We start from the raw sequence: 57,671 nt of genomic DNA, 5'->3' as shown, positions 1-57,671 counted from the left end.
GAGGCCGGCACCGTCCTGGAGCAGGGCTCTCCGCCCTCGGGCACGGTCCTCGCAGACTTCGAGGGCGGCACCTATGGCGACTGGACAACGACCGGCGACGCGTTCGGCACCGCACCGGCCACCGGCACCCTCCCCGACCAGCAGGAGGTCTCCGGCTTCCTCGGCAGCGGACTGGTCAACACCTACCTGAACGGCGACTCCACCACCGGCACCCTCACCTCGCCCGAGTTCACCATCGACAAGGACTACGTCGACTTCCTCATCGGCGGCGGCCGCCACCCCGCCGGCCACGACAACCCCACCGCCGTCGAACTCCTCGTCGACGGCGAGGTGGTTCGCAGCGCCACCGGACAGGACGCCGAGGCGCTCAACTGGGCATCCTGGGACGTCCGCGACCTCGTCGGCAAGAAGGCGCGGATCAGGATCGTCGACGACAACACCGGTAGCTGGGGCCACATCAACGTCGACCAGATCACCCTGTCCGACACCCATGCCCAGCCGGTCTCCCGGGAGACGGCCGTCAACCTGCTCGTCGACGGCGAGGTCGTCCGCAGCGCCACCGGCTCCAACAGCGAGACCTTGGACTGGGCCTCCTTCGACATGCGTCCCTACGCCGGCAAGGTTGCGCAGATCCAGATCGTCGACAGGAACACCGGCGATTGGGGCCACATCCTCGCCGACCAGTTCACCACCGCCGACGCACCCGCCAAGTCCGTCGTGCAACGCGCCGACTGGGCCGACTACGGCAAGGACTACTACGCGGCGGTGTCCTGGGAGAACGTGCCCGGCGACAAGCGGTACATGATCGGCTGGATGAACGACTGGGAGTACGGGACGTCCATCCCCACCTCGCCCTGGCGCGGCGCGCAGAGCATCCCCCGCCAGACGGCCCTGCGCACCATCGACGGCCGCATCCGGCTGACCAGCGAGCCGGTGCCGAACCTGACCTCGCTGCGAGAGGGATCCGCGGCGACGGCGGCCGACGTCACCGTCACGAACACCTCACAGCCCCTGATCGGCCCCGCGGCCGAGGGCAAGGCTCTCGACATCGAGGCGACGTTCACCCTGAACGACGCCGAACGCTTCGGGCTGAAGGTGCGCACCGGCACCGGGCGAGAGGAAACCGTCATCGGATACGACACCACCACACAGGAGCTGTACGTCGACCGCACCCGCTCCGGTGCCGTCGACTTCAGCAGCACCTTCCCCGGCATCCAGACCGCGCCGCTGAAGGCCACGAACGGCAAGGTGAAACTACGGATCCTGGTCGACTGGTCGTCCGTCGAGGTCTTCGGCGGCAGCGGCGAGGCCGTGATCACCGACCAGATCTTCCCGCGCCCCGACAGCCAGGGAGTGGGGGTCTTCGCCGAGAACGGCTCGGTGAAGCTCGACAAGGCCGTCGTCTGGCACCTCGGCTCCGCAAACAACTGACAAGGACACAGGACCGTGACGAAAACCCTGCTCGCCGAGTTCACCGCCCGCGAGGGAGCGGAGGGCGAAGTCGCCCGCCTGATACGGGAGTACGCACAGAAGGTACGCGACGAGGACGGCAACCTCACCTTCGACGTGTACACCAAGGAGTCCAACCCGCGCGCCTTCTGGATCTTCGAGGTCTACCGCGACCAGGACGCGTTCCAGGCGCATCTGAAGGCCCCGTACGGCGGCCCGTTCAACGCCGCCCTCGCTCCGCTGATCGAGGAGGACGCCTCTGTCCTGACTTTCCTCGACCCCCTGGCTCACGGTAGGTGACCAGCTGGGTCTCTTGCCGGAGCGGCTCGACCGAGAGTGGGTTACGGGATGAAGCCGTAGTCCAACTGGTTGGTGAGCCTGGTCCTGTTGCCCCGCAGGGACAGCACGAGCGTGCGGGCGAGGATACCGCCGAAGCCGGTCCTGCCAGCAGGTGGACCTTGCGATCCCGGGGGTCGCGGAAGACGAACGGGTCGCGGAAGGCGTAGATGATCGGGCCCTCCTGGGACTGCTCCAGGGTCTGGTACAGCTTGCCGTCGGCCTGGGCGATGATGCGGTGGTCCTGGAAGCCGGAGAACCACACATGGGTGTCGTCCGCGTGGATCCGGGGCGAGGCCGTCGGTGATGTTGGTGAGCCGGAAGTATGTCGCCGGGTTGAACTGAACCCCCAGCGAGGCGATCTGGTCGTTGTTGCCGGTGACCCGCAGGTCGGGGTTCTCGTCGGTGAACGTCCAAGAGGTGCCGGTGACGTTGTCCCCGGAGCAGCCGACCACCTGGTAACCGGGGGGCGGCCGCCTCGGAGTCACCCGTCACCGCTGCCACGGGGCGTCGCCGGGGTGCTCCGGCGAAGCCCCGCCACCGGGAAGGGGTGAGGAGCTCCCAGGGGCTACCTGCGGACTCCCTACCAGGCCATGCCGACGGAGCGTCGGCTCGCTGCCGGCGTGCACCGACACCGCGAGAGTGAAAGAGCCGGGCTCAGCCGTCAGGATCCCTGCCACCGCGGTCCGCTGCACCTCGACTGCTCGCGCCCGGCTGCGCGTTCCCCGTCCGGGATGAGTCGTGCCGGGGCACGAAATCGGCAGTAGCCGCATGCCGGGCATCGCGCCAAGAATCAGCCTGCTTCACTGTCGGCCATGCTCCGCACCGCGGCCGCCACATGGGTGGTGTCGGTACGCTGCCGGCCCCCGGCCCTGAGCAGGTCGGCGACAGCCCCCGAGATGGCTCTTCGTATCCCGCACGGAACCCGTGAACACGGCCGCCAACCGGACCGTGCACACCGGGTGACGTGGGCGGTCAGGCTCCCATCGCGACAGGGCGCGCCGCCCGGAGCGGTACCGCAGCCGGTGCCGCCGGCGTCTTGTGGTGCGCGTGTCCGGGGCGGGCGTTGTGCTGAAGCCGGGTGACGGCGACGGCGGCGAGGGCCGCGCGCAGGGTGCACAGGCCGCGCAGGTCGTCGGGGCGCCGACCGGTGAGCTGGCCGATTCGCTGCAGACGGCGGTCGAGCGTGTTGCGGTGGATGCCCAGGCGCTCACAGGCACGGTGGCGGACGCCGTCGGCTGCGATGAAGGCAGCCAGCGTGTCCCACAGGACCGGGTGCTCGAGCAGCGGCTCGATGATCTTGAGCAGTCGCTCGGAGACGACGGGGGTCCCCGCGGCGCCGTACTCGACCAGGACGTCGTCGAGTTCGTACACGCCGGGCGGGCAGGCGAGGGCGAACAGCGTGGCGCAGATGCCGTCGACCACCGCCGGGCCGCTCTCGCCGAGCGTCGTGCCTGCCACCGGTTCGCCGGGGCAGTGGTCCTGCCAGTGCACCGCGATCCAGGCGTCGCCCGGGAGGTCCCCGTGGGCTTTGCGGGCCAAGGCGACGGACTCCTCCTGGTCGGCCGCAGGCAGCACGACATGGACGTCTTCGCCGGAGGTCCGCAGCGTTGCGGCGGCGTGCCCCCGGAAGGCCCGGTGGATGTCGGCAGGTGTGCAGGAGGGCGCGCGTACCGCCAGCACCGCGCAGGCCTCGGTGGAACGCTCCGTGCGGTCGGCGAGGGCGTGATCCGACGGGACCGCATTGCTCTCGCGACTGCTGCCATCCTCGAAGAAGCCGCAGCTCAGCTCTCGGCTCACCAGACGGCCCGCATCACCGAGCCGGAGCACCATGACCTCGTGCCTCAGGGAATCCCGGTCACGGCCGCCGACCGTGCGGTGATTGATGAGATGGCAGGTCATGGTGCTCACCATGGTCAGCAGCTCGTCGACGGATCCGCCTCGCCGCGCCCAGGCCCGGCCCTCGGCGCGGATCCGAGCCGCGCTCTCCCCGCTCCAGTCACCCTGGCCGGACACCACCTCGGTCAGCGCAGAGAAGATCTCCCAGCGGACTCTGGGCTCCGCTTCGTCGGCATCGTCGTTCCCCTCGGCAGCGAACAGGTCAGGTGTCGCCCCGGCGAATGTCGTCATGTCTGGTCATGAAAGACCACAAAGATCAGAGGTACATCAATGCCCGCTCAGAGACGGCTCAAATTACGAAGCCAATGGATCACGCTTGTGCCATCATGGCGCGGGATGTGTTCCCTCTTCTCTCGGCTCGGCAGCAGACCTCGGCAGAGCAGTTCCGAACTCACTTTCATGGTGCGGCACACACGATGAACCCAAGCGGCAAGTCCTCGAAGTCGACCGTGCTCGTCGTGGAGGACGAGTCCAGCATCGCCTCCATGCTCACCATGGCGCTGCAGTTCCTTGGATTCGAGGTCGTCACCGCGGCGCGCGGCGATGAGGCCCTCACCCGAGCCGTCCAGCGCTCCCCGGACGTGATCCTGCTCGATGTCGTCCTGCCCGACATGGACGGCTTCGAGGTCTGCCGACGATTCCGGGACACGGGCGTCGCCGCACCCGTGCTGTTCGTGACCGCCCGGGACGCCATGGAGGACAAGGTCCGCGGCCTCGAACTCGCCGACGACTACGTCACCAAGCCGTTCGACCTCAACGAGGTGGTGGCCCGTATCCGCGCTGTCATGCGCCGCGGACGCGAGCTGGTGCCTGCCCACAGCCGCAGGTTGCGGGCAGGCTGGGTGGAAATGGACCGGGACACGCGCGAGGTCTGGCGGCACGGCCAACCGGTGCAGCTGTCCTCGACGGAGTTCGCCCTGCTGCAGTATCTGCTGGAGAACCCCGACCAGGTCATCTCCAAGGCACAGATACTCGACAACGTCTGGAGCTACGCCTTCCAGGGTGAGTCGGGAATCGTCGAGACCTACATCTACTATCTGCGCCGCAAGCTCGGCGACTCCGACCAGGCCCTCATACGCACCGTTCGCGGAGCCGGCTATGTGGTGCGCACGGCCCCTCTCGCACACCCCACGGAGGACTGAGGCCATGCCCACCGACGCGGGCGGCGCCCCGACCTGTCGCAAGGACCGGGCCCCCCGCTCCGGCGCGGCCCTCAACTCCTTGTTCCGCAGACTCACTTGGAGCCTGGCCCTGATCACCGTGGTCGGCGTGCTCGGTGCCGGTGTCTCCTGCGTACTCACGCTCTCCAGCCGCCTGCGGGAGCGCACCGACCAGCAGATCGTCCAGATCCATCGGCAGCGGGTGCAGGCCCTGGGCGAAGGGCGCGGGCTGGTCGCTGAGAGTGACGGCTCCGCGTCCCTGGTGGCCGACGACCAGGGCACCGTGCGGCTCGCGACCGGCGTCACGTCCCTCACCCGCAGGCTGCGGCTCTCGGCACAGGAACTACGCAAACGAGCCGGCATCGGTCATCCCACGGCGGTGGTGAACAGACCGGTGCGAGCCATGGTGGGCCGCCTGCCGGACGGAACCTATCTGGTGACCGCCCGGTCGACGGCCTCCGACCAGGCGGCCGTGCGGACGCTGGTGGGCATCGAGGCCGCGATCAGCATCCCGCTGATCGCCCTGCTGGCGCTCGGCGCCCTGTGGTGCAGCCGACAGGCCCTCGTCCCCATTCGCGACATGACACGTAGCGCCCGGCGCATCGCAGAAAGCAGCGCCGAGCCCTCGGAGCGCGTTCCCGTGGCAACGCCACCACTGAGAGAGCTGCAGTGCACCGCGGACACCTTCAACTACCTGCTGCGACGCATCGAGGAGGGGGCCGTACGGCACAGACAGGCGGAGCGCCGGCTACACGATCTTGTCGGCGCCGCCAGTCACGAACTGCGCACACCGCTCACCACCATCACCGGGTACGCCCAACTGGCCCGGATAGGAGCGCTGGAGGACCCGCTGCAACTGGACCACGCGATGGAACAGGTCCAGCGAGAGACGCGGCGCATGACCCATGTGGTGGAGGACCTCTTGCTGCTGGCCCGGCTGGGTCACGGCGGATTCCTCGAACAACGTCCGGTGGACCTGGCTCAGCTCTGTGTCCAGGCGGTGGCCCAGGCACAGCCGCCTGGCGCCCGGCGCACCCTGCGCTGCGTGGTGCAGTCCGCCACCCATGTGGTGGAGGGCGACCGGTACCGACTCCAGCAGGTGATCGGCAATCTGCTCTCCAACGTGCTGGCCCACACCCCGGAGAGCGCCTCGGCCGAGGTGCGGCTGTGCCTGAACGGGGACCGCCACATCATCGACGTCGTCGACGACGGCCCCGGTGTCCCGGAGACCGCGCGGAAGAGAATCTTCGAGCCCTTCTTCCGCGCGGAGACCGCCACACCGCCGGAACCAGAGGCCGACCCCTGCCGGGGCCGCGGACTGGGGCTGAGCGTGGCGGCGGCAGTGGTCAAGGCACACGGCGGTTCGGTCAGACTCGAACCGTCCGAGCGAGGCGCGTGGTTCCGCATCAGCCTACCGACTCTCCAAGGGCCCGAGCGCGTCGAAGTCGCGGCACAGGCAGCCGTGCCCTGAGCCGACTCCAACGGTGCCACCATTTACCACACCGTACGGCCCAAAACGGCGCAGTCCGCAGGAAATCCAGGGATTCACCTGAATTCTCAGGGACGGACTCATCCGGGTGCCAGCTTGGAGGCAGCGCACGGCGGTTGCGCCCGGATCGCCTCGGAGCAGGCACGGAGGTTGCAACTTGCCGACAGCGGAGCCCTGTTGGAACGTGCCTCCGCACTGGGCCTGACGTCGGCTGCTGCGCAACACTCGGGTCACGCTGATCTCCCCTGTCACAAACGGACCTTGGGTATCGTGCCGTCATGCAAGGCTTCATCTTGACGCTTTTATGCGCGACCCCGAACGGACAGTGAGTTGCACCCTCGACGGACCTGCGGGCAGGCCCCGGACTCGGTGCCGCGCCCCACATCCGCAGCACCGCCCCGGCTCAGACGCGTGACGCTCGGGGCCTTGTCTCTCGCGGTCGGCTGCTGCTTGCTTCCCGCCAGGCCGACGCCGAGCGACGCCCTGGTCCGCCTCTCGTCGTTCTCGCGCCACGGCGGGCCGCCGCGTCCGTCCCGACCCGTGCGGCGAAGCCGCCCCACGGATGCGGTGCTGTCGGCTCCGGCGACCGCCGGGAAGACCGGAAAGCCCGTGACAGTGCGGTCGGCCGAGGCCGGCTCACCGTCCAGAAGCCCGAGGCAGCCCACTGGTACGATCATGACGCGCGCGACCGCTTTCCGCACAGTCACCACCGACCACGGACCCCACCGGGCGACCCCGGTCCACGACGCCGACCACAGCGTGGCATCCACTGCAGAGATATCGGTCCCGCGAGCCCTTGGTCCCAAGATGATCCTCGAAGTGACGCTGATATTCATGCTGTTGCTTGCTGCTGTCGGACTGGGCGTCCGGCTGCGACAGGAGCGCGAGAACCACCGCAAGGCCGAGCGGCGCCTGCTGGAGTTCCTCGCCACCGCGGGGCATGAGCTGCGCACTCCGCTCACCGCGATCTCCGGCTATGTTCAGTTGGCCCGGTTGGGCGGTCTGGCCGATCCGGAGAACTTCGATCTCGCCATGTCCCGCATGACGGACGAGACCCGCCGCACGCTGGCGCTCATCGACGAGTTGGTGCTGCTCGCCAGGCTCGACCTGGGCCAACCGCTGCGGCGTGAGCGGGTGAACCTGGCAAGTCTGTGCCGTGACGCCGTGGCCGACGCCGAGGCCTGTTCCCCGCACCATCCGATCCAGCTCACGATCCTGCCGGGCAACCACACGGTCACCGGTGACCGGGACCGCCTCTACCAGGTCATCGCCAACCTGCTGGCCAATGTGCGGCATCACACGCCCGAAGGGACGCGCGCGGCGCTGGGGCTGGGTACCGAGGACACGCATCGGGTCATCGAGGTGATGGACGACGGGCCGGGCATCCCCGCCGAGTTGCGGAACTCGGCCTTCGAGCGGTTCGTCCACGGCGAGAAGGCGAGGGCGCCCGTCGTGGACAACGACGCGGGCGGTGGAAACGGCCTCGGACTGAGTGTCGTCGCGGCCATCGTCACCGCGCACGGTGGCAGGGTGAGTCTGGAACCCGGCTCCGGCGGGGCGTGGTTCCGCGTCCGGCTGCCGGCAGCCTGAGAGCATCCCGGTGAAGTGGACCGCAGGAGCGCCCCACCCAGCTCGCCGCACGGCGGGGGCCGACGCGCAGCCACAGGCGCCGTAATTTTTCCCGGCAGAATCCTCGGACGCCGGACGATTGCCAGGCAAGACCGCACAGGACTCCACAACTCTCTAAGGGATTCCCTAGTCTTCCTCCTTTCATGCATTCTCCACATACGACGACACGACATGAGGAGTCCACACTGGCGAGCCAGGCGGCCCGCTCGACCGACAACAACAGGACGAAACAGGTGCGATGAGCACCGCGACCGATGCATACACCCTGCTCTCGACGCAGCGGCGAGGCCGACCACGGAATCCAGATATCAACGATCATTCACACGAAAGACACAATTGGGAGGCTACAATCCGGGACATTGTGCAAATCGTTGAACATAGAACAAAGGGCGCGGGAAGCTGCTTACACAGCGGTATGCGGCCGCGCCACATTGCTCTTCCCTGCCCCGCATGCACAGAGCCCATCAAGTGTCCGTCCCCACAGAACATTCGGTGGCACCGTGAAACTCGCCCTTGCCTTGCCGGTCCCCTGCTCGCAGAACACCGGTCCGGCCACGGCCGCACCACTGGCGGGCAGGGTTTCCCCGCTCTCCGCGCTGGTCGGCCGCACCGTCCGAGCCGGCTCCGGACCAGCCCCCGCCGTGATGCTGACGGGCCCCGTCGGCATCGGCCGCAGCGCCCTGCTGCGGACCTTCTGCGAAACCGTGGCGTCCTGGGTGTCGGTGCTGCGCGCCGGCCCGCTCGACGGGATCTGGTACGACGCGAGCGGCGCCGCACGGTCCGACGCGGTCCCCGTCCAATCGCCGCTGGGTGACGGCCCTCTGTCGTCCCACCGGCTCCACGAGACGGTCGTGGCACTCTGCCGGCGCGGGCCCGTGGTCCTGGCCATGGACGACGCACACCACTGCCGCCCGCGTTCCCTGGGCGCACTGGACTACGTGCTGCGCAGGTCCGCCGGGCTGCCGCTGCTCGTGGTGATCACCGTCCCCGCCCTTCCCGCCGTCAGGGAGCCCGCCACCCTGACCTCGCTACTCGCCCACCATGCCTGGAACACATTGGAGTTGAAGCCGCTGACGGCCGGCGACGTCGCCGAGGTCCTCACCCAGCGGCTGGGACGCAGACCCGACCCGGCCCTGCTGCGGCGATGCCTGGAACACTCCGCAGGCATACCCGCTGCCGTCCACGCATTCGCCGACCTGCACGCCGACACGCCTGCCGCCAGGAGCAGGGAGACAGCAAGCCCGGCCTCGCAGAAGGGGCCCGGCCCGCTCCCCCGGTCGGCCGCGGCGGTTCTGTCCGCTGTGGCCGTGCTGGGCTGCTCCGACCCGGAGCTCGTGAGCGAACTCATCCGAATGCCGGTGCCGGCCGTACTGCGTGCCCTGGACCACCTCGCCGTACACCGAGCCCTGCCCGCCGGCGGCTCCCGGGCAAAGACCCCCGGCGCCGTACGCGCCGTACCGCACGGCGTGACGGAAGACGATCTCCTTCCGCTGTACGCGCGCGCCGCCCGGCTGCTCGAGGATGCGGGGCGCCCGCCGACGGAGGTGGCAGACGTCCTCCTGCAGATCGGGTACGGCGCCGCGCCCTGGATGCTGGAGGCGCTGTACAGCGCGGCCCTGGACGCCGACTCGCCCGAATCCGCCGTGCGCTACCTCTCGCACGCGTTGGACATCGGCGCCGGCCAGGACGCCCGCACGCTCCGCAGGATCCGCGCCCGGCTGGCCGCGACACTCACCACCACCGCATCTGCCGTGGCCGTTCACCATCTGAGCGCATTGCTCGCGACCAGCACCGACGGGCGCGAACTCGCCGACATCGCCTTGCGGTGCGCGGACACCCTCATCGCACTCGGCCGTGCCGACGAGGCGGCCCGACTGCTCGCCAGCGTCCTGGACCGCGCGGTCGACTCCGGGGCGGTCACCGTTCCGGAGGAATGCCGGCCCGACCTGGAATCCGCTCTGCTGCTCAGCGGAGCGTTGCGCCCCGGCACCGCAAAATGGGTCAGAGAGCGCTCTCGGACGTGTGCCGAGCCCGTCGGCGACAGTCCCGGCAGCCGTCGTCTGCGGCTGGCCTGCGCAGCACTGTCCATGCTCAGCGGCCGTCCCGCTGCCCTGCCCGGCAACCCTGCCCTGTTGGCGGTCGGCACCCCTGGCACCCCGCTGAACGAGCTGTCGCTGGTCGCCTCCTCGGTCATCGCACACCTCACGGACCACAACACCAAAGCGCTCGACGCGCTCGACCGGATCCTGCGCCGCCCGGATCATGAGGGCCCGGACCCGGCTCGGGTCCAGACCCTCATGGTCCGGGCGCTGGTGCTGTGCGGCACGGGCGACCTGCCCAGGGCCGAACGGGACGCCCGACGGGCCCTGGAACTCGAACGCCGGCACGGCGACAGCCCAGGCGTCGCCCCGGCCGTTGTCGTCGCCTACGTGCTCGCCCAGCGCGGCAGAATCTCCGCCGCCGGCTCCGTGCTCGCCGACGTCAGCGGCAGGGAAGTGCAGTCACTGTTCTACCTCCAGCCCCTGTACTGGTGGACCGCGGCAGCCATCCGGCGATCCCGCGGCGACCTGCGCGGCGCCCTGGTGGCACTGCGCTCCAGCGGCCGTACGCAGGGCCCGGGAGCAGCCGAGTCGCCGTTGGTGCTGCCCTGGTGGCTGGAGGCGGCGGATCTGCTGACCGAACTGGGCCGCCCGGCCGAGGCACGGCTGGTCGCCGCACGGGGCGGCGAACTGGCCCCCTTCGCGGACACCCCGCGCAGCTCCGGACTCGTCTTGCTCGCCCGAGGACTCGCCACTCCCGGCCACACCGGGCACCGGCTCCTCGACCAGGCGTGCGAGCAACTGGCCGAGTCCCCCGCGCGGCTGCTGCGGGCACGCGCCGAATACGCACTGGGGTCTGCCCTGCTCGACGACGGCGACCCCCTGGCCGCCCGGCCCCGGCTGCGCACTGCGCTGGATCTGATGATCGGATGCGGAGCCGGTGAAGCCGCGGAAGGCGTCCGGCTCCGTCTCGCCGAAGCCGGCGGCCGACCCCGCCGCCTGACCAGCCGCCCCAGCGACGCCCTCACCGAACAGGAGCGCCGGGTCGCCGCGCTGGCGATGGCGGGCTATTCCAACCGGGAGATAGCCGACGCGCTCTACATAACCCGGCGTACGGTCGAACTGCACCTGACCCACACCTATCAGAAGCTCGGCGTGAACCGTCGGGAGGAGCTCGCGGGCGTGCTGCCGAACACGCCCGGGGCCGCCACGTCCGGTCCGGGGGGCACGGAACGATGAGCACAGCTCCCGACCGCCGACCGACACCGTCGAGTCTCGTGCTGCACGAGCGAGCCACCCAGGACGACTTCGCACCGCTGTACGGGCGGGACGCCGAACAGGCGGCGCTGCTTCACATGATGAGCCGGCTCGCCGACGGCAATGCCGGCGTGACGGTGATCCACGGCATCCCGGGCAGTGGTCGCAGCCGACTGCTGCGACGCGGCATGGCCCTCGCCCGCTCGGTCGGTGTCCAGGTGCTCACCGCACTGGGTTCAGCGCCGTCCTCGCACACCCCCTACGCATTCGTACGGCAGTTGCGGCCGCCCCAGTCCGCCCCGGCCGGCACGAAGTGCGCCACGGAGCCGCCCACGGAGGGGTCGGCGCAGAGATGGTGCCGTTCTCTGCTGTCCGCCGCCGGCAGGCCGACGCTCCTCGCCCTGGACGACGTGCAGTGGGCGGACCCGGAGTCGGTGAAGGTGATCGGGGCGCTCCTACGGCGGCTCCCCTCGGCGCCGCTGGGTGTGCTGCTGACCGTCACCAGTGCCCGCGGCGAGTTCCCCGATGCCTGCGCCGCGCTCCTCAACCAGGCAGCCGCCTTCCAGGACGGCCGAGGCCGGCTGCTGGAACTCGGGCCGCTCGGTGTGCCGGAGGTCCGCGCGATGTGCACAGCGGCGGGGCTGCCGGCCCCGGCCGCGTCGGACGGCCTCTGGTGGGAGCGGGCGGCCCGGCTCAGTCGGGGCAGCCCCTGGCTGCTGCGGCGGGCTCTGGACGAGCTGCGCCGGGAGCCGGCCGAGGTGTCCGCCACCGGACTGACGACGGCATTCACCCGTGGAATCGACGCCGCGGGTGCCGAACGGGCAGCCGCGTCCGCCGCACAGCTGGCTGCCGGGCCCCGCGCGCTGCTCCGTGGGCTTGCGGTCTGCCGGGGCCTGGTGACGGTGGACCGGATGGCCTCGCTGGTGGGTCTCGACAAGACCGAACTCCCGGCCGCTCTGCGAACGCTACGGGTACAGGGCCTGATCGACTTCGGTGATCCGCCACTGCTGAGGCTGACGGACCGGGCATCCGCAGTGCTGGCCGGTATGGACGGCGACGAACGCAGGCAGCTGTACGCGGACGCCGCCCGCTGGGCGCATCGGTGCGACGCCGACGAGGAGGAGCTGGCCACGCTGCTGCTGAACACCGTGCCGCTGGGCGAGCCGTGGGTGCCGTGGGTACTGCGCCGCACCGCCCGCACCCGGCTGGCCCGGGGCCGGCACGCAGAGGCCGCCGAGGCGCTGGAGCGGGCGTTGCACGAGCCGCTCCCCCCGGCAGAGCGCGCCGAGGTGCTGCTGGAGGCCGCAGAGGCGTACGCGGTGATCGCGCCCGAGGCGGCGGACCGCAGGCTACACGAGTTGCTGTCCGGAGCGCAGGCTCCCCCGCGCGTGCACACCGCCGCTGCGGACCTCCTCCTCGCCCGGGGTGAACCCGGCCTGGCGCCGAGGGCGGCGGCCATGCTGTACGGGGCCGACGGTGCGAGGTCCGCGGATCTCCCGCCGGCGGAGGTGCGACGTTGCCCGACGGACGTCGCGAGCCGCCAGGGATCCACGACACCGGAACCGGGGGCGACGCCCCACGGTCGGCCGAGCCCGGACGAACATCCGGCCGTGCTCGCCGCCAGGGTGTGGCAGCGAACGCTGCGAGGCGAAGACGCGGCCTTGGTACGGGAGTCGTGCCAGAAGCTGCTGCGGGCGCCGCTCGACGGAGCGCTGTACCCCCGGCTCGCCACCTGTGCTGCCCTGGCCCTCGCGGACGCGCACGGCACGGCGCTCCGCGAGCTGGACGCCACGCTCGCCAAGGCCGGGCATCGCCGCAGCCCGACGCTGGTGACGGCGGGCCTGCTGCTGCGGGCCAACCTGGGCCTGCAGGCCGGTGATCCGGACACCGCCGCCCACGATCTCGCCGCCGCCAGGTCTCTGGTACCGCCGCAGGTGTGGCATCCCTCCCGGCTCACCGCGCTGCGGGCGCTGGAGATCCGGCTGCTGGTTGCGCGGGAGCGTTACGAGGAGGCCGCTTCGCTGGCCGGCGAGGAGTTGCCGCCCCGTGCCGAGGAGGGCACCTTCTGGGCCCATCTGCTGTACGCCCGTGCCCAGTTGTCGCTCTGCCGGGGGCGCCCTGAGCAGGCGCTGGCGGCAGCCGAGGAGTGCGGACGGTGGCTGGCGGCCCGGAGGTGGGGCAACCCAGCGCTGGTGGCGTGGCGTTCCCTGGCTGCCCTGGCCCATCTGGGCTGCGGTGACGACGACCGGGCCTCGGCGCTGTTCGCCGAGGAGTTGCGGCTGGCCGGGCGGTGGGGCAGCGACTCCGCACTCGCCTGGACCGAACTGCGCCGGGGACTCGGGTCCCCGGACCCACAAGCGGCCCGGCTGACCGAGCGCGCGCTGGGCCGGCTCAGCCGCACGTCCGTGTCCGGACCGTTCGTGCACGCCACCGTCGCCCAGGAGTGGGCCGGACTGCACCACCCGGCGCGGGTGGACACCGCCTCGCGCCGGCCCAGAGCCCGGGATGGTGGGACTGAGATGACATGAACCGCACGTCGAAGCACTTCTCATCACCCCTCATGTTCCACCACACCGTGCAAGGAGACCGCCGGCATGCTGCTTGAGCGGCAGAACGAACTGAAAGTGGCGGCCGAGGCCCTGCGGCTCGCCGTACACGGCAGCGGATCCCTGGTCGTGATCAGCGGCCCGCCCGGAATCGGCAAGTCGGCCCTGCTGACGGAGATCGGCGAACTGGCCTCACGACTGCCCATCGGTCCCATCACCGGGTCGCTGGCACCACCACGGCCTCTGGTGATGCGGGCCTATGCCGCCCCCACAGAACGCGACTTCGCCCTCGGTGTCACCCGGCAACTGCTGAGTCCGGTTCTCACGTCGGGATCGTTCGTCGGCCGATGGTGTTCGGGACCGGCGCGGCCCGCGCTCGCCTTCCTCCAGGGCGACCCCGAGTCGCCCCGGCAGCACACCCCGACGACCGTGCGCGCTCTGCTGTCCATGGTGGAGAACATGAGCCACGACCGAATACCGGTGCTGCTCATCGACGATCTGCACTGGGTGGACGAGGGATCGCGGGACTGGCTCGACCAGCTCGTGCAACAGGTGCCCCACCGGGGGATACTCGTCGCGGTGACCGTGTGCGAAGGGGAATCCGGGGCGGACCAGCCCGGCAACTGGCCGCTGGCCGCGGCAGCCGAGCACAGACTGCTGCCGGCCCCGCTCGGCATGGCCTCGGTCGAGGGCATGACCCTGGAGCGCCTGGGCGTGCCGGCCGACCCGGAGTTCGCGGCCGCGTGCCACGACACCGCACGCGGCAACCCCCTGCACCTCGTAGCGCTTCTCCAGGAGTGCCGGACGCGCGGCATTGCCCCGGTGGCCGCCGAGGCACCCACGGTGGCCGCGCTGGTTCCTCCGGCGCTGCGTCGCCGTCTGCTGCTGTGCCTGCGGGAGCAGCCGCAGCCCGTGCTCGCCGTGGCCCGTGCGTTGACGGTCCTCGGCGCCGACGCGGACCCGCAATTGGTGGGCGAGCTGGCCGGACTGGACCCGGTGGACCGGGACGAGAGCCTGCGCCGGCTGCACCGACTGGCGCTGCTCTCCCGGCAGGACCGCTTCGGGCTGGCGCACCGGGCCGTGCACGAGGTGGTCGAGGAAGCCACACCACCGGGCGAACGCGACCGGCTGCACCTGCAGGCGGCCGCCCTGCTGCGCTATCGGGGCAGCGACCCCGAGCGGGTGGCCGGTCATCTGCTGGTCACGACGGTGCAGTTGGACGACGACGCGCTGGCGGCACTGCGACGCGCGGCCGACGCGGCAGTGCAGCGCGGCGCCCCGGAAAAGGCCGCTCGCTATCTGCGCCGCGCCCTGCGCGACGTCCCGCCGCACAGCAGGGCGCGGGCCCGCCTGCTGGTGGAACTGGCGACCGTGGAGCGGAGCTTCGCCCCGTCGGTGGCCTTCCGGCACGTGGCCCAGGCGTTCCCGCTGCTGCCCGGTGTCCTGGAGCGCGCCGAGGCGCTGATGGTGCTCACCCCGGTGGCGCCCGGGGCCACCCTGCTCTCGTTGGGTGATCTGCTGCGGCAGACGGCGGAGCAGCTGGCGGCCCCCGGGGCGGCGCCTGGCGACCGGCGCATGATGGCGCTGCGCCTGGAGGCCCGGCTGCACTACCTCTGCGAAAACGATCCGGCGGTGCTGTCGTCCGCTGCGGACCGCTTGGCCGGGCTGGGCGCGCAACCGGAGATGGCGCACGGAGGCCAGCGGGAACTGCTGATGGCGCAGCTGCATGCGGCGATGGTGTCCGCGACGATGCCCGCCACCCGGATCGGAGCGCTCGCACGCCGTGTGCTGGAGCACGAGCCGGCCTCCGCGGCTCATGTGCACACCATGCTGCCCTTGATCGTGTCGGTCTCGGCCGCCGCCGACTCGGTGGCGGGGCTGCTGCCCTGGCTGGACGCGGCCCTGGCGGACGCCGTGCGGCGGGGCGGGCGGCTGGAGGAGTCGGTGATCCTCAGCGAGCAGGCACTTGTACTGCTCGCCCAGGGCCGGCTGACGGCTGCGCGGGAACGGGCCGTGCAGGCCTGCTCGGTGGTCGGTCCGGACGAGGTGAGCGCGCTGTCCGCGATGGCCCTGGTCATGGTGGCACTGCGGGGACGCGAGCCGGAGCTGGTCGGTTCGCTGCCGGACCGGATCCGTGGGCTCCACGAGAACTGCGAGCTGGCGGCGATGCTCACTCTGGTCCGGGGGATGGAGGCGGAGCTGCGGCACGAACCGGGCATGGCGGTGGAGCACTTCCTCGACGCCTGGTACGCCCTGGAGCGGGCCGGATGGCGCAATCCGATCATGGCACCCCCGGCCTACTGGGCGGCACGCACCCTGCACCGGATGGGCGAATCGGACCGGGCCGCGCAGCTGTGCGCACAGCATCTCGAACAGGCTCGTGCTTGGGGTGCCCCGTCGGGCCTGGGCCGCGCGCTGGCGCTGCAGGCGATGGTTTCGGACAAGGCCTCCGCACCGGCATTGCTGCGGGAAGCCACCGAGGTACTGCAGGAATCCGCCGATCTGCACGCGCGGGCGGCGGTGCTGCTGCGGCTCGCGGAGGTGGTGGCACCGCGCGACGCCACCGAGGCGGAGACGGCACTGCGGACGTCGTACGAGCTGGCCGCGGAGTGCGGGGCGTCCTCGGTCGCGGCCCGGGCGCAGGAGTTGCTGGGGTCGGCGGCCGTCCGCGTCCTCGCCCGCGCACAGCTGACGTCCGCGGAGCGGTTGGTGGCGCAGATGGCCGTGCAGGGCCTGACCAACCAGGCCATCGCCGACGACCTCGGTGTCTCCCGGCGGGCCGTGGAGAAGCACCTGACGAGCTGCTACCGCAAGATGTCGACGTCCGGCCGTTCGGGCCTTGCCACCGCGCTCAAGGAGGCGGGCCTGGCCGGGGACATCCGCCCCCAGGGAGCCGCCTGACCACGGACCTCGGCCGCCACGCAGCGGGGTCCACTACAGCACCCTCCAGCTGAGCGGCGACACGTAGGAGGGCCAGCGTTCCGGACGGCGCCAGCGGGCGGTGGTGCGGGGGCCGCCTGCCGGCTCCGGCGCGTGGCCGCGAGCAGCGGCACGGGCCAGGAGGACCGCGGTCAGCGCCGCGATCTCCTCCTGGCTGGCCTCACCCCGTGCGACCTGCACCAGGAGCGCGTCGTCGGATGTGCTCACGATCACCCTTCCTGATCAGATGCCCTGCGATGCGGCCTGTGCGGCGAAGTGCTCGTCGAGAATCTTCAGCACGTCTGCGGCCCGGCTGTTGAGGTAGAAGTGGCCGCCGGGCAGGATCCGCAGGTCGAAGTCCCCCGTGGTGTGCTTCTCCCAGTCCTCGGCCTCGTCGACGGACGTCTTGGGATCGCTGTCACCGACCAGCGCGGTGATCGGGCAGCCGACCGTTGCGCCCGGGGCACTGCGGTAGGTCTCCACCGCCCGGTAGTCGCCGCGCAGCGCGGGCAGGAACATCCGGATCAGTTCCTCGTCGCCCAGCAGCCGGTCGTCGGTGCCGCTCATCGCCTTGACCTCGGCGATGATGCCGTCGTCGGTGCGCCGATGGACGTTCTCGTCGCGGTAGCGGGAGGGGGCACGCCGACCCGAGGCGAACAGCCGTACGGGTCCGCTGCCCTCCTGCTCGAACCGCCGGGCCACCTCGAAGGCGACGAGCGCGCCCATGCTGTGTCCGAAGAAGGTCAGCGGGCGGTCCTCCGTGCCGCGCAGGGCCTTGTGCACCTGGTCCGCGAGCGTACCGATGTCCTCGACCAATGGCTCGTTGCGCCGGTCCTGGCGGCCCGGGTACTGAACCGCGATGACGTCGACGCGCGGGCTGAGGGCCGCGGAGACCGGTACGTAGTAGCTGGCCGAGCCTCCCGCGTGGGGGAAGCAGACCAGTCGGTGGGCGGCGTCGGGAGCCGGGGTGAACCGCCGGCACCACAGGCCGTCGTCGGCGGGGGAAACGCGCACGCTGCTCGTCCATCCTCTGTTCGTGGGTTCAGCGGGTTCCACGCTCTGAAGCACTGGTTCGTTCGTACGGATGTGCCGTCACTATCCAGCAGCGCTTGGCTTGGGCGGTCTTATCGGGCGGAACTCTGGGCGTTTCCCTGGTACTCGGCCCGATGGGGCGGGAGCGCGTTGTGCGGTCGGGCGGGACGGTGGCATAAAGCAGACCGCCGGGCGCGTAGAGAAGCGCCGGACGTGCAGCGAGGAGTACACATGCCCACCACCGATCCCCCGCCCGCGACCGGCGAGGCAGCGAAGCGGTGAGCCGTGTCACGGGTGGCAGGCTCTTCGCGGTCAGTGATCTGCACGTCGCCTACGAGCACAACCGCACCGTGGTGCGGGACCTGTACCCGCCCGATCCCTCCGACTGGCTCGTCGTGGCTGGTGACGTCGGGGAGTTGACAGCGGATGTCGAGTGGGTGCTGGGGCTGCTCTCCCAGCGCTTCGCGACGGTGGTGTGGGCGCCGGGCAACCACGAGCTGTGGACGCATCCCGACGACCCCGTGACCCTGCGCGGCGATGCCCGCTATCGCAGCCTGGTCGAACTGTGCCGGTCGCTGGGAGTGCTGACCCCGGAAGACCCGTATGCGCACTGGGCCGGGCCGGACGGGCCGGTGGTGATCGCACCGCTGTTCCTGCTGTACGACTACTCCTTCCTGCCGCCGGGTGCCACCGGGGTCGCCGACGCGCTCGCCCGGGCGGAGAAGGCCGGGGTGGTGGCCACCGACGAGTACTTCCTGCACAGCGACCCCTACCCCGACCGCGCGGCCTGGTGCCGGGCGCGGCTGGCCTACACCCGCGAGCGCCTGGAGGCCTGCCCACCGGACCTGCCGACCGTGCTGGTGAACCACTACCCGCTGGTCCGCGAGCCCACCCTCATCCTGCGGTACCCGGAGTTCGCGCTGTGGTGCGGAACCACCGCCACACACGACTGGCACCGGCGCTACCGGGCGGCCACCGTCATCTACGGCCATCTGCACATCCCCCGCACCACCTGGCACGACGGGGTGCCGCACCGCGAGGTGTCGCTGGGCTACCCGCGCGAGTGGCAGGCCCGAGGGATGCCCGATCCGCTGCTGCGCGAGATCCTTCCCCGGCGAGGTGCCCGATGACTTCGCTGATGCGCCGGCTGCTGCCGGCCGCGGTGGAAGTGACCGAGGTCCGCGGCGAGTTGGTGACGCCCCCGCTGTTCCCGGAGGAGGAGGCGGTGGTGGCCCGGGCGGTGGACAGGCGCCGCCGGGAGTTCGCCACCGGCCGGCGGTGCGCCCGGCTGTCGCTGGCCGCGCTGGGATTTCCGGCGGTACCGCTGCTGCCCGGCCCGCGCGGCGAGCCCGGCTGGCCCGCGGGGGTGGTCGGTGCGATCTCCCACTGTGACGGCTACCGGGTGGCCGCGGTCGCCCGCGACACCGACCTGGCCGCGCTCGGCGTCGACGCCGAGACGCACGCCCCGCTGCCCGACGGTGTCCTGGAGGCGGTGTCGCTGCCCGAGGAGCGAGCCGACCTCGCCCGGCTGGGACGGACGGCACCGGAAGTGCCCTGGGATCTCCTGCTGTTCAGCGCGAAGGAGTCGGTGTTCAAGGTCTGGTTCCCGCTGACCCGCAGACCGCTCGGGTTCGAGGAGGCCCGGCTGCGCTTCACGCGCGAACCGGACACCGCGCTCGGCGCGCGGGGCACCTTCTCGGCCCGGCTGCTGGTGCCGCTGCCGTCCGGTTTCGCGGGTGCCGCCGGCGGCGGCGCCGAGGTCGCCGGGCGGTGGCTGGTCGCCGAGGGCCTGGTGCTGACCTCCGTGGCACTCGCGGCACGCCTTGCGGGGGCCGGCTCACGCGCCTGCGATCCGGCGGACCGGGCCGTGGCAGGGGTGTCCGGGGCACCCGTGCAACCCGGCCCGTCGTGCCCCCTGTAGTAACCCCATGGCGCCCGCGGCAGGCGCCGCGGGCCGACGTCGATCCGATGGAGAGGCAGCGATGCCCCAGCTCAAAGGGACCGGTCCCGAGTCCGACACCGATGCGGTCCTGGCCGCGCGGCTGGCCGTCTCCGCGACGGCCACGGGCGGTGAAGCGATGTCCGACGTCGAGTTCTTCGACTGGCTGGACGAACGCCGCCGCAGGCACAGCCAGGAGGTAAGGCACACCACCTTCGCCGAACTGTCCGGCTGGCACTTCGCCGCGGACACCGGCGACCTGGAACACCGCAGCGGGCGTTTCTTCGCGGTGCGCGGGATCCGGGTGCGCACGGACTTCGGGCCGGTCCCGGAGTGGAGCCAGCCGATCATCCGGCAGCCGGAGATAGGCATCCTGGGCGTGGCGGTCCGGGAGATCAACGGTGTGCTGCACTGCCTGATGCAGGCGAAGACCGAGCCGGGCAACGTCAACGGGGTGCAGTTGTCGCCGACCGTGCAGGCCACCAAGAGCAACTACACCAGGGTGCACGGTGGTTCCCCGGTGCCCTACCTGGACTGCTTCCGCGAGCCGCGGGCGCGGGGCCACCGGGTGCTCGCCGACGTCCTTCAGTCGGAGCAGGGATCCTGGTTCTTCTGCAAACGGAACCGCAACATGATCGTCGAGGTGGGTCCCGAGGTGGAAGCGGGCGAGGACTTCTGCTGGTTGACCCTGCGCCAGGTCAATGCGCTGCTGCACTACGAGAACCTGGTCAACATGGATGCCCGGACGGTGCTGTCCTGTCTGCCCGACTGGCACCACGGCACGGTTCCGGCCCGCGCCCTCCACTCGGACGTGGCGGTCCGCAGCTGGATCACCACGCAGCAGAGCGAGCGGGACGTCAGCGCGGAACTGCTGCCGCTGCGCGAGATCGAGGGGCGCGGCTGGTACCGCACCGAGGACCGCATCTCCCATGAGCGCGGCCTGTTTTTCAGCATCGTGCCCGTGCACGTCGTGTCCAACCGGCGTGAGGTGGCGTCCTGGTCGCAACCGCTGCTCGAGCCGCACGGCACCGGGGTGGCGGCGATGCTGGTTCGCCGGATCGACGGTGTACCGCACTGCCTGGTGCATGCCCGCGTCGAACCGGGATATCTGGATGTCGTCGAACTCGGCCCCACCGTCCAGTGCACGCCCGAGAACTATGCCCATCTGCCCCCGGCCGGCCGCCCCCGCTTCCTCGACCTGGTGGAGGCGGCCCGCCCGCACCGCATCCTGTTCGACACGGTGCTGTCCGAGGAGGGGGGCCGGTTCCGCCACGCACAGAACCGGTACCTGATAGTCGAGGTGGACGACGACGTCCCCGTCGAGGTACCGGAGGACTACCAGTGGCTGACGTTGCATCAGCTCGGTGAACTGCTGAAGTACAGCCACTACCTCAACGTCCAGGCGCGGACCCTGGTCGCCGCCCTGCGCACCGTCACGGGCACCACGGGCGGGCTTCTGGCGACCGGGGTCACTCCGCCGCGCAGGGGAGACGGTCGTGCGGATCATCGGTGACGGCTTCCTCGGCCGCAATCTCGCCGCCGCCTTCGGCGATCGCTTCCCCGACGTGACCGCGATCGCCTCCGGGGTCTCCAGTACGTCCACCGCGGCCATCGCCGAGTACGACCGCGAGGCGCAGGTCGTCTACGACGTGCTGGAAGACTGCCGGCGGGAGGGGCGGCTGCTGCTGTTCTTCTCCACTGCCTCCTTCTCCATGTACGGCTTCCCGGAGGGGGAAGCGGCCGAGGCGGATCCGGTACGGCCGGCCAACGCGTACGGGCGGCACAAACTGGCCCTGGAGACCGTGGTGCGCTCGTCGGGCACCGAGCACCTGATCCTCCGGCTGAGCCATGTGGTGGGCCGCCATCAACGGGCGCACCAGTTGCTGCCCACCCTCGTCCGGCACATCGCGGGCGGCGAGGTGACGGTGCATCAAGGTGCGCACCGCGACCTGCTCGACGTGCGTGACCTGCTGCAGGCGGTCGCGCGGCTCCTGGAGGCCGGCGTCACCAAAGAGGTGGTGAACGTGGCCTCCGGCATCCCGCAGCCGGTGGAGTCGGTCGTGACGGCCATCGAGCAGCGCCTGGGTGTCACCGCCCGCCGCGTGCACCGTCCGGGCTCCCCCGCCATCACTCGGGTGTCCGTACGGCATCTGCGCCGGCTGGTGCCGGACTTCCGTGGCGCCACCGCGGACTGCGACTACCTGGGAACGTTGCTGGACGCCTACCTGCCCTACTACACCGCACTGCTGTCACAGGACTTGACGGCACTGCCCAGCCGGTGACCGCGCCCTCGACTGCGAGAACCCCTAGACATTCCCGGCGGGCCCGGACTGGAAGCAGTTCCTCCGCATAGCGTGGACGGCATGATCGAGCTTACGGAAGTGACCAAGCGGTATGGCGAGAAGGTGGTGGTCGACAACCTCACCTTCACGGTCCGCCCTGGCTGTGTCACCGGATTCCTCGGCCCCAACGGAGCGGGCAAGTCCACCACGATGCGGATGATGCTCGGTCTGGACCGGCCCACCTCGGGCGGCGTCCTCATCGACGGCAAACCGTACGCACGGCTGCGGGAACCGCTGCGCCACGTCGGGGCGTTGCTGGACGCCAAGGCGATGCACGGGGGACGCAGCGCCTACCAGAACCTCAGGTGTCTGGCGCTCAGCAACGGCATACCGCTGTCGCGGGTCGACGAGGTGCTTGAGGATGTAGGACTGAGTTCAGTCGCCAAGAAGCGGCCCAAGGGCTTCTCCCTGGGCATGGGACAGCGCCTCGGCATCGCCGCCGCACTGCTCGGCGAACCCGAGATCGTCATGCTGGACGAGCCGGTCAACGGCCTCGATCCGGAAGGCATCCACTGGATCCGCACCCTCATGAAGCGGCTGGCCCAGGAGGGCCGTACGGTGTTCGTCTCCAGCCATCTGATGAGCGAGATGGCGCTGACCGCCGACCGCCTGGTGGTCATAGGCCGCGGCAGACTCCTCGCCGACACCGACATGCAGGACTTCATCGACCGCAACTCCCGTTCATGCGTGCGGATCCGCACCCCCGAGCCGGAGAAGCTGCGGGACGTGCTCGCCGCGGCCGGCATCACCGCCGCCGAGAGCGCCTCCGGTGTGTTCGAGGTGACCGACGTCCCGGCGGAACTGCTGGGCGAGCTGGTGCTGGAGCACCGCATCCTGCTGCACGAGCTGAGCCCTCAGCACGCGTCCCTGGAAGACGCGTTCATCGCGCTCACCAGCGAAGCGGCCGAGTACCGCACTGGTCCGGCCGTCGCCGCGTCGAACGGCGACCGGACCACACTGCAGACCACCGGAACGGAGTCCTGAGCCATGTCCTCACCCACCGCGATCCTCCGTTCGGAGTGGGCCAAGCTCACCACGGTCCGCTCCACGGGGTGGACCCTGTTCGCCGCCTTCGCCGTCACCGTGGCCTTCGGCACGCTGGTGAGCGCCCTGTCCAATGCCCGCTACGCCGACCTGTCGCAGCAGCAGAAGCTCACCTTCGACGCGGCCGGCACCAGTTTCACCGGCGGCGTCCTCGGCCAGCTGGCGATGATCGCGTTCGGGGTCATGGTGATCGGCGCCGAGTACGGCAGTGGCATGATCCGGAACTCGCTGGCGGCGGTACCCCGGCGCGGCGTCTTCTACTTCAGCAAACTTGCGGTGGCGGCCGGTGCCGCTCTCGTGGTCGGCATCGTCACCAGCTTCGTGACCTTCTTCGCCGGGCAGGCCGCACTTGGTTCGCACAGCACCACGATCGGCGCCCACAACGTGCTGCGTGCGACGCTGGGCGCCGGGCTCTACATGACTCTCATGGCCGTGTTCTCCATGGGCGTGGCCACCATGTTGCGAAGCTCCATGCTGTCCATGGGCATTCTCATGCCCTTCTTCTTCCTGATCACGCAGATACTGGCCTCCGTACCCGGAGCCAAGAAGGTCGCGCACTACCTTCCCGACCAGGCCGGTGAGGCGATGGCGCGGGTGGTGCGGAACTCCGATGTGCCGTACGGGCCGGGCGGCGGCCTCGTCATCATGCTGCTGTGGGTGAGCGCGGCGCTGCTCGGCGGGTATCTGGTGCTGCGCAACAAAGACGCCTGAGGGGCGAAGTCTAGGAAAATGCCGGAACTCCGCAGGGCACACTGAACGGCAATCCACGGCTCAGGGAGCAATCATGACCGTCATCAGGTCGGTTCAGGTCGCCGACGGCTTTTCCGTCTTCGTGCCGCAGTCGGAGGGCGCGCTCTTCTCCGAAGTCGACTTCATCTACAACGAGATATTCGTCGAACGCACCTATCTCCGGCACGGCATCCAGCTCTCCGACTCCTCACGGATCGTGGACGCCGGCGCGAACGTGGGTCTGTTCTCCCTCTTCGTCAAGCAGGAGTTCCCCGGCGCGAAGATCCTGGCCTTCGAGCCGATCCCCGCGATCCACGAGGCGCTGCTGGAGAACCTGGACAGCCACGGCGCCAAGGACGTGGAGGTGGTGCGCTCCGCGCTGGGTCGCCGTCATGAGGACCAGGTCCGCTTCACGTTCTACCCCGCCCTGCCCGGCAACTCGACCCGGTACCCGGAGCAGAAGAAGGTCGGGCAGGAACTGACGGTGGAGCAGATCGGCCAGGAGGCGGTGGACCGCATCATGGCCGGGATCGAGGTGGAGTCGGAGGTCAACCGGCTCTCCGACGCGCTGCGCCAATGGGCGCCGGAGGGTCCGGTCGATCTGCTGAAGATCGACGTGGAGGGCGCTGAACTGGAGGTGATGGAGGGCCTGGACGCGGCGGACTGGCAGCGGGTGCGCCAGGCCGTCGTCGAGGTGCAGGACCTCGACGGCCGCCTCGACGCGGTGCGGGGCATCCTCGACGCCCAGGGCTTCTCCGTGACGGTGGAGCACGCGGCGAACCTGCCGGAGGTCTTCCGCTACTCGATGGTGTACGCCCGGCGCGAGCACTGACCTCACCGGACTGCCCTGGCATCTGGGCACCCGCGCCTGCCAACGGACCCGGCAACCTCGCTCTCTCACGGTGCCGGGTCCTGTGCTGTGTCCGGGCGGGCCGGGGCGGGCCCGGCCGGCGCGCCGTCGCTCAGGAGACCGGGGGCTCCTGAGCCCAGGCCGGTAGCTCCAGAATCGTCAGGACCGCCGAGCTGGACACCCAGCCGGACGCCGACGTCGTCATCAGGATGTGGTCGCCCGGGGCCAGCATGCCGTTGAGGAGCAGGTGGTTGAGGGAGACCGCCATGTCGCATGCGCCCATGTGGCCGTACTCCTTGCCGAAGTCCCAGGTGGAGCGGGACATCGGCAGCCCCAGCGGCTGCATCTTCATCTGGTCGATCATGCGGGAGTCGCTGTTGGCGGCCACCACCCACCGCAGGTCGGACGCGTTCAGCCCCGCGTCCACCAGCGACCGGTGCACGATGTCCAGCTCGAAGTCACGGATCATCTCCATGCACTTGTCGAGCGGCACCACGTGCTGGTTGAAGTAGGCGAGCAATTCCATCGTGCCGGACGCCTTGCGCTGTTCGCCGCGGAACGGCAGCAACGTCTCCTCGCCCCGGTGCCACTGCTCCAGTTCGGGCAGCGTCCCGGAGTTCACCGCGCGCAGCGCCGCGAACCCGCCCTCTGCGCTGAGCAGGACGGCGGCGCCGCCGTCGCTGGCGGTGAATCCGGTGCCGAAGCCCGTCCACCGGTCGATCAGCGGACTGGTGAAGTTCTCCGCGGTCGTCACCAGCGCGGTCTCGGCCCCGGCGGCGCCCGTCAGCTGCCCGACGGCGACCTCGATGCCGGCCAGCAGGCCGTTGGAGTGCTGGCGCACGTCCGTACTGGGCACCCCGCTCGCGCCCAGCTCGCGCAGCACGTAGCCGGGCGCGTAGAACCCCTCGGGACCGTGCTGCACAGCGGTGCAGTGGACATGGAAGTCGAGGTCCTCCACGTCGTTGCCGGACCGGCGGAACGCCTGCCGGGCGGCGGACACGGCCATGTCCAGCGCGGGCAGGTCGTCCGCGATGTACGCGGCGGTGAGCCCGGTGCCGTACTGGACGGAGTACTCGTCGTAGAGTCCTTCCGCCACGGCCTGTTCCACGCTCACCCAGCGGTCCGGGATGTACGTCCCGACCGTGTCGACGTAGACGCCGTCTGTCTTCATCTGTGGCTCTTCTCCTTGGATGTCGTGGAAGTTCTGGGGTGAGGCACGGCCGCCGGTGTCACAGGCGCAGCAGCTCGTCCTTGAGGTGCGCCACCAGCCGTCCGGGGGTGTCGGCCTCGAACAGGAGGGCTGCGGGCAGTTTCAGTCCGGTGGTCTCGCGCAGCCGGTTGCGCAGGGCGAAGGCGGTGAGCGAGTTCAGACCGATGTCCCGGAAGGAACAGGAGTCCTCGACCGCCTCGGGCGAGGGGTAGTCGAGCACGGCCGCCACGTCGGCGCGCACCCGGTCCATGAGGACCGCGTCACGCTCCGCGTCGGACAGGCCTGCGAGGCGGCGCCGGAGCGTGCTCAGGACTCCGGCGGCCCCCCGCTCCCCCACCCGGCGCCGGGCCGGCGGTCCGGCCAGACCGCGCAGGGGCGCCGGCAGGCTCGCGCCGCCGGATCCGCCGGAGAGGGCGTCGGCGCCCAGCCGGAGCAGGACGGCGGTGGAAGCATCGATGCCGCAGGCGGCGTCGAAGAGGTCCAGGCCCGCGGCCCGCGGCAGCCGGCCCACACCCGCGGGTGCGCCGCTCGCCGAGCTGTCGTCGATGTCCCAGGGACCGCACGCCACCGATATCCCCGGCGCTCCCGCGGCGCGACGGCGCTGGGCGAGGGCGTCGAGGAAGGCGCCCAGGGCGGCCTCGCCCCCGCGTCCGGCGGCACCCAGTGTCCCGGCGGCGGACGAGAGGAGGACCAGGGGTACGGCAGGGGCGAGAGGTTCGCCTGCCGTCAGCTCGCTGAGGTTCAGGGCCGCGCGCAGCTCCGCCTCCAGAAGATCCGCCTCCGCCGTCCCGCCGGGCCCGGATACCTGTGCCGCGTGCACGACGGCGGTCAGCGGGTGCTCGGCGGGGACCGATTCCAGCAGGGTCACGAGCGTCTCCCGGTCTGCCGGGTCGCAGGCGGTGACGGTCACCTCGGCGCCCAGCGCGGTCAGTTCCGTCCCGAGCCGGGCAGCGGCATCGCCGTCCGCCGGTCCGGCGAGCAGCAGGCGGCGCACGCCCCGCTCGTTCACCAGGTGCCGGACCACCGCGATCGCGGCCGGACGGGTGGCACCGCTGACCAGGACGGTGCCCGCCGGGCCGGACAGCAGCCCGCTGCCGCCCGCCACAGCCGGTACCGGGGTGAGCCGCGGCACGTGCACGGCGCCCCGGACGAGGGCCAGTTGCGGCTCGGAGGCGGCCAGGGCGGCCGGCAGGGCGCGCCAGGAGGCACGTGTGCCGTCCAGGTCGGCCAGGATCAGTCGGCCCGGGTCGACCAGCTGTGCGGAACGGATCAGGCCCCATACGGCGGCCACCGCGGGCTCCGGTGCCCCGGTACCGTCGCCGGCGGTGAGCGAACCGTGGGTGAGGAACACCAGCCGCGCATCGGCGAACCGCTCGTCGGACAGCCAGGCGGCGGTCACCTCGGCCGCGTACCGCACCGAGTGGGCACCGGACGTGTCCTCCGGCGCGGGCACGCAGCCGACGAGCACCGCCTCGGGTGCGGCCGCGCCGGAGCCCATGGCCTCCGCGAGGAGGTCCAGGGTCTCGTAGGCCTCGGTGTAGACACCGGCCTTCATCAGGGCCGAACGCGCGCCGAGCGGGTCGGGACCGACCAGTGCCCAGCGGGGTTTGGCCGTGGGGGTCTCGCACGCCGTCTCGGTCCAGTGCAGGCGCAGCAGCGGGCCGTGCTGGGCGGTGCGGGCGCCGACGAGTCGTGCGGGATCGGCGGCGCGGAGCCGGACCGCGCCGATCGAGGCGACGGCCAGGCCGGTGTCGTCGGCGGCCTCCACGGCGACGGTGTCGGTGCCGGTCCGGGTCAGCCGGACACGGAGCGCCGAGGCACCCTCGGCGTGCAGCGCCACCTGGTGCCAGGAGTCGGGCACGGGGGCCGTGTCCTGTTCGCCGGTCCCGTCCTGGGTGAGGACGAGGATGCGCAAGGCGGTGTCCAGCAGGGCCGGGTGGAGGCCGTAGTGTGCGCCCTCCGGTTGTCGCCCGGCGGTGAGCGCGACCTCGGCGAACAGGTCGTCGCCGCGCCGCCACAGGCCGCCCAGGCCCTCGGTGGCCGACGGGGGCAGGCCGCCGGGGTCAACTGGCTCCGCCTCCGCGGGCGGCCAGATCTCCAGGTCGAAGGAGGCGGGGGCGCCGCCCGGGCACAGCACCGCGTGGGCGTTGCGGGTCCAGGGGGTGCCGGGCAGGGCGCCGGCGGCCCGGGAGTGAACCCGCAGGGGCCGCTCCCCCGACGCACCGGGCTCGCCCACGGTCACCCGCAGCCGGATCTCGTCCCGCTCGGGCAGGACCAGCGGGGTCTCCGTGGTCAGTTCCGCGATGCGGTCGCAGCCGACCCGGCCGCCCGCCTGGACGGCGAGTTCCACGAGAACGGACCCGGGCACCGCGACCGTGCCGGCCCCCGCCTCGGCGGCGCACCACGGCTGGGTGGCGCGCGACAGCACGCCGGTCAGCAGCAGCGCGCCGGCTTCGGGCAGTTCGACGGCCGAGTCCAGCAACGGGTGACCGCCTCCCGCTCCGTCAGCACTCTCCGCGGAGGCCGTCTCGGCCGGGGCGTGCGAGGCGGGCGTCATCCAGTAGTGGCGGCGGTGGAAGGCGTACGTGGGCAGGGGCACCCGGTGGGCGCCGGTGGCTGCGAAGACGGCGTCCCAGTCGATCTCCACGCCTCGGACGTGCAGGTGCGCGAGGAGGGCCGTCACGTCGAGCCCGTCCGTGCCGGTGAGCGGCAGCAGGTCCACGTCCTCGCCCGTTTCGCCGCCGGGCCGTTTCCTGTTCGTGTCCTCGTCCTCTTCACCGCCGGGCAGCGACGGACCGAGGACGACGACCGTACGGTGCCCGCTGTCCCGCAGTACCCGCAGCGCCTGCCCGGTGCCCGCCGGGCTCTCCATCAGTGCCGTGGCCCACCCTTTGGCGTCGGTCTCCTCCCCCGCGTCCAGCCATCCGCCGGTCGCGGCCGAGCAGAACGGCGTCTCGGCGGGGCCGAACCGGACCTGCGGCACGCTCGCGTGCGTACCGCGGCTGTGGTGCACGGCGAGCAGGGCGCCGGTCTCCATCGGGAGCAGCCCGGCGGCACAGGCCGCCGCGATCTCCCCGTTTCCCTGCCCGGTCACGGCCGCGGCCTCGATGCCGTACGACCGGAGCAGCTCGGTCAATGCGACGGCCACCGCCCAGCCGAGCGGGCCGGCGATCTCGGGCCGGTGCCGCCAGTCGGGGGCGCAGCGTCCGGCCAGGACGTCGGCCGGAGTCCAGTCGACCAGTCCCGACAGTGCCCGTCCGCAGGCCGTGAGGGTTTCCGCGAACACCGGGGCGACGGCGGCCAGCGGGGCGGCGCTCGCCGTCCACCGGGCGTCGGCGGGCGGGAACGCAAGGACGAGCGGCGGCTGCGCGGCGCCGGTCCGGGCGGTGCCGCTGATGACGGCGGCGCCGGGTTCGGTGCCGTCCGTCAGGGCCTTCAGGGCGCGCAGCGCCTCATCGTGGTCGGCGACGGTGAGCACGGCGCGGTGTTCCAGGGCGGACCGGGTGGTGGCCAGCGACAGGGCCACGTCGTGCAGCCGCCGCTCCGGCTCGTCGGCCAGGAAGGCATGCAGCCGGGCCGCCTGTCCGCGCAACGCGTCCGCACTGCGCGCCGACAGCGGCAGCGGGATGCGGCCGGGCAACGCCGCGGCCCCGGTCCGGGTGCCCTCGGCGAGCCGGGCATCGACAGGGGCGTCGGTGCCGCCGGTGGGGCGCTCTCCGTCCCGGGGCGGCTCTTCGATGATCACATGGGCGTTGGTGCCGCTGATGCCGAAGGAGGAGACGCCCGCCCGGCGCGGGCGGTCACCGCGCGGCCATGCCACGTCCTCGCGCAGCAGCTCCACCGCGCCCGCGGACCAGTCGACATGCGGGGAGGGCGGGTCCGTGTGCGGGGTGCGGGGCAGGATCCCGTGCCGCATCGCCATGATCATTTTTATGACGCCGCCGGCACCGGAGGCCGCCTGGGTGTGCCCGATGTTGGCCTTCATCGAGCCCAGCCACAGCGGCTTTTCGCGGTGCTGCCCGTAGGTGGCGACGACCGCCTGTGCCTCGATCGGGTCGCCGAGCGGGGTTCCGGTGCCGTGCGCCTCGACGGCGTCCACGTCGTCGGCGGCGAGTCCGGCGGAGGTCAGCACCTGCCGGATCAGCCGCTGTTGGGCCGGGCCGCTGGGGGCGGTCAGCCCGTTGGAGGCGCCGTCCTGGTTGATGCCGCTGCCCGCGATCCGGGCGAGGACGGTGTGTCCGCGCCGCCGGGCATCGGAGAGGCGCTCCAGCAGCAACAGCCCGACGCCCTCGGCCCAGTTGGTGCCGTCGGCTTGCGCCGAGAAGGGCTTGCAGCGGCCGTCCGCGGCGAGGGTGCGTTCCCGGCTGAAGGCCACGTAGGGGTCCGGCTGTGACATGACCGCCACCCCGCCCGCCAGTGCGAGGTCGCACTCCCCGGCGCGCAGCGCCTGCGCCGCCAGGTGCAGCGCGACCAGGGAGGAGGAGCAAGCGGTGTCCACGGCCACCGAGGGGCCCTCGAGTCCGAAGGCGTACGACACCCGGCCGGCGGCCACGTTGCCCGCGGTGCCCATCTGCATGCCGGACGCGTAGTCGTGGTAGGTCACGCCCGCGAACACGCCGGTGCGGCTGCCCCTGAGGGAGCCGGGGGCGATCCCGGCTTGTTCGAACACCTCCCAGGAGGTCTCCAGCAGCAGCCTCTGCTGCGGGTCCATGGCCAGCGCCTCGCGGGGCGAGATGCCGAAGAGTTCGGCGTCGAAGCGGCCGGCGTCGTAGAGGAATCCGGCCTCGCGCACGTAGGTGGTGCCGGGGCGGTCGGAGTCCGGGTCGTAGAGCGCGTCCAGGTCCCAGCCGCGGTCGGCGGGGAAGGGCCCCAGCCCCTCGGCGCCCGCGGCGACCAGCCGCCACAGTGCCTCGGGGGAGTCGGCTCCGCCGGGATAGCGGCAGCCCATGCCGACGATCACCACCGGGTCGTCGTCGGGTACCGCGGCACCGGAGCGGGCCGGGGCGTCGTCGCTGCCGCTCTGCTCGGCGTCCAGACCCAGTTCCATGGCCAGGTGACGGATCAGGGCGCCGGAGGTCGGATGGTCGTAGACGAGCGTGGCGGGCAGGCGCAGTCCGGTCTCCTGGTTGAGCCGGTTGCGCAGGTTGACGGCGGCGAGCGAGTCGAAGCCCAGCTCCTTGAACGGCTTGTCGGAGCCCGCCAGGTCGGCGCTGTCGTAGCCGAGGAGGGCGGCGACCTGGCCGCTGACCAGTTCGGCCAGGGCGCGGTACCGGCGGGCGCGGGGCAGTGAGGCGAGCCGCCGCGCGAACCCGCCGCCCTGCCCGGCTGCGGTGCCGGCGCCGCGGCGGACGGTCCCCCGCAGCAGTCCGCGCAGCAGCGGCGGCAGGTCTCCGGCTTCGGCGCGGCCCCGCAGTGCGCCCGGGTCGAGGCGCATCGCCAGCAGCAGCGCGCGGTCCGCGGCGGTGCCGGCGTCGAAGAGGGACAGCCCCTGCTCGGCGGAGAGCGGGATGGCACCCTGGGCGGCCGTCCGCGCCGTGTGCGCGGCGTCCAGCGTGGCCGTCATGCCGCCGAACCGCTCCCACGGCCCCCACGCCAGCGAGGTCATCGGCAGTCCTACGGCGCGGCGATGCCGGGCGAGGGCATCGAGGAAGGTGTTGGCGGCGGCGTAGTTGGCCTGGCCGGGATTGCCGAGCAAGCCCGCCGCCGAGGAGAACACCACGAAGGAGGAGAGTTTTTGATGCTGCGTCAGCTCGTGCAGGTGGGCGAGGGCGGCCACCTTGGCGGGGAAGACGGTGGCGAGGCGCTCCGGAGTGAGGGAGGTGAGCAGAGCGTCGTCGAGGACACCGGCGGTGTGCACGACCGCGGTGACCGGGTGCTCGGCCGGTACTGAGGCGAGGAGGGCGGCCAGGGCGGCGCGTTCGGAGACGTCGCAGGCCTCGACCGTCACCTCGGCACCGAGCGCGGTCAGCTCGTCGCGCAGTTCGGCCGCGCCCGGTGCCGTGGGCCCGGACCGGCTGACCAGCAGCAGCCTTCGTACGCCGTGCCCGGTCACCAGGTGCCGGGCGGCCAGGGCGCCCAGACCGCCGGTGCCGCCGGTGACCAGAACCGTGCCGTCCGGCCCGAACGCGAGGGGAGCCTCCCCGGCGGGACGCGACGCTCGGACCACCCGGGGTGCCAGCAACGCGCCTGCGCGCACGGCGAGTTGGGGCTCCTCGCCGAGTACCGCGGACGGGGGCAGGGCATCGGCCGTGTCGCGGTCGACGAGCAGGAAGCGGCCGGGGTGCTCCGACTGGGCTGTACGCACCAGCCCCCAGACCGGGGCGTGTGTGAGGTCGGGTACGCGGTCGTCGGGGGCGGCCGCCACGGCGTGGTGGGTGAGCACGGCCAGCCGGGAGGCGTCGAGGCGCTCGTCGGCCAGCCACTGCTGCAGGGTGGCGAGGACCGCGGCGGCGGCGTCCTGGGCCGCGGCGGCGAGGCCGGTGCTGTCGACCGGGCGGTCCGCGGAGCCGACCGGGAGCAGCACCGTCGCGGGCGCTGCCGCGCCCTCGTCGAGGGCGGTCAGCAGAGCGGCCAGGTCGTGGTGTGCGCGGACGGGGACGCCCCGGTCGGTGAGGTGGGCGGCGAGGGCCGCGCCGTCCGGGCCCAGCACCGCCCACTCGCCGTGCTGGTGCCCGGCGGATCCGGTCCCCGGATGCCCCGTCACCGGTGTCCAGTCCAGTGCGTACAGCCCGTCGACCGGCGCGTCCGCCGCGAGGTCGGCGACGGGCAGGGTGGTCAGGGAGAGGGAGTCGACGGTGGCCAGCGGCCGTTCCGCGGTGTCCGTCAGAGTGAGCGAGACCCGGTCCGTGCCGGCACCGGTGACCCGCAGCCGGGCGGCGTCCGCTCCGCTCGCGTGCACGGTCACCCCCTGCCAGCCGAGCGGCAGCGCGATCCGGCCCTCGCCCGCGTCGGGCGCGGCCGACAGGACCACCTGCACCGCGGCGTCGAGCAGCACGGGGTGCAGCCCGAAGGCTCCGGCATGGCGGTCGCGCAGTTCGTCCGGGACGGCGAGGTCGGCGAAGAGTTCACTGCCGTGCCGCCACAGGGCGCGCACGCCGCGGAAGGCCGGTCCGTAGGAGTGGCCGTGCAGGGACAGCAGGTCGTACAGGCCGTCCACGTCGACCGGTTCGGCCTGCTCGGGCGGCCGGACGCCGGGGTCCGGTACGTCGCCGGTGGGCCGGGCGGTGGTGCTCAGGGTGCCCTCGGCGTGGCAGCGCCAGGGCTGGTCGCCCTCGTCGTCGTCCGGTCGGGAGTGCACGGTCACCGTGCGCCGGCCCGTCTCGTCGGCCGCGCCGACCAGGATCTGCATCCGCACCGCGCCCTGCCGGGGCATGGGCAGCGGATCACGGAGGGTCAGCGTCTCCAGGACGGTGCAGCCGGCCTCGTCGCCGGCGCGGACGGCGAGTTCGACGAGGACGGACGCGGGCAGCAGGGTGCTGCCCGCCGTGTCACGGTCGGCGAGCCAGGGCTGGGCCCGCACGGACAGCCGGCCCGTGAGCAGGATGCCGCCGGCGTCGGCGAGTTCGACGGCGGCGCCGAGCAACGGGTGCCGGGCGGCGCCGAGGCCGGCGGCGCGGACTCCGGCGGCGCCGGACGCTGCGGCGGGCAGCCAGGCGCGGCGCCGTTGAAAGGCGTAGGTCGGCAGGGCGTGGGGCGGCGCGGGCGGAGTGCCGGTGCCGGTGTCGGCGCCGGTGTCGGCGCCGGTGACGAGGCTGGTCCAGTCGACGGCGACGCCGCGCGTGTACAGGGCGGCGAGGGCGGTCTCGAAAGCCCGCGGCCCGGGCTGGTCCTTGAGCTGGGCGGGGACGGCGAGCACCTCGTCCGGGGACGGCAGGCTCTGCGCCGCCAGGGCGGACAGGGTGCCGTCGGGGCCGAGTTCCAGGCAGCGGGTGACGCCGAGGCCGGTCAGGGCCCGGACGCCGTCGGCGAAGCGGACGGCGTGCCGGACGTGCCGCACCCAGTACTCGGGGTCGGTCAGGTCCTCGGGATCGGCCGGGCGGCCGGTGAGGTCGGACACGACGGTCAGGCGCGGCGGGTGGAACTCCAACGACTCGGCGACGCGCCGGAAGTCACGCAGCATCGGTTCCATCAGCGGCGAGTGGAAGGCGTGGCTGACGCGGAGGGCGGTGGCCCGGTGGCCCTGTGCCCTCGCCCGTTCCGCGATCTCCTCGATGTCGGCCGCGACCCCGGCGATCACCGTGGCGCGCGGCCCGTTGACGGCGGCGATCCCAACCCGGTCGGTACGGCCCTCCAGCAGGGGCAGCACCTCGTCCTCGGGGAGCTGGAGGGAGACCATGGCGCCGCCTTCGGGCAGCGCCTGCATCAGCCGGCCGCGCGCCACCACCAGCCGGCAGGCGTCGGCGAGGGACCACACGCCGGCCACGTGGGCGGCCGTCAGCTCGCCGATCGAGTGGCCGAGCAGTACGTCGGGGCGTAGGCCGAAGGACTCGGCGAGCCGGAACAGGGCGACTTCCAGGGCGAACAGGGCGGGCTGCGCGTACTCGGTACGGTTCAGCAGCTCCGCGTCGGTGCCGAACACCACGTCCCGCAACGGGCGTTCGAGGGCGCTGTCGGCCTGGGCGCACACCTCGTCGAAGGCATCCGCGAACACCTCGTACGTCTCGTACAACTCCCGCCCCATGCCGAGGCGTTGGGAGCCCTGCCCGGCGAAGAGGAAAGCGGTCCGGCCGGTTCCGGAGGCGGAGCCGGTGATCAGTCCGGGCCGTGCATGACCGGCGGCCAGGGCGTCCAGGCCGCGCAGCAGTTCCTCGCGGTCGGTGCCGAGCAGCACGGCCCGTTGTTCGAAGACGGACCGGGTGGTGAGCAGTGCGGCAGCCGTGTGCACCGGGTCCGTCGCGGGGTGGGACCGTACGAAGTCTGCGAGCCGCCGGGCCTGGTCGCGCAGGGCGGCGGGGGTGAGGCCGGTGACGACCCAGGGCACCGCCGCGGACGGCAGGCGCAGGGCCGGCGGTACGGGGGCGGGGGTGTCCGGGTCGGCGGGCGGCTCGTCAGGAGCTTGTTCGAGGACGACGTGGACGTTGGTGCCGGACACACCGAAGGCGGACACCCCCGCCCGCCGCGGACGGTCCTCGTCCTGCGGCCAGTCGGTGTTCTCATGGAGCAGCCTGACGGCGCCGGCCGGCCAGTCCACGCGGGAGGTGGGCTCGTCGGCGTGCAGGGTGCGCGGCAGCGTGCCGTGCCGCAGGGCCAGCACCATCTTGATGACACCGGCGACACCCGCGGCGGCCTGGGTGTGCCCGATGTTCGACTTGACAGAGCCCAGCCACAGGGGCCGTTCACGGTCCTGACCGTAGGTGGCGATCAGCGCCTGCGCCTCGATCGGGTCACCCAGCGCCGTTCCCGTACCGTGCGCCTCCACCACGTCGATGTCCGCCGGTGTCAGTCCGCTGCCGGCCAGCGCGGCCCGGATGACCCGCTGCTGGGAGGGGCCGTTGGGGGCGGTGAGGCCGTTGGAGGCCCCGTCCTGGTTGACCGCGCTGCCGCGGACCACCGCGAGCACCTGGTGCCCGTTGCGCCGCGCGTCGGAGAGGCGCTCCACCACGAGCACGCCGACACCCTCACCCCAGCCCGTGCCGTCGGCGCCCTCGGCGAACGCCTTGCACCGGCCGTCGACCGCCAGGCCCCGCTGCCGCGAGAACTCCACGAACGCGCCCGGCGTCGACATCACCGTCACACCACCGGCCAGGGCCAGATCGCACTCGCCGCCGCGCAGCGCCTGGACCGCCAGGTGCAGGGCGACCAAGGACGACGAGCAGGCGGTGTCGACGGTCACCGCGGGCCCTTCCAGACCGAGCACGTACGACACCCGGCCGGACAGCACGGACGCGGTGATGCCCGTGGTCAGATGGCCGTCGGACTCCTCGGGCCGGCCCAGCATCAGCGCGAGGTAGTCCTGGCCGTTGGTGCCCATGAACACGCCGGTCCGGCTGCCGCGCAGCGCCCCCGGTTCGATGCCCGACCGCTCCAGTGCCTCCCAGGAGGTCTCCAGCAGCAGCCGCTGCTGGGGGTCCATGGTCATGGCCTCGCGGGGTGAGATGTCGAAGAACGCCGAGTCGAACAGCGGCGCGTCGTAGAGGAAGGCGCCCTGGCGGGCGTATGTGGTGCCGGTGCCGCCCGCCGGGTCGAAGACTCCGTCGAGGTCCCAGCCCCGGTCGGCGGGAAAGTCGGCGACCGTGTCGCGGCCCTCGGCGAGCAGCCGCCAGAACTCCTCGGGTGTGTCCGCTCCGCCGGGGAAGCGGCAGCCCAGGCCGACGATCGCGACGGGCTCCTGACGGCTCGCCTCGGCGTCATGAAGGCGCTTGCGGGTCTGGCGGAGGTCCGCCGTCACCCTTTTCAGGTAGTCCCGCAGCTTCTCTTCATTGCTCGCCATCGTGTTCCACTTCCTCGCAAAACCGTGAACGGTCCCGTCGCCGGAGCCGGGTGATCAGATTCCGAGTTCCTTGTCGATCAGGTCGAACATCTCGTCGTCCGTCGCCGCGTCCAGTTCCACGACCGCGTCGTCCGTGTCGTCGGCGGCGTCGGCGCCGGTCCACATCGCCAGCAGCCCCCGAAGCCTGCTCGTGATCTCCGGGTGGGTCTCGCCGCCGGCACCGGCCTCGGCCGCGAGCGCCTGTGCCAGCCGGTCGATCTCGGCGATGACGCCCGACCCGCCGGCCGGGCCACTGCCGGGACCGGCGAGTTCGGCATCCAGATACCGGGCGATGTCCACCGGCGCCGGGTAGTCGAACACCAGAGTCGCCGGCAGCCGCAGCCCGGTGGCCGCGCCCAGCCGGTTGCGCAGCTCCACCGCGGTCAGCGAGTCGAATCCGGCCTCGCGGAAGGCGCGGGCCGGGTCCACCGCGTCGGACCTGGCGTGCCCCAGGACCGCGGCCGCCTGCTCCCGCACCAACTCGACGAGCACCACGGACCGTTCTTCGGCGCCCAGTGCTGCCAGCCGCTGCAGCAGCGCGTCGGCGTCCGCCCCGGACGCGGCGTCCGCCAGTGCGGCGTCGGCCTCCGGGACGTCCTCCAGCAGGGCGGTGGCCCGCCCGGCGGCGAACGCGGGAGCGAACCGTGTCCAGTCGACCCGTGCCACGACGGCGGCCGGATCGCTCCCGCCCGCCAGCCGTTCCATCGCCACCAGCGCCAGCTCGGGGTCGAGGCCCGTCAGACCCCGGCGGCGCAGGTACTCCTCGACACCGCCGTCGGCGGCCATGCCGTCCTGCGCCCACGGCCCCCACGCCACGGACGTCGCCGTAAGTCCGGCCGCTCTGCGCCGCTCGGCGAGGGTGTCCAAGTAGGCGTTGGCGGCGGCGTAGTTGCCCTGCCCCGGAGAGCCGATGGCGCCCGCGAACGACGAGAACAGCACGAACGCCGACAGCTCCCGGTCCCGGGTCAGCTCGTCGAGGTTGTGCGCGGCGACGGCCTTGGCGCGCAGGACGGCCGCGAAGCGCTCCGGGGTGAGCGCCTGAACGAGCCCGTCGTCGAGCACACCGGCCGTGTGCACCACCGCGTCCACCGGATGCTCGGCCAGCAGCGCCGCGAGGGCGTCCCGGTCGGCCGCGTCGCAGGCGGCCACGGTCACCCGTACGCCCGAGGCGGCGAGGTCGTCGCTCAGCTGCGGTGCGCCGGGCGCGTCGAGCCCGCGCCGGCTGATCAGGACCAGGTGCTCGGCGCCCTGCCCGGCGACCCAGCGGGCCACCCGGGCGCCGAGCGCGCCCGTACCCCCTGTGATCAGCACGGTGCCCGAGGGACGCCAGCCCGCGCCGAGGGCTCCGGGCGTCATCCGGCCGAGCCGCCGCCCGAACACACCCGTCGCCCGGATCGCCACCTGGTCCTCTCCCGAACGGCCCGTGAGCACGCCGGCCAGGCGGCCCATCGTGCGCCGGTCCACGACCTGCGGCAGGTCGACCAGGCCTCCCCAGCCGTCCGGGTGCTCCAGCGCCGCGACCCGGCCCAGTCCCCATACGGCGCCCTGCGCCGGGTCGGGTGCCTGGTCGGACCGGTTGACCGAGACCGCGCCCCTGGTCAGCGCCCACAGCGGGGCGGCGATACCGGTGTCGCCGAGCGCCTGTACGAGGACGGCGGTGGCGGCGGGGCCGGCCGGGACGCCGGCGCCGTCGGCACCTGGGACGTTCTCGCCGTCCGGCTCGGGCAGTGCGAGGAAGGAGAGGACCCCGGCGACCGGCTCGGCCCCCGCCGCCGTGGCCAGCCGCGCGGCCAGGGCGGCCCGGTCGGCGCCGGACTCGTACTCGACGGGCACCGGCTCGGCCCCGTTCGCCGCAAGACCGTCCAGGACGGCGCCGCTCCATGCGTCGTCCCGCAACCCGGCGGGCAGGACCGCAAGCCAGCGGCCCGGCAGCGCCGCACCGGAGACCGCACCGAGCGGATTCCAGCTCACGCCGTACAGCCAGTCGTCCACCCGGGACTGCTCCTGCTGCCCGCGCCACCACGACGACAGTGCCGGCAGCAGCCCGTCCAGCGCGTCCGTCGTCACACCGAGCGAGTCGGCCAGCGTACGGGCGTCTCCGCGCTCGACCGCCGTCCAGAACCCGGCGTCCGCGCGGTCAAAGGAGTCCGCCGCCGACTGACCGCCCAGCCTGGCTCCCTCGGGCCAGAAACGCTCGCGCTCGAAGGCGTAGGTCGGCAGATCCACCACCGTCGCCCCCGCCGGAGCGAACACGGCGCGCCAGTCCACCTGCCCGCCGTGCAGATGCAGCCCCGCGACCGCCGAGAGAATCCAGGCCGCCTCGGCGCGGTCCTTGCGCAGGGCCGGGGTGAACAGGTGGCCCTGCGCCTCCCCGTCGAGACTGCCCTGGGCGAGCGCGGTGAGCGTGCCGTCCGCACCCAGCTCCACGAACCGCGCCACACTGTGCTCGCCCAGACGACGGACGGCGTCGGCGAACCGCACCGGCCGGCGTACATGTTCCACCCAGTACTCCGGTGAGCTCAGCTCGTCGGCGACGGGCGCGCCGGTCACCGTGGAGACGACGGGCAGCTTCGGCCGCTCGTAGGAGAGTTCCTCCGCGACTGCGCGGAAGTCGTCGAGCATCGGCTCCATCAGCGGCGAGTGGAAGGCATGGCTGACCCGCAGGGCCGTCACCTTGCGGTCCTGGCCACGGAAGAGCTCAGCGATCTCCTCGACCGCCTCGGCCGCACCGGAAACCACCACCGCCTGCGGCCCGTTGACGGCCGCGATGCCCACCCGGTCGCCGAGATGAGGCAGGACCTCGTCCTCCGTGGCCTGGAGCGCGACCATCGCACCGCCCTCAGGCAGCGCCTGCATCAACCGGCCCCGCGCGGCGACGAGCCGGCACGCGTCCGCGAGGGACCATACCCCGGCGACATGCGCCGCCGCGATCTCACCGATGGAGTGACCGACGAGCACGTCCGGGCGCACACCCCACGACTCCAGCAACCGGAACAGCGCCACCTCCAGTGCGAACAGCGCGGGCTGCGCGTACTCGGTACGGTTCAGACGCTCCGCGTCCTCGCCGAAGACGGCCTCCCGCAGGCTGAACGGGAGTTCCGCGTCAACGGCGTCGAAGGCCTCGGCGAAGACGGGGTACGTCTCGTACAGCTCCCGGCCCATGCCCAGCCGCTGTGACCCCTGCCCCGCGAACAGGAACGCGAGCCGTCGGCCCGAGCGGCCAGGAGTGCCGGTGAGGACGCCGGTGTCGTGCTCGCCGTTCGCCAGTGCGCGCAGGCGGCGCAGCAGTTCGTCACGGTCGGGTGCGAGAACCACCGCGCGGTGCTCCAGCCAGGGCCTCAGGGCCGACGAGAGTCCCAGGTCGCTCAGGCGCAGTTCGGCGTCGGCGTCGACGCGGGCCCACAGCCGTTCGGCCTGGCCGCGCAGGGCACCCTCGGACGCGGCGGACAGCGCGATCGGTGTCAGGGGCAACTCGTCGACCGACGAGGCCGGTTCGGGGGTCTCGGCTTCGAGCGCGATGACGGTGTCAGGGACCTGCTCGATGATGACGTGGGCGTTGGTGCCGCTGATACCGAAGGACGACACACCCGCACGCCGGGGCCGGTCCTCCGACTGAGGCCATTCCACGTTCTGTGTCAGCAGGGTGATGTCTCCGGCCGTCCAGTCGATGAAGGGCGACGGCTCGTCGGCGTGGAGGGTGCGCGGCAGCACCCCGTGCCGCATCGCCATCACCATCTTGATCACACCGCCCACACCGGCAGCCGCCTGCGCATGACCGATGTTCGACTTCAACGAACCGAGCCACAGGGGCTGTTCGCGGTCCTGGCCGTACGTGGCGAGGAGGGCCTGCGCCTCGATGGGGTCACCCAGCGGCGTACCCGTACCATGCGCCTCCACCGCATCCACGTCAGCGGCCTTCAGCCCCGCGCCCGCCAGCGCCTGACGGATCACGCGCTCCTGCGAGGGACCGTTGGGCGCAGTCAGGCCATTGCTGGCACCGTCCTGGTTGACCGCCGAACCGGCGACCACCGCCAGCACCCGGTGGCCGTTGCGGCGGGCGTCGGACATCCGCTCAAGCACCAGCATGCCGATGCCCTCGGACCAGGCGGTGCCGTCGGCTCCGGCGCCGAAGGACTTGCAGCGGCCGTCGAAGGCCAGCCCTCGCTGCTGACTGAAGTCGACGAACGTGTCCGGGGTGGACATCACCATGACACCGCCGGTCAGCGCCAGATCACACTCGCCCGCCCGCAGCGACTGGGCGGCCAGGTGGAGGGTGACCAGCGACGACGAGCACGCGGTGTCGACCGTCATCGCCGGGCCCTCCAGACCGAAGGTGTAGGCGATACGACCGGAGTGGACGCTGCTGGTGTTGCCGGTCAGCAGGTAGCCGTCGGAGTCGTGCTCACCCTCGCGCAGGCAGGAGTTGTAGTCCTGCCCCATGACGCCGGCGAACACCCCGGTGCGGCTGCCGCGCAGAGCGGTCGGGTCGATGCCCGCGCGTTCGAAGACCTCCCAGGACACCTCCAGCAGCAGCCGTTGCTGCGGGTCCATCGCCAGCGCCTCGCGCGGCGAGATGCCGAACAGTCCGGCGTCGAAGGACGCCGCGTCGTACAGGAAGCCGCCCTTGCGCACGTAGGTCCTGCCGAGTCTGCCGGGCTCGGGGTCGTAGAGCGCCTCCAGGTCCCAGCCCCGGTCGGCCGGGAAGTCGCCGATCGCGTCGCCGCCCTCGCTGACCAGCCGCCAGAGGTCCTCGGGCGACTCGACGCCACCGGGGAACCGGCACGCCATACCCACGATGACCACGGGGTCGTCGTCCATGCCCTGCCAGGCGGGCAGCGCCGCGCCGTAGGCCTCGGTGGCGTCGCCGGCGAGCGCGGTCAGCAGGTGCCGGGCGAGCGCGGCGGGTGACGGATGGTCGAAGACCAGTGTGGCGGGCAGCCGCAGCCCGGTCGCCGCGTTGACGCGGTTGCGCAGTTCCACCGAGGTCAGCGAGTCGAAGCCGAGCGTCTTGAACGCCTGGCCCGGTTGCACGTCGGCGGCCGAGGCGTGGCCGAGCACCTGGGCCACCAGACCGGAGACCAATTCCAGCAGGAACGGTTCGCGTTCGGCGGTGGGCAGGGCCAGCAGGCGGCCCCTCAGCTCGTCGCCGCCTCCTCCGTGCCCGCCGGTGTGCGCGGTACGCCGGGCCGGACCTCGCACCAGGCCGCGCAACAGCGGGGGAATCTCCGGGAGCTCGCGCAGTGCGCCGAGGTCGAGGTTGACGGGGAGGAGGAAGTCGAGTTCGGTGCCCCGCAGTGCGGCGTCGAGGACCGCGAGGCCCTGGTCCACCGCGAGCGGCCGTACACCGCCGCGTGCCATGCGACGCAGGTCCGCTTCGGTCAACGCGGCGGTCATGCCCGCGCCCGGTGCCCAGGGGCCCCAGGCGAGGGAGACCGCGGGCAGCCCGAGGTGGCGGCGGCACAGTGCGATGGCGTCCAGGTAGGCGTTGGCGGCGGCGTAGTTGGCCTGCCCGGCGCCGCCGAAGGTGCCGGAGACGGAGGAGAACAGCACGAACGCGGCCAGGTCCAGGTCACGGGTGAGCGCGTCGAGGTGCTCGGTCGCGTCCGCCTTGGGACGCAACACCCTGAGCAGCCGTTCCTCGGTCAGCGAGGCCACCACACCGTCGTCGACCACACCCGCGGTGTGGATCACTCCGGTCAGCGGGCGGTCGGCCGATACCGACGCCAGCAGCGTCTCCAGCGCCTGCCGGTCCGCCACGTCACAGGCCGCGACGGTGACCTCGGCGCCCAGGCCGGTGAGTTCGGCGATGAGTTCCGCCGCGCCCGGGGCGTCCGGACCGCGCCGGCCCACCAGGAGGAGGTGATCTACGCCGTGCTCGGTGACCAGGTGACGCGCGACGAGGGCGCCGAGGCCGCCGGTGCCGCCGGTGACGAGGACGGTGCCGTCCGCCAAGCGCACCGTGCCGGTCTCGCTGCCCGTGTCGGCGGTGGTGGCGGAGGAGGCGGGCAAGTGTGCGGGGACGAGCCTGGGCAGGAGCACCGTGCTTCCACGGACGGCCAGTTCGTCCTCGGCTTCCGGGGCGTTCGGCCCGGCGAGCAGCGCGACCAGCGAGTCCCAGGACTCCGGTGTGCCGTCCAGGTCGGCGAGCGCGAACCGGCCGGGGTTCTCGGTCCGGGCCGAGCGCACCAGGCCCCACAGTGCGGCCAGAGCCGGATCCGATTCCTCGTCCGGCGTCACCGCCACCGCGCCACGGGTCACGACGACGAGCCGTGCGTCCGTGAACTCGTCGGCCGCCAGCCAGTCCTGCACGAAGGCCAGCGCGGCGGCGGTGACCGCGTGAGCCACGGCAGCGGAGCCGTCGAGCCGTGCGTCCGCCGGGCCGCTCCACGGCAGCAGCACGGTTGGGGGGGCGGGATCGCCGTCGTGCACGGCCCGGGTCAGCTCGGACCAGGTACGGACGGGGAGGCCAGGGCGTGCGGCTGTCGGGTGGTCGTCCGTGGTCGCGTAGTCCGTCAGCAGGACCGTGCGGCTGGCTGCGGGCGACGCATCGTCTGCGGAGGCCGGGGCGGCCGACAGAGCCGGGGCCGAGGAGGGCAGCGGGGTCCAGTCGATCCGGTACGTCCCGGAGGGGGCGACCGCGCCTGTACCGGCTGCCAGTTCGGACGGCACCTCACGCAGCGCCAAGGACTCGACGGAGGCGACGGCGCCGCCGGCCGGGTCGGCCAGGTGCAGGGACACCGCGTCGGATCCCGCAGGAGCCACACGTACCCGCAGAGCGCGCGCTCCGGACGCGTACAGCGACAGTCCGTTCCAGGAGAACGGCAGTCGGCCGGCGCCCAGTTCGCCGAGGGGGCCGAAGAGAACGGAGTGCAGGGCCGAGTCGAGCAGCGCCGGATGCACGCCGAACCGGCCCGCGAGTTCCTCGTGCTCCTCGGACAGCACGACCTCGGCGAACACCTCGTCGCCGCGCCGCCACACCGCGCGCAGCCCCTGGAACAACGGGCCGTACGCCAGCCCGGCCGCGGCGAACCGGTCGTACACGTCGGTGACAGGGCAGGGCTCGGCGCCCTTCGGCGGCCACGCCGCGTGGTCGATCGCCGTGTCGCCGGGCGCCTGCGCCTTCGTGTCCGGGGCCAGCAGACCGGCGGCGTGCAGCACCCACGGCGTGTCGTCCGGGGCGTCCTGCGGACGTGAGTGCACCTCGACGGTGCGGCGTCCCGATTCGTCGGCCACACCGACGGTGACCTGCAGACGGACCATGCCCTGCTCCGGCACCACCAGCGGCACCGCGATGGTCAGCTCCTCGACCCTCGCGCATTCCACCTGGTCCCCGGCTCGCAGCGCCAGTTCGGCATAGCCCGTGCCCGGGAAGACCACCGCGCCCAGGACCTTGTGGTCCCGCAGCCACGGGTGTGAACGCAGCGAGAGGCGTCCGGTCAACACCACTCCCCCGCCCGCGAGTTCGACGGCGGCCCCGAGCAGCGGGTGCTCGGCCGCACCGAGCCCGGCAGCGGCCAGGTCGCCGGGCTGGTGCGACGCCTGCGGCCAGAACCGCTTCCGCTGGAAGGCGTACGTCGGCAGCTCGACGGGGCAGGCGCCGTCGGTGGGGAGGACAGGGCGCCAGTCCACATCGGCACCCTGGACGAAGAGCCCGGCGACCGCTGCGAGCAGTGAGGGTGGCTCGGGGCGGTCCTTGCGGAGGGCGGGTACGAGGAGGGCCGTCTCGGGGTCGTCGAGGGCCGTCTGGGCCAGGGCGGTGAGGGTGCCGTCGGGGCCGAGTTCGAGGTAGCGGGTGACGTTCTGGGCGGCGAGAGCGCGAAGGGCGTCGGCGTAACGGACGGTCTCGCGCACGTGCCGCACCCAGTACTCCGGGGACATCAGCTCCTCGGCGCCGGCCGTCTCGCCGGTCACCGTGGAGACGACAGGCAGCTTCGGAGGCTCGTACGTCAGACTCTCCGCGACCTTGCGGAAATCCGCGAGCATCGGTTCCATCAGCGGGGAGTGGAATGCGTGGCTGACCCGCAGCGCGGTCGTCTTGCGGCCTTCGGCACGGAAGTGGTCGGCCACCCCCTCCGCCGCTTCCGCGACACCGGCGATTACGACTGCCTGCGGACCGTTGACCGCGGCGATACCCACCTCGTCGTCCAGCAGAGGCAGTACCTCGTCCTCGGAGGCCTGGAGTGCGACCATCGCCCCACCGGACGGCAACGCCTGCATCAACCGGCCACGCGCCACCACCAGACGACACGCATCCGCCAACGACCACACACCCGCCACATGCGCCGCCGCGATCTCACCGATCGAATGACCGGCCAGCACATCCGGGCACACACCCCACGACTCCAGCAGCCGGAACAAAGCCACTTCGAGAGCGAAGAGAGCGGGCTGGGCGTACTCGGTCCGGTTCAGACGGTCCGCGTCCTCACCGAAGACGACCTCCCGCAAGCCGAAGGGGATTTCCGCGTCCACCGCGTCGAAGGCCTCGGCGAAGGCGGGAAACGTCTCGTACAACTCCCGGCCCATACCAAGCCGTTGGGCACCCTGGCCCGCGAAGAGCAGAGCCGTCTTCCCGGCACGCGCGTCCGCGCCCCGGACCAGCCCCGGCACCTCCCGGCCCTCCGCCAGCGCACCCAGACCCGCCAGCAGCTCGTCCCGGTCCGCGGCAAGCACAACAGCCCGGTGCTCCAGCACACTCCGGGTCATCACCGAGGCCAGAGCAACCTCGGCCACACGCACACCGTCACCCGCCGGGCCCTCCAACCAGCCGCACAACCGCTCCGCCTGACCACGCACCGCCGACACACCCGCACCCGAAACCACCACCGGCACCACAGCAAGGCCCGGCCGCATCTCGGCCTCCGAACCCACGGGATCGGCCGACACGTCGGGGGCCTGTTCGAGGATGACATGGGCGTTGGTGCCGCTGATACCGAAGGACGACACGCCCGCACGCCGGGGCCGGCCCCCCGACTCAGGCCACTCCACGTTGTCCGTCAGGAGGCTGATCTCCCCCGCCGTCCAGTCGACATGGGAGGACGGCTCGTCGATGTGGAGGGTGCGCGGCAGCACCCCGTGCCGCATCGCCATCACCATCTTGATCACACCACCCACACCGGCAGCAGCCTGCGCATGACCGATGTTCGACTTCAACGAACCCAGCCACAAAGGCCGTTCACGATCCTGGCCATAGGTCGCCAGGAGCGCCTGCGCCTCGATCGGGTCACCCAACGGCGTACCCGTCCCATGCGCCTCCACCACATCCACATCGGCGGGCTTCAGCCCGGCACCCGCCAGCGCCTGACGGATCACCCGCTGCTGCGACGGACCATTCGGCGCCGTCAGACCATTCGACGCACCGTCCTGGTTCACCGCCGAACCCGCCACCACCGCCACCACCCGATGACCACGACGACGCGCATCCGACAACCGCTCCACCAGCAGCAGACCCACACCCTCCGACCACGCCGTACCATCCGCGCCATCAGAGAACGCCTTGCACCGCCCATCCACCGCAAGCCCCCGCTGCCGTGAGAACTCCACGAACATCTCCGGACCCGCCATCACCGTCACACCACCGGCCAACGCCAAATCACACTCACCCGAACGCAGCGCCTGCACCGCCAGATGCAACGCCACCAGCGACGACGAACACGCCGTGTCCACCGTCACCGCAGGACCCTCGAAACCAAACGTGTACGCGATACGACCCGACGCCACACTGCCCGTGGAACCGGTCAGCAGGTAGCCGTCCGAGTCGTGCTCACCGGCGCGCATGAATGAGCCGTAATCCTGTGTGATCGCGCCGGCGAAGACGCCGGTACGGCTGCCACGCAGCGTCGCAGGGTCGATGCCCGCACGCTCCAGGACCTCCCACGACGTCTCCAGCAGCAACCGCTGCTGCGGATCCATCGCCAACGCCTCACGCGGCGAAATACCGAAGAGGGCAGCGTCGAACTCGGCGGCGTCGTAGAGGAAACCGCCCTGACTCACATACGTATGACCAACCCTGCCCGGCTCCGGGTCGTACAGCGCGTCGAGGTCCCAGCCGCGGTCGGCCGGGAACCCGCCGATCGCGTCACCGCCCTCGCTCACCAACCGCCACAGATCCTCCGGCGAACCCACCCCACCCGGGAACCGGCACGCCATACCCACGATCACCACCGGATCGTCGGTGACACTCGCCGGCACGGGCAGCATGGTGGACGCAGTGGCCGCGGTCTGCTCTCCGTCGGACAGCTCCGACAAGAGGTGGCGGGCCAGGACGACCGGGGTGGGGTAGTCGAAGACCAGGGTTGCGGGGAGCTTCATGCCGGTGGCCGCGTTCACGCGGTTGCGGAGTTCCACCGAGGTCAGGGAGTCGAAGCCGAGGGCCTTGAACGGCTGGTCTGCCTCCACGTCCGCGGCGGACGCATGGCCCAGGACGGAGGCGGCCTGTCCGCAGACGAGGTCAAGCAGGAACTTCTCGCGCTCGGCCTCTGGAAGCCCGCCGATGCGCTGCCGGAGGTCGGCCGCCCCTCCGACCGCCGCCTGTGCCTCCGCGTTCCGGCGCGCGGGCGTCCGTACGAGAGCTCGCAGCAGGCCGGGAACCTCCTGTCCGTGCCTGCGGAGGGAGGCGATATCGAGGTTGACCGGTAGTACCGCGGCTTGTTCGAGCGCCGGACCGATATCCAGAACGGTGTCGAGCAGCCCGAGGCCCTGTTCGGGAGCCAGCGGCTGCATGCCCTCGCGTGCCATGCGCCGTAGGTCCGCCTCGGTCAGTTCGGCAGTCATGCCGGCGCCGGGTGCCCACGGGCCCCAGGCCAGCGCGGTCGCGGGCAGGCCGGAGGAGCGACGAGTCGCGGCGAAGGCGTCCAGGAAGGCGTTGGCGGCCGCGTAGTTGGCCTGCCCCGCGCTGCCGAACGTGCCGGCGACGGAGGAGAAGACCACGAAGGCCGACAGGTCGGCATCACAGGTCAGCTCGTGCAGGTGCGCCACGGCGTCCGCCTTCGGTCGCAGCACTCGCGACAGGCGCTCCGGGGTCAGTGAGGAGACCACTCCGTCGTCCAGGACACCGGCTGTGTGGACCACGGCGGTCAGCGGATGCTCGCCGGAGACGGTGTCCAGCATGGCCGACAACTCGTCCCGGTCGGCGACGTCCACCGCCGCGACCTCGACCTGCGCACCCAACTGAGCAAGCTCTGCGGCGAGTTCGCGCGCACCGGGGGCTTCGAGACCACGGCGGCTGGCCAGCAACAGGTGTCGTACCCCGTGCTCGGTGACCAGGTGACGGGCCACCAGCGCACCCAGACCACCGGTACCACCGGTCACCAGCACCGTCCCCGCCGGATCCAGCGCGGTCGGAACGGTCAGGACCACCTTGCCCACATGGCGGGCCTGTGACAGATACCGGAACGCCTCCGGAGCACGCCGTACATCCCAGCAGGTGACGGGAAGGGGCTTGAGCACGCCCTCTTCGAACAGCCTGACCAGGTCGGCGAGCATCTCGCCGATCCGCTCCGGACCCGCATCCCACAGATCGAACGCCCGATACGTCACCCCGGGATGCTCGGCAGCCACCACCTCCGCATCCCGGACGTCGGTCTTGCCCATCTCCAGGAACCGGCCACCGCACGGCAGCAACCGCAGTGAAGCATCCACGAACTCACCCGCGAGCGAGTCCAGAACGATGTCCACGCCACGACCGTCGGTCGCCGCGAGGAAAGCCGCCTCGAACTCCGTATCGCGAGAGCTGGCTATATGCGCATCGTCCAGACCGAGCCCGCGCAGCGTGTCCCACTTACCTGCACTGGCCGTACCGAACACCTCGGCACCCAAGCACCGCGCCAACTGGGTCGCGGCCATACCCACACCACCGGCCGCCGCATGCACCAGCACCGACTCACCAGCCCGAACGCCACCAAGATCGGTCAGCGCGTAGAACGCCGTCAGGAACACGATCGGCACCGAGGCGGCCTGAGCGAACGACCAACCCGCCGGAACCCGCGCCACCGTCCGCGCATCCGCCACCACAACCGGCCCGAACGCACCCGAGAACATACCGAAAACCCGGTCACCCACAGCCAGCCCGGCCACACCCGGACCAACCTCGGTCACCACACCCGCACCCTCCAGACCGAAGTCCTTCGCGTCACCGGGATACATACCGAGCGCGTTCAGCACATCACGGAAGTTGACACCCGCCGCACGTACGGCGACACGGACCTGCCTCTCCCCCAACTCGGCTTCCGCCACCGGCCTCAGAGCCAGCCCGTCAAGCGTGCCCTTCTCCACGATGTCCAGCCGCCACCCCGACTCCCCAGCAGGAAGCGTCAACGCCCCACCGGCCGCGGCCCGGCCCAGACGGGGCGCATAGACAATGCCGCCACGCACCGCCACCTCCGGCTCGCCCGAAGCCAGCGCCGCCGACGCGACCGCCCACGACTCGTCCGTGCCGTCCACATCCAGCAGCGCGAACCGCCCCGGGGTCTCCGCACGAGCCGCCCGCACCAGACCCCACACCGCTGCCAGAGCCGGATCGGCCGTCGGTGCATCGGCCGCCACGGCGCCCTCGGTGACGATCACCAGACGGGACTCCTCGAACCGCTCCTGCGACAGCCACTCCTCGACGAGGCCGAGGACCCGCGTGGTCACCGCGTGGGCGGCATGGGCGGCGTGCGCTGTGTCGTCGGCCGAGCGTTCGACTCGTACGAGCACGTCAGCCGGAAGCATCTCATCCGGTCCCGGAAGAGCGTTACGGGGCACGGCGGGCATGGGGCCCGCGCCGGCGGGGACTTTCACCCAGTCGACCTGGAAGAGGTTGTCGGAGTGGCCCGCACCGGCCGCCGTCGCGAGTTCGCCGGCCGCTTCCCGCAAGGTCAGCGACTCCACCGAAGCCACCAGACCACCCACCGGATCCGCCAGCTCCAACGCCACCGCATCCGGCCCCACCGGCACCAACCGCACCCGCAACACACGCGCACCCGACGCCCACAACGACACACCCGCCCACGAGAACGGCAACCGCACCCGCCCGTCCCCGAACACCGACGTGAACATCACCCCATGCAACGCAGCATCCACCAACGCCGGATGCACACCAAACCGACCCGCCAGATCCTCATGCCCCTCCGGCACACCAACCTCGGCAAACACCTCATCCCCACGCCGCCACACACCACGCAGACCCCGGAACACCGGACCATACGACAGCCCCAGCCCCGCGAAACGCTCGTACACACCCTCCACCGACTCCACCACCGCACCCCGCGGCGGCCACACACCGAAATCGAAGGAACCCACAGGCGACGCATCCGAAACGGCGGCCAGCACACCCGTCACATGAAGCACCCACGGATCGGAATCGAGAGCGTCCTCGGCACGGGAGTGGATCTCCAATGTGCGCCGGCCCGCATCATCCGCCGCACCCACCCGCACCTGAACCCGGACCCCACCACGCTCCGGCACCACCAACGGCACCGCAACCGTCAGATCCTCAACCCGCTCACAACCCGCCAACTCACCCGCACGCAACGCCAACTCCAGGAACCCCGTCCCCGGAAACACCACCACACCCGCCACCACATGGTCCCGCAACCACCCCTGCGACACCAACGACAAACGACCCGTCAACAACAGACCGTCCCCACCAGCCAACTCCACCGCCGCACCCAACAACGGATGCCCCACCGAACCCAAACCCACCACACCCAGATCCCCGGGCGTCGAGCCCGTGTCGCGGGACCAGTAGCGGCGTCGCTGGAACGCGTACGTCGGCAGGCCCGCCGGGTCCTGGTCGGGATCCGCGGGCGCGTCCTGGGGGAAGGCCGTCTCCCAGTGGACCGGAAGGCCGCTGACGTGGAGCTGGGCGAGTGCGGCAAGCTGGCTTTCGGGCTCCGGGCGGTCCTTGCGCAGGGCGGTGGCGAAGACGTGGGAGGTGTCCTCCAAGCAGGCCTGGGCCAGGGCCGTCAGCTGGCCGTCGGGACCCAGCTCCAGCAGCCGTCCGACCTTGCGTTCCTCCAGGGCCCGTACACCGTCGGCGAAGCGGACCGGGCGGCGGACGTGGCGCACCCAGTAGTCGGGGGAGGTCAGTTCGTCGGGTTCCGCGGGTCGGCCGGTGACGTTGGAGATCACCGGGATGCGCGGGGCGCTGTAGGCGAGGGTCTCGGCGACGGTCCGGAAGTCGTCGAGCATCGGCTCCATCAGCGGCGAGTGGAAGGCATGGCTCACCCGCAGGGCCGTCACCTTGCGGTCCCGGGCGCGGAAACCGTCCGCGATCTTCTCGACCGTCTCGGCCTCACCCGAAATCACCACCGCACGAGGACCATTGACGGCGGCGATGGCGACCCGGTCGTCGAGCAGGGGCAGGACCTCGTCCTCGGTGGCCTGGAGTGCCACCATCACCCCGCTCTCCGGCAGCGCCTGCATCAACCGGCCACGCGCCACCACCAGACGGCAGGCATCCGCCAGCGACCACACACCCGCCACATGCGCGGCGGCCAGCTCGCCCACCGAGTGCCCCATCAGCACGTCCGGGCGGACACCCCAGGACTCCAGCAGCCGGAACAGGGCCACTTCGAGGGCGAAGAGGGCGGGCTGCGCGTACTCGGTCCGGTTGAGCCGCTCCGCGTCCTCGCCGAAGACCACCTCCCGCAGACCGAAAGGCAGTTCCGCATCCACCGCGTCGAAGGCCTCGGCGAAGACGGGATACGTCTCGTACAACTCGCGGCCCATGCCCAGCCGTTGTGAGCCCTGGCCGGTGAACAGGACGGCAAGGCGTCCGCCGGGCCGGACGGCTCCCATGACGGTGTGGGGGTGGGACTCGCCGGCGGCGAGGGCGGTGAGGCCGGTGCGCAGTTCACCGAGGGTACGGCCGCTGATCACTGCCCTGTGTTCGAAGGCGGAGCGGGTCGTGGCGAGGGCGCGCCCGATACGGGCCGGGTCCGGGTGCGGCTCGTCGTCGAGGTGTGTGAGCAGGCGTGCGGCCTGTGCGGCCAGTGCGGCGCGGCTGCGGGCGGAGAGCAGCCAGGGCAGGGGGTGTGCGCCGGTCGGCTGCTTCGGGCCGGCCGTGGGAGTGGCGTTCGCGGGCTCCTTGTCCGCCTCGTTCGCCTCGTCGTGCGGTCCGGGGGCGGGCGCCTCCTCGACGATCATGTGGGCGTTGGTACCGCTGATGCCGAAGGAGGACACGGCCGCTCGGCGGGGCCGGTCCTCGTGTCGGGGCCAGGGCTGCTCGTGGGTGAGCAGGCGGAGGTCGGCGGCCGTCCAGTCGATGTGCTGGGACGGCTCGTCGGCGTGCAGGGTGCGGGGCAGCAGGCCGTGGCGCAGGGCCAGCACCAGCTTGATGATGCCCGCGACGCCGGCGGCGGCCTGGGTGTGCCCGATGTTGGACTTCACGGAGCCGAGCCACAGCGGCTGATCCTCGGGCCGTGCGGCGCCGTAGGTGGCGAGCAGCGCCTCCGCCTCGATGGGGTCGCCGAGCGGGGTGCCGGTGCCGTGGGCCTCGATGGCGTCGATGTCCGTTGCGGACAGTCCGGCGTTGGCCAGGGCCGCGCGGATGACACGTTCCTGCGCCGGGCCGTTGGGGGCGGTCAGGCCGTTGGAGGCGCCGTCCTGGTTGACCGCGCTGCCGCGGATCACGGCGAGGACGGGGTGGCCGTTGCGGCGGGCGTCGGAGAGTCGTTCCAGGAGCAGCATGCCGACGCCCTCGGCCGGTCCGAAGCCGTTGGCGGCGGCGGAGAACGCCTTGCACCGGCCGTCCGTGGCGAGCGCGCGCTGCCGTCCGAAGTCGACGAACATCTCGGGACCGGACATGACGGTCACACCGCCGCCGAGCGCCAGGTCGCACTCGCCGGAGCGCAGGGACCGTACGGCGAGGTGGAGGGCCACCAGCGACGACGAGCATGCCGTGTCGACCGTGACCGCGGGTCCTTCGAGGCCGAAGGAGTAGGCGATGCGGCCGGAGGCGACGCTGATGGTGCTGCCGGTGAGCAGATGGCCGCCGAGGTCGGCCTGCGAGTCCTGGGAGCGCGGAAGATAGTCCTGGGCGATGGCGCCGACGAAGACGCCGGTGCCCGATCCGCGCAGGGAGGCCGGGACGATGCCCGCGCGTTCGACGGTCTCCCAGGAGGTTTCCAGGAGCAGCCGCTGCTGCGGGTCCATGGCCTGGGCCTCGCGCGGCGAGATCTCGAAGAACTCGGCGTCGAACAGTGGCGCCTCGTGGAGGAAGCCGCCCTCGCGGACGTAGGAGGTGCCCGGACGGTCGGGGTCCGGGTCGTAGAGCGCCTCCAGATCCCAGCCGCGGTCGGCCGGGAACGGGGTGACGGCGTCGGTGCCGGAGGCCAGGAGTCGCCACAGAGCCTCGGGGGTGTCGGCCCCGTTGGGGAAGCGGCAGCCCATCGCGACGATCGCGACGGGTTCCTGCTGCTGTTCCTCAAGGTCCTGCAGACGCTTGCGTGTCTGACGAAGGTCGGCCGTGACCAGTTTGAGGTAGTCCCGCAGCTTCTCTTCGTTGCTCGCCATTCGATGCCACTTCCTAGGAGGAGCCCCGAGGGGATCCGGAGACGTCGGGTCCTGAGCGGTCCGGGGTCGGTCGGGGTCAGGAAATGCCCAGCTCTTTGTTGATGAGGTCGAACATCTCGTCGTCCGTTGCGGATTCGAGTCCGGTGCCGGCCGTGGTCGTGCCGTCCGCGCCGCCCGTCCACCGGGTCAGCAGCTCCCGCAGTCTGGCGGTCACCTTGTCGTCCAGCTCGCCGTCGCCCGTCGCGGCGTCGGCCGCACGGTCGAGGCCGGCCATGACGGACTCGAGCTTGTCGAGTTCCGCGAGGAGGAGGTCCGCGGGGCGTGCCTCCTGCGGTGCGCACTGTTCCAGCAGGTACCGGGCGAGGACCGCGGGCGTCGGGTAGCTGAAGATCAGCGTGGCCCGCAGGGTGAGCCCGGTGGCCGTGCCGAGGCGGTTGCGCATCTCGACCGCGGTGAGCGAGTCGAAGCCCAGCGACTTGAACGGCCGGTCGGCGTCGACCGCTTCGGGGTCGGAGTGTCCGAGGACCGCCGCGGTGTGGGTGCGGACCAGGTCCAGGGCGGCTCGTTCCCGTTCCTCGGCGGGCAGCAGGCGCAGCTGCTCGGTGAACGCCACCGTCGTACCGCTGCCTTCGCGCTGGGCTCCGCCCGCGGTGCCGGGGGTGTCGGCGGCGGCCCGCCGTACCGTGGTCCGAGCCAGTGCCTTGAGCAGGGCGGGTGGCTCGGTCCCGCGGCGTTCCAGTCCCGCCAGGTCGAGGCGGGTGGGCAGCAGCAGCGCCTGGTCGGCAGTGAGGGCCGCGTCGAACAGGGCCAGGCCCTCGTCGGCGGGCAGGGGTGCGAGGCCCATGCGGCCGATGCGCCGGATGTCCGCCGCGCCGAGGGTGCCCGCCATGCCGTCGTCGGTGTCCCACAGGCCCCAGGCCAGGGAGAGCGCGGGCAGTCCCTGGGCCCTGCGGTACTGGGCCAGGGTGTCGAGGAAGGCGTTGGCGGCGGCGTAGTTGGCCTGCCCCTGGCTGCCGAAGGTGGCGGCCACGGAGGAGAAGAGGACGAACGCCGACAGGTTCAGGTCGCGGGTCAGTTCGTGCAGGTTCCACGCGGCCTGTGCCTTGGGCCCGAGGACACGGTCGACGCGGTCGGGCGTCATGGCGTCCAGGATGCCGTCGTCGAGGATGCCGGCCGCGTGGATGACGGCGGTGAGCGGACGCTCGGCGGGGATCTCCGCGAGCAGTCCGGCCAGGGCCTGCCGGTCGGCGATGTCGCATGCGGCGACCGTGACGGTGGCACCGAGTCCGGTCAGTTCCGCGGTGAGCTCCGCGGCACCCGGGGCGTCGGGACCGCTGCGGCTGGTCAGCAGGAGGTGGCGGACGCCGTGGCGGGTCACCAGGTGCCGGGCGAACAGTGCGCCGAGGGTGCCGGTGCCGCCGGTGATCAGCACGGTGCCGTGGGTACGGGTGCGCTCGGCGGTACGTCCGTCGCGGGCGCCCTGTCCGGTGCCTTCGTCGCCGGCCGCCGTCCTGGTGTGTCCGTCGTCGGCCGCGGTGCGGGCGAGGTCGGTCGGCACTTCGGGAACGGTGAGGACGATCTTGCCGGTGTGCCGGGCCTGGCTGAGGTACCGGAACGCCTCCGGGGCCCGCCGTACGTCCCATGTGGTGACCGGGAGCGGACGCAGCGCCCGCTGTTCGAACAGGGCGAGCACGGCCGTGAGCATGTCGGCGGTGTGGTCGGGATCGACGTCCCTGAGGTCGAACGCCCGGTACACGACCCCGGGGTGCTCCGTGGCGACGGTCTGCGCGTCGCGCAGGTCGGTCTTGCCCATCTCGATGAAGCGGCCGCCGCGCGGAAGCAGCCGGAACGAGGCGTCGATCAGTTCCCGGGCCAGGGAGTTGAGTACGACGTCCATGCCGCGTCCCCCGGTCACGCGCAGGAACTTCTCCTCGAAGTCCGAGTCGCGCGAGGACGCGATGTGGTCGTCGTCCAGGCCGATCGCCCGCAAGGTCTCCCATTTGGCGGGTGCCGCGGTGGCGAAGACCTCGGCACCCAGGTGCCGGGCGAGCTGTACGGCGGCCATGCCGACGCCGCCGGTGCCCGCGTGAACGAGGACGGACTCGCCGGGGCGCAGATCCGCCAGGTCCACCAGGCCGTGGTAGGCGCTGAGGAAGACGATGGGCGCCGCGGCGGCCTCGGTGAAGGACCAGTCGTCGGGTTGCCGGGTCAGCAGGCGGTGATCGGTCACCGCGAGCGGGCCGTACGCCCCGGAGAACAGTCCGAGGACCCGGTCACCGGGGGTGAGGCCGGTGACGCCCGGGCCGGTCTCCAGGACCACACCCGCGCCCTCGCGGCCCGGCACCTCACGGTCGAGCATGCCGAGGCAGACCAGGACGTCGCGGAAGTTGACGCCGGTGGCCCGCATCGCCACCCGTACCTCGCCGGCGCCGAGCGGTCCGGTGACCTCGGGGCAGCCGACCAGGGCCAGACTGTCGAGAGTGCCGGGCGTGGTGACGTCCAGCCGCCACACGGGTTCTCCGGGCGGCGGGAGCAGCGCGCCGCCGGTGCCGGCCGGTGCCAGCCGGGGCACGTGGGTGACGCCGCCGCGGAGGGCGACTTGGGGTTCGCCGGAGGCGAGGGCCGGGGCCGGGTCGGTCTCGGTGCCGGCACCGGCGTCGCCGTCCGCACCTGTGACCTGGTCGGGGGGCTCGGGCATGTGGGACGCGAGGTCCAGCAGGACCAGACGTCCGGGGTGCTCCGACTGTGCGGAGCGGACGAGCCCCCACACGGAGGCCGCCACCGGGTCGGTGAGGGCCTGGTCGCCGTCGGCGGGCATCGCCCCCCGTGTCACCAGCACCAGCTTGGCGGCGCCGAAGCGGTCGTCGGCCAGCCAGTCCTGCACGAGGGAGAGGACGTGGTGCAGCGCCGTCCTGGTGGCTTCCACCGTCTGCGAGGCACCGTTGCCGGCCGCGCCCGGCAACGGCCCCTCGGCCACGGACGGACCGCAGGCGACGAGTACCGCGCCGGGCAGTGGCGTTCCCTCCGCGACGGCGTCGGCCAGGGCCGTGAGATCGCCGTAGTGTCCGGCTGGGGCTTCGCGGAGCCCGGCGATCTCGGGTCCGACGACGGCCCACCGCTCGTCCGGGTCGGGGAGGGAGCCGGACGGTGCGGGCAACGCGCTCCACTCCAGCCGGAACAGCGCGGCCTGCGGCCCGGCCGAGGCCCCGGCGGCAGGCACCAGGGCGTCCTTGCTCAACTCCCGCAGCGTGAGGGCGTCGACACGGGCCACGGCACGGCCCTCTCCGTCGGCGAGGGTGAGCGTGAGGGTGTCCTCGTCCACCGGCGACAGCCGCACTCGCACGGCGGACGCACCCACCGCGGCCAGCGAGACACCACTCCACGAGAACGGCAGCCGCACACCGCCGCAACCATCGGCGACCGTACGCCCGGCGGCGAGCCAGGCGTGCAGCGTCGCGTCCAGCAGGGCCGGGTGCAGGCCGTGGCGCTGGGCCTCGTCCTGCTGGTCGGCGGGCAGCCTGACGTCGGCACAGACGTCGTCGCCTTGCCGCCAGACGGCACGCAGGCCCTGGAACACCGGGCCGTAGGCGTATCCCTCTTCCGCGAGCCGCTCGTAGAAGCCGTGCAGCGGGACGGGGGCCGCGTCGGCGGGCGGCCAGCTCTCCAGGTCACCCGCTCCGCCGAGACCGTTCGCCTCGACGGAGCGGTCCGCCTCGTCGTCGCGGTGCTCATCGAGGAGGCCGGTGGCGTGCCGGACCCAGCCCTCGGTCACGGTGCCCTCGGCATCGGCCTGCGAGTGGACGGACACGGTACGCCGCCCCGACTCGTCCGGACCGCCGACGGCGACCTGGACCCGTACGCCCCTTCGTTCCGACAGGACCAGCGGCGTCTCCAGCGTCAGGTCCGCCACACCTCGGCAGCCGACACGGAGACCCGCCTGCAGCGCCAGTTCCAGGAAGCCCGTGCCCGGGAACAGCACTGTGCCCGCCACCGCGTGGTCCCGCAGCCAAGGCTGGGTCCTGAGCGAGAGCCTGCCGGTGAGCAGGGCCCCTCCCCCTTCCGCCAGCGTGACTTCGGCGCCGAGCAGCGGATGGCCAAAGGCCGTGAGGCCGAGCCCCGCGGCGTCGCCCGCTGTGGCGCTCGGGGCGCCCGGCCAGAAGCGCTGCCGCTGGAACGCGTACGTCGGCAGATCGACGCGGCCGCCTCCGGTACCGGCGAACACGGCCGACCAGCACAGTTCGGTGCCAAGGGCGTACAACGCGGCCACGGCGTTCAGCAGCGCCATCAGCTCGTCGCGGTCCTTGCGCAGCGACGGCACGAACAGCGCCTGCTCGGCCGGTTCGCCACCCGCCTCGGCCTGGGCCAGGGCAGTGAGCGTGCTGTCCGGCCCCAACTCCAGCCAGTTACGAACTCCTTCGGCCCGCACCCGGCGCACGCCGTCGGCGAACCGCACCGCGTGGCGAGCGTGCCGCACCCAGTAGCCGGGCGTCATCAGGTCGTCGGCGTCGGCGACGTCCCCGGTGAGCCCCGACACGACGGTCAGCCGCGGCCGGTCGTACGCCAGGTTCTCCGCGACCGTACGGAACTCGTTGAGCATGGGCTCCATCAGCGGGGAGTGGAACGCGTGGCTGACCCGCAGCCTGGTCGCCTTGCGGTCGAGGCCGCGGAAGTGAACGGCGATCTCCTCTACGGCGGCTTCGGTGCCCGCGACCACGGTCGCCTCCGGACCGTTGACGGCAGCGATGCCGACCTCGTCCTCCCGGCCCGCCAGCAGCGGCACCACCTCGTCCTCGGACGCCTGGAGGGACACCATCGCCCCGCCGGACGGCAGCGCCTGCAT

The 57,671-nt window shown here is 72.1% G+C and carries 23 protein-coding genes and 1 pseudogene (2 of these 24 running past the window's edge); 15 read left to right on the top strand and 9 right to left on the bottom strand.

The window, feature by feature from the left end:
* Nucleotides 1-1,431 carry the 3' portion of a GH32 C-terminal domain-containing protein gene (locus AB5L52_RS44455; RefSeq protein ID WP_369368695.1) on the top strand. 1,131 nt of this gene lie to the left of the window's left edge, so the window shows 1,431 of its 2,562 coding nt (coding positions 1,132-2,562); the start codon falls outside the window, past its left edge; its stop codon occupies nt 1,429-1,431.
* Between the two features lie 15 nt (nt 1,432-1,446).
* Nucleotides 1,447-1,749, top strand: a complete 303-nt coding sequence (locus AB5L52_RS44450) for a putative quinol monooxygenase (RefSeq protein WP_351028992.1) — start codon at nt 1,447-1,449, stop codon at nt 1,747-1,749.
* Here the strand turns inward: AB5L52_RS44450 and AB5L52_RS44445 are convergent.
* From AB5L52_RS44445 to AB5L52_RS44435, 3 genes and pseudogenes are all read right to left on the bottom strand, one after another.
* The gene (locus AB5L52_RS44445; protein ID WP_369369078.1) at nt 1,670-2,050 is read right to left on the bottom strand and encodes a glycoside hydrolase family 68 protein; all 381 of its coding nucleotides are present in this window, start codon (nt 2,048-2,050) and stop codon (nt 1,670-1,672) included. The genes AB5L52_RS44450 and AB5L52_RS44445 overlap by 80 nt on opposite strands.
* A gap of 19 nt (nt 2,051-2,069) precedes the next feature.
* Nucleotides 2,070-2,273 (bottom strand): annotated as a pseudogene (locus AB5L52_RS44440) (hypothetical protein); the annotation flags it as partial.
* 487 nt (nt 2,274-2,760) lie between these two features.
* The gene (locus tag AB5L52_RS44435; protein ID WP_351028991.1) at nt 2,761-3,915 is read right to left on the bottom strand and encodes a helix-turn-helix domain-containing protein; all 1,155 of its coding nucleotides are present in this window, start codon (nt 3,913-3,915) and stop codon (nt 2,761-2,763) included.
* Nucleotides 3,916-4,100: 185 nt separating this feature from the next.
* On the opposite strand from AB5L52_RS44435, the gene AB5L52_RS44430 reads away from it, so the two are divergent.
* From AB5L52_RS44430 to AB5L52_RS44405, 6 genes are all read left to right on the top strand, one after another.
* A complete protein-coding gene (locus AB5L52_RS44430) occupies nt 4,101-4,826 on the top strand; it encodes a response regulator transcription factor (RefSeq protein WP_351028990.1) in 726 nt (241 codons plus the stop codon).
* 4 nt (nt 4,827-4,830) lie between these two features.
* Nucleotides 4,831-6,315 carry a HAMP domain-containing sensor histidine kinase gene (locus tag AB5L52_RS44425; RefSeq protein WP_351028989.1) on the top strand — a complete coding sequence of 495 codons (1,485 nt, stop codon included), beginning with the start codon at nt 4,831-4,833 and terminating at the stop codon, nt 6,313-6,315.
* A gap of 837 nt (nt 6,316-7,152) precedes the next feature.
* Complete coding sequence (locus AB5L52_RS44420) at nt 7,153-7,923, top strand: sensor histidine kinase (protein ID WP_369368694.1); 771 nt, start codon at nt 7,153-7,155, stop codon at nt 7,921-7,923.
* A 539-nt stretch (nt 7,924-8,462) separates the two neighbouring features.
* On the top strand, nt 8,463-11,240 hold the full coding sequence (locus AB5L52_RS44415; protein WP_369368693.1) for a LuxR C-terminal-related transcriptional regulator: 2,778 nt from the start codon (nt 8,463-8,465) through the stop codon (nt 11,238-11,240).
* 38 nt (nt 11,241-11,278) lie between these two features.
* Nucleotides 11,279-13,786 (top strand): AAA family ATPase, encoded by a 2,508-nt coding sequence (locus AB5L52_RS44410; RefSeq protein ID WP_369368692.1) that lies wholly within the window; start codon nt 11,279-11,281, stop codon nt 13,784-13,786.
* Between the two features lie 66 nt (nt 13,787-13,852).
* Nucleotides 13,853-16,705, top strand: coding sequence for an AAA family ATPase (locus AB5L52_RS44405; protein ID WP_369368691.1), 2,853 nt, complete (start codon nt 13,853-13,855; stop codon nt 16,703-16,705).
* A 33-nt stretch (nt 16,706-16,738) separates the two neighbouring features.
* Here the strand turns inward: AB5L52_RS44405 and AB5L52_RS44400 are convergent, their stop codons facing one another.
* Together AB5L52_RS44400 and AB5L52_RS44395 are read right to left on the bottom strand one after the other, a co-directional pair.
* Nucleotides 16,739-16,951 (bottom strand): acyl-CoA carboxylase epsilon subunit, encoded by a 213-nt coding sequence (locus AB5L52_RS44400; protein ID WP_351573347.1) that lies wholly within the window; start codon nt 16,949-16,951, stop codon nt 16,739-16,741.
* A 15-nt stretch (nt 16,952-16,966) separates the two neighbouring features.
* On the bottom strand, nt 16,967-17,737 hold the full coding sequence (locus AB5L52_RS44395; protein ID WP_351028980.1) for a thioesterase II family protein: 771 nt from the start codon (nt 17,735-17,737) through the stop codon (nt 16,967-16,969).
* Nucleotides 17,738-18,033: 296 nt separating this feature from the next.
* Here AB5L52_RS44395 and AB5L52_RS44390 point away from each other — a divergent pair, with 296 nt between their 5' ends.
* The 7 genes from AB5L52_RS44390 to AB5L52_RS44360 all read left to right on the top strand — a co-directional run bounded on the left by AB5L52_RS44390 (nt 18,034) and on the right by AB5L52_RS44360 (nt 24,641).
* A complete protein-coding gene (locus AB5L52_RS44390; RefSeq protein ID WP_369368690.1) occupies nt 18,034-18,885 on the top strand; it encodes a metallophosphoesterase in 852 nt (283 codons plus the stop codon).
* Nucleotides 18,882-19,676, top strand: a complete 795-nt coding sequence (locus AB5L52_RS44385; protein ID WP_369368689.1) for a 4'-phosphopantetheinyl transferase — start codon at nt 18,882-18,884, stop codon at nt 19,674-19,676. Before AB5L52_RS44390 ends, AB5L52_RS44385 begins: the two co-directional genes overlap by 4 nt.
* Nucleotides 19,677-19,737: 61 nt before the next feature.
* Nucleotides 19,738-21,207 (top strand): NDP-hexose 2,3-dehydratase family protein, encoded by a 1,470-nt coding sequence (locus AB5L52_RS44380; RefSeq protein WP_369368688.1) that lies wholly within the window; start codon nt 19,738-19,740, stop codon nt 21,205-21,207.
* On the top strand, nt 21,191-21,976 hold the full coding sequence (locus AB5L52_RS44375) for an NAD-dependent epimerase/dehydratase family protein (RefSeq protein ID WP_369368687.1): 786 nt from the start codon (nt 21,191-21,193) through the stop codon (nt 21,974-21,976). The genes AB5L52_RS44380 and AB5L52_RS44375 overlap by 17 nt, the downstream gene beginning before the upstream one ends.
* 81 nt (nt 21,977-22,057) lie before the next feature.
* Complete coding sequence (locus AB5L52_RS44370) at nt 22,058-23,020, top strand: ABC transporter ATP-binding protein (protein WP_351028971.1); 963 nt, start codon at nt 22,058-22,060, stop codon at nt 23,018-23,020.
* Nucleotides 23,021-23,023: 3 nt separating this feature from the next.
* Nucleotides 23,024-23,791 carry an ABC transporter permease gene (locus AB5L52_RS44365; RefSeq protein WP_351573330.1) on the top strand — a complete coding sequence of 256 codons (768 nt, stop codon included), beginning with the start codon at nt 23,024-23,026 and terminating at the stop codon, nt 23,789-23,791.
* Between the two features lie 73 nt (nt 23,792-23,864).
* Complete coding sequence (locus AB5L52_RS44360; protein ID WP_351028968.1) at nt 23,865-24,641, top strand: FkbM family methyltransferase; 777 nt, start codon at nt 23,865-23,867, stop codon at nt 24,639-24,641.
* Nucleotides 24,642-24,771: 130 nt separating this feature from the next.
* Here AB5L52_RS44360 and AB5L52_RS44355 read toward each other — a convergent pair whose 3' ends face one another.
* The 4 genes from AB5L52_RS44355 to AB5L52_RS44340 all read right to left on the bottom strand — a co-directional run.
* Complete coding sequence (locus tag AB5L52_RS44355; protein WP_351028967.1) at nt 24,772-25,830, bottom strand: ketoacyl-ACP synthase III family protein; 1,059 nt, start codon at nt 25,828-25,830, stop codon at nt 24,772-24,774.
* Nucleotides 25,831-25,888: 58 nt separating this feature from the next.
* On the bottom strand, nt 25,889-36,298 hold the full coding sequence (locus AB5L52_RS44350) for a type I polyketide synthase (RefSeq protein ID WP_369368686.1): 10,410 nt from the start codon (nt 36,296-36,298) through the stop codon (nt 25,889-25,891).
* Between the two features lie 54 nt (nt 36,299-36,352).
* Entirely contained in the window at nt 36,353-52,831 is a 16,479-nt protein-coding gene (locus tag AB5L52_RS44345; RefSeq protein ID WP_369368685.1) for a type I polyketide synthase, read from the bottom strand.
* Nucleotides 52,832-52,907: 76 nt separating this feature from the next.
* Nucleotides 52,908-57,671 carry the 3' end of an SDR family NAD(P)-dependent oxidoreductase gene (locus AB5L52_RS44340; RefSeq protein ID WP_369368684.1) on the bottom strand. It continues 17,535 nt past the right edge of the window, so only the last 4,764 of its 22,299 coding nucleotides appear in the window; its start codon lies beyond the right edge, outside the window; it ends in the stop codon at nt 52,908-52,910.

The organism is Streptomyces sp. CG4 (assembly GCF_041080655.1).
Lineage (GTDB): Bacteria > Actinomycetota > Actinomycetes > Streptomycetales > Streptomycetaceae > Streptomyces.
This window is presented reverse-complemented; position numbering and strand designations above follow the sequence as displayed.

Bases quoted from the DNA above. Each gene is read 5' to 3' on its own strand.
- AB5L52_RS44435 (WP_351028991.1), bottom strand. From the start codon at position 3,915: ATGACGACATTCGCCGGGGCGACACCTGACCTGTTCGCTGCCGAGGGG.
- AB5L52_RS44430 (WP_351028990.1), top strand. From the start codon at position 4,101: ATGAACCCAAGCGGCAAGTCCTCGAAGTCGACCGTGCTCGTCGTGGAG.
- AB5L52_RS44425 (WP_351028989.1), top strand. From the start codon at position 4,831: ATGCCCACCGACGCGGGCGGCGCCCCGACCTGTCGCAAGGACCGGGCC.
- AB5L52_RS44405 (WP_369368691.1), top strand. From the start codon at position 13,853: ATGCTGCTTGAGCGGCAGAACGAACTGAAAGTGGCGGCCGAGGCCCTG.
- AB5L52_RS44385 (WP_369368689.1), top strand. From the start codon at position 18,882: ATGACTTCGCTGATGCGCCGGCTGCTGCCGGCCGCGGTGGAAGTGACC.
- AB5L52_RS44380 (WP_369368688.1), top strand. From the start codon at position 19,738: ATGCCCCAGCTCAAAGGGACCGGTCCCGAGTCCGACACCGATGCGGTC.
- AB5L52_RS44370 (WP_351028971.1), top strand. From the start codon at position 22,058: ATGATCGAGCTTACGGAAGTGACCAAGCGGTATGGCGAGAAGGTGGTG.
- AB5L52_RS44365 (WP_351573330.1), top strand. From the start codon at position 23,024: ATGTCCTCACCCACCGCGATCCTCCGTTCGGAGTGGGCCAAGCTCACC.
- AB5L52_RS44360 (WP_351028968.1), top strand. From the start codon at position 23,865: ATGACCGTCATCAGGTCGGTTCAGGTCGCCGACGGCTTTTCCGTCTTC.
- AB5L52_RS44355 (WP_351028967.1), bottom strand. From the start codon at position 25,830: ATGAAGACAGACGGCGTCTACGTCGACACGGTCGGGACGTACATCCCG.
- AB5L52_RS44350 (WP_369368686.1), bottom strand. From the start codon at position 36,298: ATGGCGAGCAATGAAGAGAAGCTGCGGGACTACCTGAAAAGGGTGACG.
- AB5L52_RS44345 (WP_369368685.1), bottom strand. From the start codon at position 52,831: ATGGCGAGCAACGAAGAGAAGCTGCGGGACTACCTCAAACTGGTCACG.